Source organism: Rhodococcus sp. PBTS 1, from assembly GCF_001620025.1.
GTDB lineage: Bacteria > Actinomycetota > Actinomycetes > Mycobacteriales > Mycobacteriaceae > Rhodococcoides > Rhodococcoides kroppenstedtii.
On the sequence record NZ_CP015219.1, the window covers coordinates 624,720 to 681,383 of the forward strand.

Here is a 56,664-nt window from a genome sequence, read left to right on the forward strand (position 1 = left end):
GCGCACGCGACGACGGTGGGTACGCCGAGCGGCAGACGCGCCCGTGGTGACGCCGCACCGTCGGCTTCGTCGATCACCTCGGCTGCGCTGTTCCCGAGCAATCGGGTGCGGGCGACCGCGAGATCGAGGACACCGGCCAGACTCACCACCGCGGCGGGACGATGGTCGGCGGCCCACCGCAGGGCCAGCTGACCGCCGGCCGAATGACCCAGGGCCACCACCGTGTCGGCGTCGACCACGCCCATCGCCGCCTCGACGTCGGCGGTCGTCGTGGACCACCCGTGCGCGGCGGGGCGGCGGTACTCGATGTTCCAGGTGTCGAAGCCGTGCGCCGGCAGGTCGATCGCGATCGCGTCGAGCGAGTCCAGTTCGAACGCTTCTCGCCAGTACCCGCCGTGGACCAGCGCCGCGGCGGGGGCTCCCGCACGGCCGCACCGGCGCAGCTCCACCCGCTGCTCCCAGTGCTCGCCGTAGCGCACCACCTCGGCCGGGTGGAGTCGGTGATGGAACACCCGGTCGACGGCGTACCGCAGCCCGTCGAGTCCGCGACCGCGGATGTGGGCGAACAGGTTCGGCGCTCGGTCGGGTTCGGCGAGTCCGAAGTCCACCCGCACGACGCACCGGTCGTCGCCTCCGAGGTCGACCGCACCGCCCGGTGCCGGGACCACCACCGCGTCACCGGTCGCCGTCGAGACGTCGTCGGTCACCGCGACGTCCCCGGCAACCCCGCGTGCGTCGAGTGCGCGCCGCGCCAGGTCCGTCGCCGTGCGCACGTCGAGGACGGAGTCGGGGTGCAGGAGGACGTCGATCCGGGTCTCGGTCATGGACCTCACGCTACGTCCTACGCTCGCATCGACCCGGCGACATCACCGGAACCCACCACCACAGCATCGAGGGAGCCCGCGTGGACCACCTGACCCGAGCGGCCGAGCTCGACGCGACCGACCCGCTGCGCCACTACCGCGACCGCTTCCACACCGACTCGCCGGACGCCGTCGTCTCCTATCTCGACGGGAACTCGCTGGGCCGACCCACCACCGCGAGCATCGCGAACGTCACCCGCTTCATGACCGACGCGTGGGGTGGGCGGCTGATCCGCGGGTGGGACGAGCAGTGGTGGGACCTGCCGATCACGCAGGGCGACACCATCGGTCGGGTCGTGCTCGGCGCGGCCGCGGGGCAGACCGTGGTCGCGGATTCCACCACGGTCCTGCTGTACAAGCTGATCCGAGGCGCCCTGTCCCTCCGCCCGGGGCGCACCGAGATCGTCGTCGACCGCGACAACTTCCCGACGGACCGGTACGTCGTCGAGTCCATCGCGCAGGATCGCGGTCTCGCCGTGCGGTGGATCGACTCCGACCCCCGCGGGGGCGTCGACACCGACCAGCTCGCCGCCGTCGTGACCGACCGGACGGCCGTGGTGGTCCTCAGCCATGTCGCCTACCGCTCGGGCTTCCTGCTCGACGCCGCCGCAGCGGCCCGGACGGCCCACGAGAAGGGTGCGCTCCTGTTGCTCGACCTCTCGCATTCGGTGGGATCGGTGCCGCTCCACCTCGACGACTGGGCCGTCGACCTCGCCACCGGCTGCACCTACAAGTACCTGAACGGCGGGCCCGGCTCCCCGGCCTTCGCCTACGTGCGCCGTGAGCACCTCGACGGGCTCGACCACCCGATCCACGGGTGGGCCGGCCGCGCGGATTCGTTCGCCATGGAGCAGGGCTGGGTCCCCGCGGACGGGATTCGCCGGCTGCTCAGCGGTACGCCGCCGATCACGGCCATGATCGCGATGCAGGACACGCTGCAGATGATCGACGAGGTGGGCATGGACGCAGTCCGCGACAAGTCCGTGGCCCTCACGACCCTGGCGCTCGATCACGCCCACACCGAGTTGACACCGCTCGGCGTCGAGATCGCCTCACCGGAGGACCCGGCCCGACGCGGAGGCCACGTCACCCTCGATCACCCCGGCTTCCGCGGCCTCACGCCGCGACTGTGGTCCCGCGGTGTGGTGCCCGACTTCCGGGCACCGCACGGCCTCCGACTCGGACCGAGCCCGCTCAGTACGTCGTTTCGCGAATTGGTGACGGGAATGGATGCGATACGGGACGAGGTGCGCCGTCCTCGGCGCGCGGAAGAAAACTGAACCGACCACTCCGAAATGGACGCTGTCGGGTTAGTCTGACGCTCCGAGTGACCGGGGGGTGGGGTGGCAGCACGTATCGGCATGGTGGACGACCATCAGTTCACCATCGACGGCCTGCAGGTTCGTCTGGCGGACTGCACCGACATCGAGTTGGTGGCGCACGCGTCCACCGTCGCGGACCTGTTCGCCGAACCCGCGGCGCTGGACCTGGTGGTTCTCGATTTGCGTCTGCGCGACGGCTCGTCGCCCACGGGGAACGTCGAGGCCATTCGGCAGCACGGCGTGCCGGTCCTCGTGCTCACTTCCGGCGAGGATCCGTATCTCGTTCGGGAGGCAGCGCGGGCGGGCGTGCTCGGTGTGATCCGCAAGTCGCGCAGTCCGGAGGAGATCGTCGACGCGATTCGGGCGGCGGTGCGCGGTGAGGTCGTGCCGACGACGGACTGGGCGGCGGCCATCGACGGTGATCCGGAAATCGATCTGGTCGACCTGAGCCCGCAACACCGCAAGGTGCTGGAGCTCTACGCCGCGGGAGAGACCGCCACGCGCGTCGCGTCGGACCTGAAGATCTCGCGCGAGACCGTCAACGACTACCTCCGGCGCATTCGCACCAAGTACGCCGACGCCGGCCGTCCGGCCCCCACCAAGTCCGAGCTGTACAAGCGCGCGCTGGAGGACGGGTGGCTGCCCTTCCCACGTCGACGCAAGAAGTGACTGCGGGCGCGGATTCTCGTGCGGCCGATCGCATCCTGCGCATATTCGGTCGCTTCATCGGCGCGGGCTACGTCTTCTACCTCCTGGTGTCGATGCCGTTGATCGTGCAGACGACGTCCATCACCCGGCCCTGGTGGACGCCCGTCGCGGTGGTCTTGTTCTTCGGACCGGGTCTCGTCTTGCTCGTCGCCGCGTTGGTCGGCTCGCCGCGGTCGATCACCGCGCTGGCCCGCGCGTCCGTGGTGGGGTACCTCGTCGGGTTGGCGACGTGGCCGCTGGGCTGGACGGGTGAGTCGTTCCTGAATGCGGAGCCGATGTGGTTCTCGTTCTTTCCCGCCCTCGCGGCGCTCGGAGCGGCGATGACGACGACGCCGGTGCGGGTGTTCCTCTACCTCGCAGTGGTGATCGTGGGTGCGCAGTCGATCAACTATCTCGTCCGAGAACCCGCCGACCGGAGTCCGCTGCTACCGGATCTGGTGTACGGCTACGGTTTCGGCATCATCTTCGTCGGCGCCGCCGTCATGGCGGCGCGGACGGGCCGACTACTGGATCGCACCCGAGCGTCGTCGTACGCCCAGGCGGCGCGGTCGGCGGCCCTCGACGCCCGCACCGTCGAGCGGCGTCGATTCGACGGACTGATTCACGACGGCGTGATGTCGACCCTCCTCGCCGCGTCCCGGCCCGGCGCCGGAGAGGCCGTCGTCCGCCAGGCGAGATCGACACTCGCCGAACTGGACACGTTGCGTGACGACGAGAGGTCGGGGGAGGACTTCACGCCCGACGACGTCCTGGCTCATCTGCGCCTCGCGGCCGGTGGGGTGGACGGTTCCACCCCCGTGATCGTGCGCGGCGACGGGACCACGACGGGTTCGTTCCCCGCCGAGACGGTCCGCACGGTCGGCGCGGCGCTCGCCGAAGCGCTGCGCAACAGCGTCCGCCACGCCGGATCCGCCGACAGATCGGTGGAGGTCGCTCTGGCGGACGACGGTCTGACCGTCGTCGTGCGGGACGACGGGCCGGGGTTCGACCCGGACGCGGTCCCGGCTCATCGACTCGGAGTTCGGGTGAGCATCGTCGACCGCATGTCACGACTGCCCGGCGGGTCGGTCGAGGTGCGGTCGGCGCAGGGTCGCGGCACGCAGGTGACGCTCGGCTGGCGGCGGTGACGTCCGTGCGGGGGCCGGGGGAGGTCGACGGCCGGGACGCCGACGTGACCACGCTGCTCGGGATGCGCACGCGAGCCGCGACGGTCGTGGTGGCGGTCCACCTGATCGGCGTCGCGGCGGCCGCACTGGGCGCGTTGCCCGGTATCGATCCGCCGATAGCACCCGTGCTCGCCCTGATCGCGCACTCCGCGTGTGTGGTGGCGCTCGTGCGCGTGCACGGCGACCCGATGCCGCTGCGCTGGACCGTGGCGATAGTGCTGACGGGACCGTTGCTGTGTGCTCTGGTGCTGTGGTCCCTCCCGGTGCCGAGAGACAATCCGCTGCAGACCTGGCCCATCGGAGTCTGTGCCGGCGTGGTCACGTTCCTGTGTGTGCGTGGTCGCGCGTGGTGGGGATGGGCGGAGTACGCCGCAGTCGTCGGCGTCACGGTGGTGTGGGTGTGGCAGACCGGCCAGGGGTTGGCCACCGCCGTTCCGCTCGTCACGCCCGCCGTCGCCTTGATTCTCATGGGCTCGTTCTTCGCGCTGGCCATCCGGAAACCGGTCGCCGACATCTTCCGGCTCCGGGCCGAGACCACCCTGCGTGCCGCCGAGGAAGCGGCCGCGGCGGCATCGCTGCACGAGCGGGACGTCCAGCTCACCCGTCTCGACGAGCTCGCGCGTCCGCTGCTCACCCGTATCGCCTCGGGGGAGCCGCTGGCCGACGACGAGCGACTCGCCTGCCGACTGCTGGAAAGTCAACTACGCGATTCGTTCCGGGCTCGGGGACTGTCCGACGTCAGCAGCGCTGTGCGCGCCGCACGCAGCCGCGGAGTGGACGTCCTGCTGCTCGACGATCGTGGTCAGCAGGACACCGAGACGGTCGACGACGCGATCGTCGACGCGGTGGTCGCCGCCCTCGAGAACCCGGCGGTGGAGGCGGTGACCGTCCGGCTCCTGCCGCCCGACCGCGATTCCGCGGCGTCGATCCTGGTCGACGGGGTCGACGGTCCGCGACGGGTGGACCTGCCCCATGCGGTCCGTGGTGACGAGACGCCGCGGCCCTCGACCTGAGCTACGGTGACCGCGATGGCCTCCCCGACCTCCTCCCGGATGTCCCCGGCAGTGCATCCTGTCGCTCGCTCCGCAGGCTCCGCTCGAGCGCGCGCACTCGACGTCGCCGTCTCGCTGATCGTTTTCGCCTACAACCTGCCGATCCAGGGCACGGCTTCCCTTGCGGCCCTGCTCGTTCCGGTCGGGTTGTGTCTGGCGTACCTGCTGAGTCGCCACCGGCCGGTTCTCGCCTTCGTCCTCGTCATGGTGGTGGCATTCGTGCAGCCCCTCGTCGGGCTCGGCCTGCTCGTGGCCGACGTGATGGTGATTCTCACGCTCGTCCGGGTGGCGGCCGTGCGTCCGTGGACCGTCTCGATCCCCACGGCGACGGTGGCTGCAGCATGGACTCTGGCGATCACGGTCTCCACGCGTCACACGGATGGTCTGACTCCGGGGGACATCGGACTGTTCGTGGCCATCGTGCTGGTCGCGTGGCTGGTCGGCACCCTGACCCGGACCCGGCGGCTGTACGTCGAGAGCCTGGAGGAGCGCGCGCTGCAGGCCGAGCGTGAGCGCGACACGGGCACGCGCATCGCCGTTCTGGACGAGCGGGCGCGGATCGCCCGCGAGCTGCACGACGTCGTCTCCCACGGTCTGAGCGCCATCGTTCTGTTGTCCGAGGGGGCGGCGTCGATGGCCGAGACCGACCCGGACCGCGCTCGCAACGCGATGCTGTCGGTGCGCGACACCGGCCGCCACGCGATGACGGAGATGCGGTCGATGCTGTCGGTTCTCCGGTCGGAGGACGACGCGACGGATCCGCAGCCGACCCTCGCCGGCCTCGAGAATCTGCTGGAACTGTCGCGAACGGTCGGGGTTCCCGTCACGCTGCGCGTCGAGGGGGCACCTCGCACCCTCACGGCCGGAACGGAACTCGTGATCTACCGTGTGGTCCAGGAAGCACTGACCAACGTCCGGAAGCACGCCGGGCCCGTCGAGACGGTCGAGGTGTGCATGCGGTGGACCGACGACGGAGTCGCCGTGTCCGTGACCGACGACGGGCGGGGCGGTGACAGCGCCACCGGCGGACTGGGGGTGATCGGAATGCGTGAGCGCGTCGAGGCGGTGGGCGGCAGTCTGACCGCCGAACCGGCCGACCACGGATTCGTCGTCCACGCGTGGATCCCGGCGCCCGCATGAGCATTCGGGTGGTGCTGGTCGACGATCAGGACCTGGTGCGCACGGGCCTGCGCATGGTGCTCGAGGCCCGCGGCGTCGAGGTGGTCGGCGAGGCCGCGGACGGGCGCGCGGCCCTCGACGTGGTGCGGGAGACGAGTCCCGACGTCGTGGTGATGGACGTGCGGATGCCGGTGATGGACGGGGTGGCGGCCACCCGTGAACTGTGTCGGCAACCGGGCGCACCGAAGGTGTTGATCCTGACCACTTTCGACCTCGACGAGTACGCGTTCGACGCCTTGCGGAGCGGAGCCAGCGGCTTCCTCCTCAAGGACGGCCCGGTCGACGAGTTGGTGGCCGCCCTGGGACACGTGCGGGACGGTGACGCGGTGGTCGCTCCGTCGACGACTCGGCGGTTGGTGGACCACTTCACCCGGGGCGTCCCCTCGCTCGTGACCACCGGGAATCCGGCCGACCTGACGCCCCGCGAACTCGAGGTGTTGCGGGCGATCGCGTCGGGCTTGTCCAACGCGGAGATCGCCACGGCCCTGGGTGTTTCGGAGGTGACGGTCAAGGCGCACGTCGGCCGCATCCTGGCGAAACTCGGCCTCCGGGACCGCACGCAGGCGGTCATCGTGGCGTACGAGAACGGTCTGATGGACCGGTCCTGACGCCCTGCCTCCTCCTCAGGTATACCCCCGAAGTTCCGTCCTCGGGCCGACGATCTCGGCGCCGCTTCCGAGCAGAGTGGCGGCATGGACATCGTCAGCACACAAGCACTCGGCAAACGGTACGGCTCCACGACCGTGGTCGACGACCTGCACCTGCGGATTCCCGAGGGCTGCGTCTACGGCTTCCTCGGGCCCAACGGGTCGGGCAAGTCGACGACCATGAAGATGCTGCTGTCCCTGATCGCCCCGACCAGCGGTCGCATCGAGCTGTTCGGGCGCCCGATGACGCGGGAAACCCGTCGCGACCTGCTCGCCGGCGTGGGGTCACTGATCGAGGCGCCGCCCGGTTACGGCCATCTCACGGGGGCGGAGAACCTTCGGATCGTGCAGCGCAGTCTGGGTCTGCGGAACGATCAGGTCGAGCGCGCCGTGCGCACCGTGCGCCTGCAGGACCAGATGGACAAGACGGTGCGGCACTACTCCCTGGGGATGAAGCAGCGTCTCGGCATCGCCATGGCGCTGGCCCGCGACCCCCGACTGCTCGTCCTCGACGAGCCCACCAACGGTCTCGACCCCGCCGGGATCGAGGAGATCCGCGGACTGCTCCGACACCTGGCGTCGACCGGCGTGACCGTGATGGTCTCGAGTCATTTGCTGGGCGAGATCGACAGGATCGCCGACGTGCTCGGGATCCTCAACGGTGGTCGGATGATCTTCCAGGGCTCACGCGCGGACCTCACCCGCTCCGCAAGCCCCGACGTCCTGATCGACACGTTGGACCCGTCGCGGGTCGAACCCGTTCTGCGGAGCGACCTCTCGGCTCGCCTGGACGGCCACACCGTGCGGCTGTCGGGGATCGACGATCGCACGACGGCGCGGGTGGTGGAAGACCTCGCCGGCGCCGGTGCCGGCGTGGTCGGCGTCCGGCGCGACGAGCAGTCCCTCGAGGACGTGTTCATGTCCCTCACGAGCGGAGGTCGACCGTGACCCGCGCGATGCCTTCCGTACGCCTCTCACCGGGCCGTGCGACGTTGTTGCGCAACGAGATCGCGAAGTGCCGTCATCTCCGGCTCGGACTCGTGACCGCCCTGCTCGCCGTCGGCATCGTGGGGCTCACCCTCGTCGGCACGCTCGCGGGAGCGTCCACCGACGGCGGCCTCACGGCCGCCCTGCCGTTGGCGGGATTGTCGCTCGCCGTTCCCGTCGCGTCACCGGTGGTTCTGGCGATCCTCGCCAGCCGTGCCGTCGACATCGAGCACCAGGGTGGAGGGTGGCTGCTGAACCGCACCACGGGAGTCGCACCGGGCCGGCTCTGCCGAGCCAAGCTGGGGGTGCTCGCTGCGGCGGTCGCCGTCGGCACCGGCGGGGCGTCCGTCCTCGTGGCGGTCCTGACCCGAGTCGTGGGGGCGACGGGCCCCGTCCCGGTGTCCCTCTGGCTCGGCTACACCGTGGCCGCGATCGCGGTCTCGCTGGTGGTCCTGGCCGTGCAGGTGCTGATCTCGGCCCGCGTCGACAATCAGCTGATCCCGCTGGGAGTGGGCATCGTCGGCACGGTGGTCGCGATCGCGGCATCCGCGCTTCCCTCCTGGGCGGCACATCTCACGCCCTGGGGCTACTGGTCGCTGATCGCCGCCGCCGATTACGCAGGCGAGTCGGTGGTGACCCTGCAGCCGTCCTACGTCAGCGTCGTTGCACTGGCGTCACTGGCCACCGCCGGCATCGTCGTCGCGACCCGGCGATTCGATCGACAGGAGGGTTGAGCGACATGGTGTCCGCAGAAGTGCTCAAGCTGAAGCGTTCTCGGGTGTGGGCCGTCGTGGTGGTCCTTCCCCTCGTCGTGTCGGCACTGGGGGTGATCAATACTGCAGCATCCGGCACCGGACTGGCCGAGGGATGGGACACGCTGTGGCTGCGTACCACCGTGTTCTTCGGTCTGTTCCCGCTGTCCCTCGGTGTCGCCGTCATGGCGTCGCTCGTCTGGCGGCCGGAGCATCGTGGCGGCAACTGGACCGCGTTGATGTCCGGACCGGTGTCTTCGGCGCGCATCGTGGTGGCCAAGACGGTCGTGGTCGCCGGACTCGGAATCGCCATGCCGGCCGTACAACTCGTCGCCGTGTGGGTGCTCGGTACGGCGTTCTTCGGTCTGGACGGCACCCTCCCTCCGCGGTACCTCGCGGTGGCCGCGGTGACGGCCGTGGCGGTGATTCCCCTGGCCGCGCTGCAGTCCCTGCTGTCGATGGTCATGCGCTCGTTCGCGGCGCCCATCGGGGTCGCGCTGGTCGGCGCGGGAGTAGCCGTGGTGTTGTTGACGGCGAAGGTGCACGCGGCCATCGCCGTCCTGCCCTACGCGCTGGTCACGCGGGCCAGCCAGCTCGCCTCGGGTGCGTTCGGCGATTCCGGCGCGCTCACCGCCGGCTCTGTCGTCGGGGTGCTCGCGGCGACGGTGGTGCTGGGCGCCGCCGTCGTGGCCGTGGCTGTCCGTGTTCTCGATCGTCGAGACGTCGTCACGCCGTGACCGCTACCGTCGGACCCATGACGTCCGCCCTCGCCCGCCTGGCCTACTCGACGCTCGAGCCGTATCACGTGGCGGCGTACTTCAATCCGGATCTGCCGAACGCGTACTCCGACACTGGGCTCGACGGGCACGCGTTCTACGTGGGTGCGCGCGGTGCTCCGCTGGGACCGTGCGCGCCGGCCGTGGTGTCGTCGACGTTCTACAACTTCTCGCCCGCGCTGGTCGCGACGGCATGGCCGGCGGCGGTCGAGGCCGGGCTGGAGCGAGTGTCGGATCGCCGCTGGGCCGCGTTGGACACCGTGCTGGCGGACGCGTTGGGGGAGCGGGCCGGGGATTCGCATCTCGCCGAGCTGGCCCGACGACTCCACGAGATCGGTGACCGAGCGGACTTCGCGGGCCGGCCACTCTCCGCTGCCTGGCACGCCGCGAGTCATCCGGATGCCCCGCACCTCGCGCTGTGGCACGCCATCGCGGTCCTGCGGGAATGGCGTGGCGACGGCCATCTGGCCGCGCTGGTCGACGCGGAATTGGACCCCACGGAGGCCGTGGTGTTCCACGAGGCGCAGCACCCCGAACCGGCGGGGCGTCGGACGCTCGGGCGCCGCATCACGCAGATCACGCGCGGGTGGTCCGACGAACAGTGGGGCGCGGCGATCGACCGACTGCGCACCCGCGGGCTTCTGCAGCCCGATGCGGAGGCGTTGTCCGACAACGGAGTCGAGCTGGATCGCCGCATCGAGGAGCGCACCGATCGCCTGGCCGCGTCGATCTGGCGCGACGTCCCGGACGCCGAGGACTTGCTGACGTCGGCCCGCCCCTACGTCAAGGCCGTCATCGCGGCGGGATTCCTGCCGGGGACGAAGAAGAAGTCCTGACCGGGGCTGATCGAGTCATGTCGAACGTGCGAGAAGGGTTGCGGCGCTGAGGTCGTCGATCACGAGGTCGGTGATCAGCCCGCCGGTGAGGGCGGCGTGCAGGGCGCGGAGTTTGTCCTCGCCGGCCACGACGCACAGGCGCCGCGGCACGCTCTTCAGGGCGTCCAGCGTCGGCCCGCTCGCCCGGTCGTTGAGCGCGATGCGGTCGTAGCTTCCGTCCGACCGGAAGAACACGGTGGCGATGTCGCCCACCACGCCGTCCCGGTCCAGTTCGGCCAGGTCCGACTTCTCGAGGTACCCGGCGCTGTAGACGTGGCTCGGCACTGCACCTCCGTGCACGCCGATACCGAACAGCGCCAGGTCCATCCGGTCCCGCAGATCCAGGACGCGGCGAATCGATCGCTCCCGCCACAGCAGCCGCCGCGTCTCGGGATAGTCGAACAGTGCGGGTACCGGAAACCCCTGTGCCACAGCGCCGTACGCGTCCCCGATGGTGCGGACGATGTCCGTCGCGTAGGAGACGCCGGTGGTGCGGGTGTTCGCCGCGCCGTTCAGCTGGACCACGTGCGTATTGTGCGTGCGTTTCGGGGCGACGTGCCGGCTCACGGCGCTGACCGTCGTGCCCCACGCGATGCCGACCACCATGTCCGAGGTGACGAAGGTGGTGAGCAGGCGGCCGGCGAACATCGCGACGCGATCGAGTCGGTCGACGTCGCTCACCGCTTCCGGCACCGGGACCACGTGGGCCCGCACCCCGTACCGGTCGGCGAAGGCACGCTCGAGACTCGGCCCCTGGCCGAGGGCCGTGCTGATCTTGATCTCCACCAGGCCGGAGTCGCGCGCGAAGGTGATGAGGCGCGAGACCGTCGACCGGGAAACGCCCAGTTCACGGCCGATCGCGGCCATCGTCAGGTCTTGGAAGTAGTAGAGCCGGGCGGCGCGGACGGCGTCGGATGCGCGCGGATCGGTCGCCGGGGACAGCGCGGAATCGGAGGCCACGAGCGCCCAGGCTAGTCCGTTTTGCACATATGTGCAGAGGTTGTGTGTAGACGTGCATCTGGACCTAGTCTGACGGCACCGAGCGTTTTTATGGCGCGCATCACAAATGTGGAGGACGACGATGACGGAAAAGCGGGCCAAGTGGGGCCTGGGCGCGGAGATGGCGGCCGAGTTCGCCGGAACGATGATTCTCATCCTGTTCGGCGCGGGCGTCGTCGCTCAGGTGGTCTCGGGCGGTGAGGAGGGCAGCCTCGGCGACCACGACTCGATCGCGTGGGCCTGGGGTCTCGGCGTCATGTTCGGCGTCTACGTCGCCGGTCGCGCGACGGGCGCGCACCTCAACCCCGCGGTGACGGTGTCGTTCGCCCTGTTCCGCGACTTCTCGTGGGCGAAGGTCGGACCGTACGTCGCCGCGCAGATGCTCGGCGCCTTCGTCGCAGCGCTGATCGTGCGCTGGAACTACAACGACATGATCACCGCGATCGACCCCGAGCACACGACGGCGACGCAGACCATCTTCTCGACCCTGCCCGGCAACGGCACCCTGCCGGTGAGCCTGCAGTCCGCACTGATCGACCAGATCATCGGCACCGCGATCCTGTTGTTCCTCATCGTCGCCGTCACCGACAAGCGCAACAGCCCACCGATGGCCAACATCGCGCCGTTCGTGATCGGCCTGATCGTCGTCGCCATCGGTTTCGCGTGGGGCACCAACGCCGGCTACGCGATCAACCCGGCCCGCGATCTCGGACCCCGCCTCGCGTCGTACATCACGGGATACGGTGGGGCATGGCGCGATCAGTACGGCAGCCTCTACTTCTGGGTCCCCATCGTGGGACCGCTGATCGGCGGTCCCATCGGGGTGTTCCTCTACGACCGTCTGGTCGGCAAGCACCTCCCGCCCGCCGACGACGAGGGGGCCCTCGAGCCCGGACGTCTCCCCGAGAGCGACAAGACCGCATGACCACCGTTCACCCCGCCACCCCTGCCGAGATGGAGAACCGATGACCGAGCAGCGCTACGTCGCCGCGATCGACCAGGGCACCACGTCGACCCGGTGCATGATCTTCGACCACGCGGGCACCGTCGTGTCCGTCGACCAGAAGGAACACCGGCAGATCTTCCCGCAGGCCGGATGGGTGGAGCACGACGCCGTCGAGATCTGGGAGAACGTCCGCACCGTCACCGCCGGCGCGCTCGCGAAGGCCGACCTGACGCCGTCGGACATCGTGTCCGTGGGCATCACCAACCAGCGCGAGACCGCGCTCGTGTGGGACCGAAAGACCGGCGAGCCCGTGTACAACGCCATCGTCTGGCAGGACACGCGCACCGACCGCATCGTCACCAAGCTCGGCGGCGGCGACGCCACCAAGTACACCGCCACCACCGGCCTGCCCCTGGCCACCTACTTCTCGGGGCCCAAGGTCATGTGGATCCTCGAGAACGTCGAGGGTGTGCGCGAGCGTGCCGAGGCGGGCGACCTCTGCTTCGGCACCATGGACACCTGGGTGCTGTGGAACATGACGGGCGGCACCGACGGCGGCCTGCACTACACCGATCCCACCAACGCCTCGCGCACGCTGCTCATGGATCTCGATTCCCTCACCTGGGACGAGGGAATCTGCGCCGACATGGGTATCCCCATGTCGATGCTGCCCGAGATCAAGAGCTCCTCCGAGGTGTACGGCAAGGTGCGCGAGCGCGGTTCCCTGCGCGGCGTACCCATCGCCGGCATCCTCGGCGATCAGCAGGCCGCCACCTTCGGGCAGGCGTGCCTGTCGCCCGGTGAGGCCAAGAACACCTACGGCACAGGCAATTTCGTGCTGCTGAACACCGGCACCGACAAGGTGATGAGCAAGAACGGTCTGCTCACCACCGTCTGCTACAAGATCGGCGACCAGCCCACGGTCTACGCGCTCGAAGGATCGATCGCGGTCACCGGTTCGCTGGTGCAGTGGTTGCGCGACAACCTCGGCATGATCGCCACCGCCGCCGACATCGAGAACGACGCGAAGTCGGTCGACGACAACGGCGGCGCCTACTTCGTGCCCGCGTTCTCCGGTCTCTTCGCGCCGCACTGGCGGTCCGACGCGCGCGGCGCCATCGTCGGTCTGACGCGGTTCGTCAACAAGGGCCATCTGGCGCGAGCTGTGTTGGAAGCCACTGCGTATCAGTCGCGCGAGGTCATCGAGGCCATGAACGCCGACTCCGGCGTCGACCTCGAAGTGCTCAAGGTCGACGGCGGTATGGTGGTGAACGAGCTTCTGATGCAGTTCCAGTCGGACATTCTGGGTGTCGACGTGGTGCGGCCCGTGGTCGCCGAGACCACCGCACTGGGCGCCGCCTACGCCGCCGGACTCGCCGTGGACTTCTGGGCGAGCGAGGACGAGATCCGCGAGAACTGGGCCGAGGACAAGACATGGACACCGTCCATGGACGACGCGGAGCGAGAGAAGCTCTTCGCCGGGTGGAAGAAAGCCGTGACGAGAACACTCGATTGGGTCGATGACGAATGACAACCACCAGCACAGCACTGAGTCCCGACGCGCGTCGTGAGGCGTTGCGCCGCCTCGCCTCCGAAGAGATGGACGTCCTGGTCATCGGCGGCGGTGTCGTCGGTACCGGGGCGGCGCTCGACGCCGTCACCCGCGGCCTGAAGGTCGGTCTCGTCGAGGCGCGGGACTACGCCGCGGGCACGTCGAGCCGATCGTCCAAGCTCTTCCACGGCGGCCTGCGCTACCTCGAGCAGTTCAACTTCTCGTTGGTGTTCGAGGCCCTCAAGGAGCGGTCCCTCGTTCTCAACGACCTGTGCCCGCACCTCGCGCGCCCGGTCCCGTTCCTCTACCCGCTGCTCAAGGTGATCGACCGGCCGTACGCGGGGCTCGGCATCGGGGTGTACGACGTCATGGGCGCCGGTCGCGGCGTGCCGTCGCACCATCGCCATCTGGGCAAGAAGAAGACGCTCGAGGCCTTCCCCTCCGGCAAGCGCTCCGCGCTTCGCGGCGCCATCAAGTTCTACGAGGGCCAGGTCGACGACGCCCGGCACACCATGATGATCGCGCGGACCGCCGCGGCGTACGGGGCGTTGTGCGTCAACAGCACTCGCGTCACCGGATTCCTGCGCGACGGTGACCGGGTGATCGGCGTCGTCGCGACGGACCTCGAGACGGGGGAGTCGTTCGAGATCGCGGCCAAGCATGTCATCAACGCGGCCGGCGTCTGGACCGACGAGATCCAGGAGATGCTCGGTGGCCGTGGGCAATTCCAGGTGCGCGCCTCCAAGGGTGTCCACCTGGTCGTGCCGCGCAACCGGATCAACGCGGCGGCGGGCATCATCACCCGGACGTCGAAGTCGCTGCTGTTCGTGATTCCGTGGGGGAGCCACTGGATCATCGGCACCACCGACACCGACTGGAAGCTCGATCTCGCGCATCCCGCGGCGAGCAAGAGCGACATCGACTACATCCTCACCGAGGTCAACCGGCTCCTGCAGGATCCGCTGGACCACGAGGACGTCGTCGGCGTCTACGCCGGACTGCGCCCGTTGCTCTACGGCGAGTCGGATTCCACCAGCACCCTCTCGCGCGAGCACGCGGTGTCCAGCCCGGTCCGCGGCCTCACGGTCATCGCGGGCGGCAAGTACACCACCTACCGCGTGATGGCCAAGGACGCCGTGGATTCCGCGGTGCACGGTCTCGAGCGCCGGGTTCCCGAGTGCGTCACCGAGAAGATCCCGCTGCTCGGCGCGGAGGGGTACTACGGCCTGTGGAACTCCCGCGAGCTCGCTGCGCAGCGCGCCGGGATGCGGGTGGGGCGGATGGAGCACCTGCTCGGGCGCTACGGATCCCTGGTCCACGAGGTGCTCGCGTTGATCGACGAGCGGCCCGAGCTCGGGCAGCCCCTGGAGACGGCGCCGGCGTACCTCAAGGCCGAGGCGGTCTACGCCGCCAGCCACGAGGGCGCGCAGCATCTCGACGACATCCTCACCCGTCGTATTCGCGTGTCCATCGAGCTCGACGACCGCGGTGAGGCCGCGGCCTCCGAGGTCGCCGCGCTGGTCGCCCCCATCCTCGGCTGGGACGAGCAGCACGTGGCCGACGAGATCGAGCACTACCGCAAGCGCGTTGCCGCGGAACGGGAATCGCAGATGCAGCCGGACGACGAGACCGCGGACGCCGCGCGGCTCGGGGCGCCGGACGTGCGAGTGCCCGTGGCTTGATCGCTCTCGCGCCGTGCGCCTTTTGCACATCCAGGGATGTGCAAAAGGCGCACGACGAGCGCAGCTCGGCTCACGAGTGCCGCTCCTCCTTCACCAGTTCCTTCGTGCGCACGAGGCGAAGGACCGTCACCAGCATCACGCCACCGACGATGTTGAAGCCGACCGTGTACCCGAACCACTCGATCCACTGCACGTAGTCGACCTCCGCACCGGCATGGATGGCGCCGAAGATCAGCAGCGAGTCCAGGATCGAGTGGAACAGCTGCAGCCCGGCGAGCAGGAATCCCGCAGCCATGGCCGCGATGATGCGGGCGACGTCCGACGACGTTCCCTGTTGCATCCTGGTCAGCAGCGTCATGGTGCTGCCGCCGAGGATCGCCAGACAGATCGACTGCGTGTTGAGCGGCGCGTCGACGAAGTGGTGCGCCGACTCGGACAGCACGGCGCGCCACTGCGGAAATGCTTGCGCCACAAGCCACATCACGCCCCACCCGCCGACCAGGTTGGCCAGCAGTGTGCCGATCCACAGCTTGGCAAGTTGGGCGGGCGTGCCGTCGCGGGAGACCACCGCGGCGACCGGCATGAGGAAGTCCTCGGTGAACAGCTCGCTGTGCGCGAGGTAGATCGCGACGAGTCCGATGCCGAACGCCAGTCCGGCGAGCAGGTGACTCCCCGTCTCGTCCAGGACAGCGACATAGGCCATCACGCCCAGGGCCACTTCGAGTCCACCGAACAGGCCGGTCACGATCACCGCCCGCACGGTCCGGTGCAGGCGCTCTGCCCCCTCGGTCACGACGGCGTCGAAGCTCGACTCCAATTCTTCCTCGACGGGTCCGTCGTTGTCGCCGTCGTTGCGGCGCGCTTCCTCGCTCATCACTCGGTGTACCCCGCGAGGGGGACGGCTACCGCCGGGCACCGGTACCCCGCCCCATGCCTCACCGCACACAACTCGCCCGAATCGCCGGGAACCCACCCATCGACGTGTCCTGTGTGCAGCCCCGCAGCATCGTCCCCCGGAGTCCTGAGTCGGGCGGGGCAGCGCGGTGGCTCACCTCCATGACTCACCGCACACAACTCGTCCGGATCGACGGGATCCCGGCCGTTCCGTCGTCTTGTGTGCAGCCACGCAGCACCACCCCGTGGAGTCGTGGAACCGATCCGACCCGCGCCCGCGTCCAATCCCCGAGCAACCGCACCACCGCACGAGGAGGAAACGCCGATGTCCGACGGCACGACCAGCGATCGCAGCGAGTACGTGGAGCCGCACATCCAGGAGCGGAACGTGCTTCCCGACGGCACCACCATCCAGCTTCGGACCGCCAGCAAGCGCGGCGGGCCCGTCATCGACATCGCGCCCGGTGACGGCGGCCGTATGATCCGAGTGGCGACCGCACGATGAACGTGGAACTCGAGACCGAGCTGCTCGCCGACATGGAGGACGACTGGATGCCCTTCTGGGGATTTCACACCATCGTCTCGTCCCTGACCCCCGAGCCGGTGTCCCCGGAGGACACCGCCCGTGTGATCGAGACCCTGCTCCGGAGGGGACTCATCACCCTGGGTCAGCTGGCGTGGAACGACGTGGGGCGCGAGGTGTGGGACGTGCCCCCGAGTGTGGCCATGGAGCGGATCCGATACGGCCACAACGGTAAACACGGATACGCGTCCGCGCCGAGCTGGGAGCACCTCATGACCACCGAGGTCATGCGCGCGGACCTCACCCCGCTGGGCGAGGAGCGTCTGACGGAACTGGCGTCGAGTGAGCGGCCGGTGAAGCCGGTGCAGTAGACGGCGTACAGCACCGCCTGCTGCACCGGATCGGGGCGATGCCGGCGCGAACCCCCATGCCTCACCGCACACAACTCGCCCGAACCGCCGGGAACCCACCCATCGACGTGTCCTGTGTGCAACCAGGCCGCCACGCCCACGGAAACTCGAATCGGACATCTCCACGCAAACGCTTACGCAAACGCTTGCGCCCGTCTTACGCTCCCCCGGTCACGCGATGCGGTCGGCGTCGCGCCCGTCGGACAAGGGAGTCCACATGTTCGAAACTCGCAGCAGGACCACGCTCACCGTCGGCGCGGTTCTCATGGCCGGTTCGTTGGCGCTCGGCCTCACGGCCTGCAGCAGCTCCGACTCGGACAGCGTCAAGGTCGGTCTGATCACCAAAACCGATTCCAACCCGTACTTCGTAAAGCTGCGCGAGGCCGCCCAGGCGCAGGCCGAGAAGGACGGCGCCGAGCTCATCGCCCTCGCCGGCGCGTTCGACGGCGACAACGAGGGCCAGGTTTCCGCGATCGAGAACATGGTCGGCCAGGGTGTGAAGGGCATTCTCATCACGCCGAACTCGTCCACCGGCGTGCTCGACGCCATCCAGAACGCCCGCGATGCCGGTGTCGTCGTCATCGCGCTCGACACCGCGACCGACCCCGAGGACGCGGTCGACGCCACGTTCGCCACCGACAACCGCGCGGCCGGCGTCAGCCAGGGTCAGTGGGTCAAGGCGGCCCTGGGCAGCACCGCTCCGCAGCTGGTCATGCTCGACGGCACCGCCGGCGGCACCGTGGACTCCTTCCGCCACGAGGGCTTCCTCGAGGGCATGGGCCTCGCCGAGGGTGCGCCGCAGATCGTCGGCCAGGAGAACACCAACGGCGATCAGACCAAGGCGCAGACCGCCATGGAGAACCTCATTCAGCGCGCACCGCAGACCAACGCGCTCTACACGATCAACGAGCCCGCCGCGGCCGGTGCCTACCAGGCCATTCAGGCCGCCGGTAAGGCCGACCAGGTCACCATCGGCTCCATCGACGGCAGCTGCACCGGCGTCGCCGACGTCAAGGCCGGCAAGATCGGCGCCACCGTCATGCAGTTCCCGGCCAAGATGGCCGAGCAGGGCGTGCAGGCCGTCGTGAAGTTCGCGCAGGACGGCACCAAGCCCAGCGGTTTCAACGACACCGGCTCGGTCCTCATCACCGACAAGCCCGTCGCCGGCCTCGAGTCCCAGGACACCACCTGGGGCGCCGAGAACTGCTGGGGCTGAGTCGTCCCATGACCAGCAGCAACACCGCCGCCGCCCCGGCGACGGAGAAGCCCCCGGTGTCGAGCCGGTTCACGGTGGGCAACATTCTCCGTGAACCGCTCCTCGGCCCTATGGTGGCCCTGGTTCTCGCCGTCATCGTGTTCAGCGCGATCTCGGACTCGTTCCTCAACCCGCAGAACGTCTCGCTGATCCTGCAGCAGTCGGTCGTCGTCGGAATCCTCGCTGTCGGACAGACTCTCATCATCCTGACGTCCGGCATCGACCTCTCCATCGGTGCGGTCGCCGTGTTCGGCACCATCGTGATGGCGCAGACCGCGGGCGCCAACGGCCCGATGGTCGCGCTCGGGTCGACCCTGCTGGTGTGCCTCGCGTTCGGGGCGATCAACGGCGGTCTGGTGACGGTGCTCCGGCTACCCCCGTTCATCGTCACCCTCGGCACCTTCACCGCGATCCAGGCGGCGACCCGCCTGCTCGCGGGGTCGGAGACCTACCGGGTGGAGCAGGGCCCGCTGACGTTCCTCGGCACCTCGTTCAAGATCGGCTCCTTCTCGACGACGTACGGCGTGGTCGCGATGCTGCTGGTCTACCTGGTGATGTGGTACGCGCTGTCCCAGACGTCGTGGGGCAAGCACATCTACGCGGTGGGCGGTAATCCGCAGGCGTCCAACCTCTCCGGTATCAAGTCGGGGCGCGTGCTGTTCTCCGTCTACATCGTCACCGGGGTCATCGCGGCCATCGCCGCGTGGGCCGCGTTGGGCCGCATCCCGAATGCCGATCCGAACGCGTACCAGAACGCCAACCTCGAGACGATCACCGCGGTGGTCATCGGTGGGACCAGCCTCTTCGGTGGTCGCGGCGGCGTCATCGGCACGCTGGTCGGCACCCTGATCGTCGGCGTGCTGCGCAACGGTCTCACCCAGGCCGGCGTCGACAGCCTCTACCAGAACATCGCCACCGGCATCCTCGTCATCGTTGCGGTGGCCGTGGATCAGTTCGCCCGCAGGAGGTCTCAGTGACGACGGTGGAGAATCCCGGCGGTACGTCCGGGAGTGCAGCCACGGGCGTCCCCGTGCTCGAAGCGCGCGGACTGGTCAAGCGGTACGGCAACGTCACGGCCATCAACGGTGCGGACTTCGAGCTCCGTGCCGGCGAGGTCCTGGCCGTCATCGGCGACAACGGCGCCGGAAAGTCCAGTCTCATCAAGGCTCTCGCGGGTGCGGTGATCCCGGACTCGGGCGAGATCCTCATGAACGGGACGGTGCAGTCCTTCAAGAACACTCGTGACGCGCGGGCCGCCGGTATCGAAACCGTGTACCAGGACCTCGCCGTCATCCCGGCGCTCGACATCGCGTCCAACCTGTACCTCGGACGCGAGATCAAGCGAAAGGGTGCGATGGGCAGTGTGTTCCGTCGTCTCGACATGCCGCGGATGCGGCAGGAGGCGTCGCAGCACCTCGCCGATCTGAAGATCGGCATCAAGTCGGTGAACCAAGCGGTGGAGACCCTCTCGGGTGGCCAGCGTCAGGGTGTGGCGGTGGCGCGTGCGGCGGCGTTCGGTCGCGGCGTCATCATCATGGACGAGCCGACGGCGGCCCTCGGTGTGCGGGAGTCGGGGATGGTCATCGACCTGATCCGGTCGATCCGTGATCGCGGCATCCCCGTGGTGCTCATCAGCCACGACATGCCGCACGTGTTCGAGGTGGCCGATCGCATCCACATCCACCGCCTCGGCAAGCGCGCCGGTGTGGTGGATCCGAAGCAGCGCAGCATGTCCGAGGTGGTGGCGCTCATGACCGGCGCCACCGAACCCACCGACTCGGAACGCGCTGGTCTGTAGTGACACCTCCCCGCGGCGTCTTCGTCGGACTCGCGACGCTCGACGTGATCCACCGCATCGCGGCTCCGCCCGCGGTGAACCAGAAGATCACGTCGAGCGCGCAGTTCGTCGCGGCCGGTGGACCGGCCGCCAACGCGGCGGTCACGTTCGCCGCGTTGGGCGGACAGGCCGTTCTCGTCACGGCGCTCGGTGACGAGCCGGTCGCCGACCTGGTGCGGGCCGACCTGGCGCGCCACGGTGTGGAGGTGCACGACGCCGCGGCGGGCACGGTGCGACCCGTGCCCGTCTCGGCGGTGTCGGTGGTGGAGACGACGGGCGATCGATCCGTCGTCTCGCTCGACGCGGTGGCGTCCGAGGCCACGCCACCGCCCGATCTCGACGACGTCCTCGGCGGTGCCGACGTCGTCCTCGTCGACGGCCATCACCCCCGCCTCGCTCGTGCCGCAGCCGAGTCGGCGTCGCGGACGGGCAGAAGGGTCGTCGTCGACGCCGGCCGGTGGAAGCCGGTCATGGCCGATCTCGTCCCGTGGGCGTCGGACATGGTGTGCTCGGCCGACTTTCGTACCCCCGGTTCGGACGACGCCGAAACGACCGCGTCGTCGCTGATCGACGACGGCGTCCCGACGGTCGTCACCACTCACGGCGGCGACCCCATCCGGTGGCGGGTGGGAACGGAATCAGGGGCGGTCGACGTCCCGGCCGTCACCGCCGTCGATACGCTCGGTGCGGGCGACGTCTTCCACGGCGCGTACGCCTGGTTTTCGACGGACGGTGAGAGCAACCTCACCGACCGTCTCGCGCGCTCGGCGCGCGTGGCTGCTCTACGGTGCTCGGTGGTGGGACCGTGGTCCTGGATCGAACACGTTCCCTCCCTCGACTTTCGAAAGCGGTGACCGTCATGAGCGGCCAGGACGTGCAGGACGCCTCGTTCGACGAGCTCGTCGCGTGGGCGAGTGCGCTGGCGGTGCCGGGGCAGCGGCGCATCCTCGGTCTCACGGGTGCTCCCGGTGCGGGCAAGTCGACGGTGGCGGCGGAGCTCGTCGCGGCCCTCGGGTCCGACCTCGCGGTCCTCGTCCCCATGGACGGCTTCCATCTGGCCAACGAGGTGCTGATCGACCTGGGCCGGCGTGATCGCAAGGGTGCCCACGACACGTTCGACGACGACGGGTACGCCCGGTTGATCGAGACCCTCCGCGCGCAGACGACGGACGCACCACTGGTCTACGCGCCGCGCTTCGACCGGGACCTCGAGGAGTCCATCGGCTCGGCCGTACCCGTGCGTGGCGACGTTCCCCTGGTGGTCACCGAGGGGAACTACCTTCTGCTCGACGTCGACGCCTGGCCGCGCGCCCGTCGTCACGTCGACGAGGTCTGGTTCCTGGCCCCGGACACCGACATTCGGCACGAGCGCCTTCTCCGTCGCCATCTGTCCTACGGCAAGACGCCACAGGAGGCGTCGTTCTGGACGCTCGGGTCCGACGAGCGCAACGCCGAGCTCATCACCTCCACCGCGGTGCATGCCGATCGCGTTCTGCGATTGCGATGACGGTCGTGTCGTCGACGTCGTTCGAGGTGGCCTGACATGGCCACCATGGGCGACGTCGCACGCCTGGCCGGAGTGTCGGTGTCGACGGTGTCGCACGTGCTCAACGAGACTCGCAAGGTCAACGCGACCACGCGCGAACGCGTCGAGTCCGCCATCGCCGAGACGGGCTACCGTCGCAACGTCGTCGCGCGGTCGCTGGCGGCGGGGCGCACGCACACCATCGGCCTGTCGATCTCCGCGCTCACCAACCCGTATTTCGGCAGCCTGGTGCACGCCATCGAGGAGCGTCTCTCGGCCGCCGGTCTGGTGATGTTCCTCGGGGATTCGCACGACGATCCGGCGGCGGAACGACGCGTCGTCGATTCGTTGCTCGACCGACAGGTCGACGGCATCATCGTCGCGCCGTCGGCGGACGCGGAACGGAAGACCATCCCGACGATCCAGGCCAACGGAACGCCGTTCGTCCTCATCGACCGTGGCGTCGAGATCCCCTGCGACCAGGTCGCTCCGGAGAACGTCGAGTCGGCCGCGCGGCTGACCGAGCACCTGCTCGATCTCGGCCACCGCCGTATCGCGGTGGTGCGCGGTCTGGCCGGCATCACGTCGTCCACCGAGCGGGTCGACGGGTTCTTCCGCGCGATGGCCGACCGTGGACTCGCGATCGATCCCCGCCACGTTCTCGACGGACATTCCCGTGTCGACGACGCAGAACATGCTGTGCGCGAGGTGTTGTCCGCCCCCGATCGGCCCACCGCCATCGTCAGCCTCAACAATTCCATGACCATCGGCACCGTGAAAGCCGCACGGGCACTGGGTCTTGATATCCCGTCCGACGTCGCGCTGGTGAGTTACGACGACTTCGAATGGTCGGACCTGTTCGAGCCGCGCCTCACCGCCGCGGGGCAGGACGTCGGCACCATGGGCCGTGCCGCCGTGGACATGCTGCTCGAACGGATCGACGGGTACGACGGGCCGGCGCGCCGTGTGCAGGTGCCCACCAGCTTTCATCACCGCAATTCCTGCGGGTGCTGAACCACTCTCGACCAGAACAGGATTCCCATGCCGATCGCGACTCCGGACCAGTACGTCGCCATGCTCGACCGCGCCAAGGAGGACGGGTTCGCCTACCCGTCCATCAACGTCACCAGCTCGCAGACACTGAACGCTGCGCTCCAGGGCTTCGCCGACGCGGAGAGCGACGGCATCATCCAGGTGTCGGTGGGGACGGCGCTCTACCTGTCGGGCAACCGCGTGCAGAACCGGTTCGCCGGGTCGAAGGCGTTGGCGCTCTACGCCCACGAGGTGGCGGCGCACTACCCGGTGACGGTGGCACTGCACACCGACCACTGCCCGGCCGAGAACCTCGACGACTGGGTGCGCCCGCTCCTCGCTGACTCCGTCGAGCGACGAAGCCGCGGTCTCGACCCGCTGTACCAGTCGCACATGTGGGACGGGTCCGCCGTGCCGCTCGACGAGAACCTCTCCATCGCACGGGAACTGCTGGACCGCTCGGTCGAGGCGAACACGCTGCTCGAGATCGAGGTCGGTGTCATCGGCGGCGAGGAGGACGGGGTGAGTCACGAGATCGACGAGAAGCTGTACTCCACCGTCGACGACGCCCGCGCCACCGTCGCTGCACTGGGTGCGGGGGAGCGGGGTAGGTACCTGACCGCTCTGACGTTCGGCAACGTGCACGGCGTCTACAACCCCGAGTCGGTGCACCTGCGACCCGAGCTGCTCGACGAGATCCAGACCGTCGTCGGCGGCGAGACCGGCCGGGACAAGCCGTTCGACCTGGTATTCCACGGTGGGTCCGGATCGTCGGCCGAGGACATCGCGGCGGCCGTGCGGGCCGGCGTCGTGAAGATGAACATCGACACCGACACCCAGTACGCCTTCACGCGGTCCATCGCCGGCCACATGCTGAGCAAGTACGACCAGGTGCTCAAGGTCGACGGCGCCTACGGCAACAAGAAGGCCTACGACCCCCGCTCCTGGGGCAAGCCCGCCGAGCACGCCATGGCCGCGCGGGTGGTGGAGGCGACGCAGATGCTGGGGTCCGCCGGGCGGGCGATGCGCTGAGGCCGCGGCCTCCCGACCTGCCTGGCTGCACACAGGTCGCCCGAATCGACGGCATACCGCCGATTCGTGTGAATTGTGTGCGCCTGCGCAGGTAGAGCGAGATCGATTCACCGCGATTTGAACTGTGGCGTTTCCTCCCGATTGCGCCGATCGTCGACAGGTCGGTGTTCGGTCGATCGGAAGGCACGCCCCATGGTTGTCACGTCCTACGCGGTTCCCGCCGGAACCGTGCGCGGGACCGCGGCGTCGGAACCCACCCGCGCGCCGTCCTGGTGGCAGCGCCGCCGGTGGACCGTGCTGCGCGCGCTGTCGCCGGTGGCGATCCTGCTGCTCTGGCAGGTGGCGAGCGCCGCGGGAGTGCTGTCCGAGCGGGTGCTGCCGGCGCCGTCGCTCATTCTCGACGCCGGATGGCAGTTGACGACCAGCGGCGAGTTGGCCCACGCACTGGCCGTCTCCGGAACCCGTGTGGTGCAGGGCCTTCTGCTCGGCGGGGTGATCGGTGTCCTGCTCGGCACGATCGTCGGGCTCTCGCGGTTCGCCGAGGCCACCGTCGACCCGCCGCTGCAGATGCTGCGCGCGCTGCCCCACCTCGGGCTCATCCCGCTGTTCATCCTGTGGTTCGGCATCGGCGAGACGCCCAAGATCCTGCTCGTCGCCCTCGGTGTGGCGTTCCCGCTGTACCTCAACACGTTCTCTGCCATCCGGCAGATCGACCGCAAGTTCCTCGACACCGCTGTGGTGCTGGGCTTCTCGTGGTGGCAGCGGTTCACCGTCATCATCGCGCCGAGCATCGCCCCGCAGCTACTGGTCGGTCTGCGCCAGTCCCTCGCGATCGCGTGGCTCTCGCTGATCGTCGCCGAGCAGATCAACGCCGAGTCCGGGCTCGGGTACATCATCAACAACGCTCGTGACTTCCTGCGTATCGACGTCATCATCTTCGGTCTCGTGGTCTACGCGCTGATGGGCATCGCGACGGACGGCATCGTCCGCATTCTCGAGAAGCGCTCGCTGCGCTACCGGTCGGAGGCATGAGCATGACGACCACCACGTCCGTGGCGACGCTGTCCGGAATCGACAAGTGGTACGGCGACTCTCACGTGTTGCGCTCGGTGGACCTCGAGGTCGGCCGCGGCGAGATCGTCGCGCTGGTCGGCCGGTCGGGCTCCGGTAAGTCGACGATCCTGCGGGTGCTCGCCGGACTCTCCACCGACCACACCGGACGACGCGACGTCGCCGGCCACCCCGCCGTCGCCTTCCAGGAACCACGCCTGTTCCCGTGGAAGAGCCTGCGCCAGAACGTCTCCTACGGGCTGAACACGGCCGGGGTGACCGGGGAGCCGGCCCTGACTGCCGCCGACGCCACGCTCGCCGAGGTGGGCCTGGGCGACAAGCTGAACGCTTGGCCGCTCACCCTCTCCGGTGGGCAGGCGCAGCGCGCCGCGTTGGCCCGCGCCCTCGTCGGCGAGCCCGAACTGTTGTTGCTCGACGAGCCGTTCGGCGCCCTCGATGCGTTGACACGGTTGTCGATGCAGTCCCTGCTGCTCGACCTGTGGTCCCGACACCGCTTCGGCATCCTGCTGGTGACGCACGACGTCGACGAAGCCGTCGCGCTCGCTGACCGCGTGCTCGTCCTCGAGGACGGAGCCGTCATCGACTCCGTCCCCGTCTCGCTCGATCGTCCGCGCGACCGCGGGACCGCCGACTTCTCCCGCATCCGCAGCCGCCTCCTCAGCGCGCTCGGCGTGCACTGATCGTTCCTGTTCACCGATCCCGAAAGTAGCCCTCTCCATGTCGCCGTCCCTTCGTGCGCGTTCCACGCGGACAGTCGCAGCCGTCGCCGTTCTGGCCCTGAGCGTGGCCGGTCTCGCCGGGTGCGTCTCGCGGGAGAGCGCCTCCGCGTCGTCGGACGCGCCCGCCCTGGTCTCGAACGACCAGTTGAGCACCGTCACACTCGATGTGGGTGATCAGAAGGGCGGCACGGAGGCGCTGCTCCGTGCGTCCGGCGAACTGGACGGAACGCCGTACGCCGTCGCGTTCTCCACCTTCACGTCCGGTCCGCCGCAGGTGGAGGCAGCCACCGCCGGGCAGATCGACTTCGCCGTCACCGGTAACACGCCGCCGGTCTTCGGCGTCGCGGCCAACGCCCGCATCAAGGTCGTGTCGGTGTACACCAACGACGCCAGCGGCGACCAGATCCTGGTGCCGCCCACCTCGACCGCAACGACGTTCGCGGATCTCAAGGGCAAGAAGATTGCCGTCGGGAAGGGCTCGTCCGCCCACGGTCACGTGCTGTTGCAGCTGCAGAAGGCCGGTCTGACCCTCGACGACGTGCAGCTGGTCTTCCTGCAGCCGGCCGACGCGTCGACGGCGTTCTCGTCCGGGGACGTCGACGCGTGGGCCATCTGGGACCCCTACACCGCGATCGCGCAGGTGCAGAACGGATCCAAGACCCTGACCACCGCGGAGGGCGTCGCCAACGGGTACGGCTTCGGCATCGCCTCCCAACAGGCACTGGACGATGCCGCGACCAACACGGCGTTGCAGGACTTCGTCGTTCGCCTCGCCAAGGCGTCGGCATGGGCGGAGGCGAACCCGACCGAGTGGGCCGCCGCGTATTCCGCCGCCGTCGGCATCGATCCGAAGGCCGGTGAACTGGCGCAGGGCCGCAGCCAGCGTCCTGCCATCGCACTGGACGACAGCGTCGTCGAGTCCGAGCAGACCTTGTACGACGCCTTCGTCGAGGGTGGTGCCATCCCCGGTGGCAACCAGTTCGCAGACTTCGTCGACACCCGCTACAACGACGCGGTCGCTCAGGCGACCACCTCCAACTGATCGCAGGAGTTCTCACTCGTGACCGCTCGCATCTTCTGGTTCCTTCCCACCGCCGGTGACGGCCGCTCGATCGTGGGGGCGTCGCACGCGTCGTCGCATCGCGTCGAGCCGGCCGGGTTCCGACGGCCGTCGCTCCGCTACCTCACCGAGGTGGCGCAGGCCGCCGACCGCCTCGACTACGAGGGGGTGCTGACGCCGACAGGCACCTGGTGCGAGGACGCGTGGCTCACGACGGCGGCGCTGCTGCAGGCGACGCGGCGGCTGAAGTTCCTCGTCGCGTTCCGTCCGGGCCTGACTCCGCCGACGCTCGCCGCGCAGCAAGCTGCGACGCTGCAACGCTTTTCGGAAGGCCGGGTGCTGTTCAACGTGGTGACCGGCGGTGACGATGCCGAGCAGCGGCGGTTCGGTGACTGGGTGGATCACGACCGTCGCTACGCGCGCACCGACGAATACCTCGACCTCGTGCGCCGCATCTGGACCGAGGAGTCCGTCGACCACGACGGCGAGTTCTACCGCGTCGAGGACGCGCGGGTGTCGGAGGCGCCGGACCCGTTGCCGGAGTTCTGGTTCGGCGGCTCGTCGGACCCCGCTCTGGCCGTCGCCGCCAAGCGGGTGCAGACCTACCTGACGTGGGGCGAGCCGCCCGCGGCGGCCAAGGCGAAGATCGAGCGGGTGCGTGCCCTTGCCGACGCGGAGGGCCGCAAGCTCACGTACGGCATCCGGCTGCACACCATCAGCCGCGACACGTCCGAGGAGGCGTGGGCCGTCGCGCAGCGCCTGCTCGACGAGCTGCCCGACGACGCCGTCGAGAAGGCGCACCAGCTCCATGCGGCGTCGCAGTCGGAGGGGCAGCGCCGCATGGCGGCCCTGCACGGCGGCAGCAAGGACTCGCTGCAGATCTACCCCAACCTGTGGGCGGGCGTCGGCCTCATCCGCGGCGGGGCGGGCACCGCGCTGGTGGGGTCGCACGAGGAGGTCGCGAACCTCATCGGCGAATACCACGACGCCGGGTTCGACGAGTTCATCTTGTCCGGCTATCCCCACCTCGAGGAGGCGTACCACTTCGCGGAGGGGGTGCGGCCGATCCTCGACCAGCGTGGGGTGACGGCGCCGGCGAGGAGGTAGGGCCTGCCCCATGCGGCGCAGGAGCAGTGCTCGGCAGTGCTTGTGCTTGTGCTTGTCCACGCAGGCATAGCGGCCTCTCACTCGTGGGGGAGCGCAGGCACCCGGGGTCTGTGCTTGCGTACGCAGGCACAAACGACGGCGAGGTACTCGACCTATCCCGCGCGGACTGTGGTCGGCAGTACGAGGCGACATGCCACCCCTGAGTGGTCACTGAGTCGGATCTCGTCCGTCCGGCCCGGCCAGGTGCTCAGTCCGGTGCAGGCAAGGTCCGAGGCGATGTGGTCGATCAAGGGACCGTGCTCGACGTCCCCCGCGGTGTGAATCGTCCAGCGGGCACCGATCACGTCGACGAGTCGGTCGGCGACCGCCTTCGGTTGCCGGGTGCGTGGCAGCCGCTGGTTGAAGTCCCCCGCGACGACCGTGGGAATCGCTGGATCGAAACCGGCGGCGAGCTCGTCGAGACGATCGAGGCAGTCCAGGTGCTCCGACCACGACGTCGCGTCCTTCCTCCCGGTGCTCACGTGGGCCGACGACCACGGGATGCAGACGGCAACGATGCGAATCGGCCCTTCCGGCGTGGCGGCGATCGCCGTCGCCACTCGCCCGGCTGCGCCGCCGGTGGTTGCCCGGTAGACCTCGCTCACGGGCCACCGCGACCGAATGAGGACCTTGCGCCGATCGGGCTGCACGCCGTAGCCCCAGTCGTCGCCCGCGTCGATGACATGCCCGCCGTCCGGCAGAAGTGATCGGCGGCCTTCCGTCACGACGAGAATGTCGGCGGCGGTGGACGCGAGCCTGTCGCGAACCGCTGCGGTCCGGGCGCCTTTGGCCGGTGCCCATTCCGTGTTCCATGTTGCGACGACGATGTCTGTCTGGTCCACGGTCGGCACCCTACGGCCCGCGACCTGTGCTGCCGATGTGTCGGCGCTCTTACGACGGCCCGTCCATGGGTAAGCGCGTCGGTATGACAACCCCAGCCGCACCCGAGGTCTTCGTCTTCGACGTGGTCGGAACCCTCGCAGATCTGCAGCCCGTGGAGAACCGCATGCAGGCCCGCGGACTCCCCGCCGGCTCGCTCGACCCGTGGTTCCGCCACATGCTTCGCGACGCGATGGCCCTCACGTTGGCGGGCGACTACCTCCCGTTTACCGACGTCGCCGCGTCCGCCCTGCACAGCCACACCCGCGGGGCGTTGTCCGACGACGACGTCGAGTGGATTCTGGGCGGCTTCTCCGAGACTCGACCCCACCCCGACGCCGTGCCTGCCGTCGACGCCGCACTGAAAAGCGGGGCGCGGGTGTTCGCGCTGTCCAACGGTGCGGCGTCGTCGACCGAGGGCTTTCTCGACCGGGCGGGGATCCGCGACCGGGTGGAGCAGATCCTGTCGATCGACGACGTCCGCGCTTGGAAGCCGTCGCCCGCGCCCTACCGCCTGGCCGTCGAGCGGGCCGGGGTGCCCGCATCGTCGATGGCCATGATCGCCGTGCACGGGTGGGACCTGCACGGCGCCAGTCGAGTTGGTCTGCGCACCGGGTGGTGTTCCCGCGAGGAGGGCGTGCTGACGCCGGCGTTCGCGCGCCCGGACGTCGTCGCCGACAGGCTCGACGACGTCGTCCGGGGGCTGGCGACCCCGAGCGTCACCAGCGAGTGACGGCGCCCTCGATCCGCCCCGCCCATCCGTCCATCACCGTCGCGATGCTGCCGCCGGACGGCTCGCGATACGCCGACGGGGACAAGTCTCCGACAACCCTGAGCAAGGCCCGCGGCTCTCTCTCGCTCGCGCCGTGGTTGCATGGACTCGACACGGGGTGCCGGGCGGCCGGCTGAGAACACACCCGTCGAACCTGACCGGGTCATGCCGGCGGAGGGATGTCGAGATGGCGACAGCGATCGCTGATCAGGTGGTGCTCGTGACCGGTGGCGCTCGGGGCCTGGGTGCGTCGATCAGTCGGGCGTTCTTGGCCCAGGGCGCCCGCGTTGTCGTGAACTACCGTCGCAGCGAGGAGTCGGCGCAGGCGTTCGTGACCGAGTTCGGACGCGAACGGGCGTGCGCTGTTCGGGCCGACGTCACCGTCGAATCCGACGTCGTCGACATGGTCGAGGCGGCACGGGATCACTTCGACGCACCGGTCACGACCGTCGTCAGCAACGCTCTCGTCGACTTCGTGTTCGACGGTGATGCGCGCGCTTCGGTGGACACCATCGGGTGGGACGCGTTCGATCAGCAGTTCAGGGGTTCTGTCGCCGGCGCGCTCAACACGACCAAGGCCGTGCTGGCAGGCATGAGAAAGGCGGGGTTCGGCCGAATCGTCACCATCGGAACGAATCTCGTGCAGAACCCCGTCGTCCCGTACCACGACTACACGGCTGCGAAGGCGGCCCTGTTGGCACTCACGCGCACGTTGTCCGCCGATCTCGGTCCCGACGGGATCACCGTCAACATGGTGTCCGGCGGCCTTCTGCGAACGACGGACGCCAGCGCCGCCACCCCCTCTGCCGTGTTCGACATGATCGCCGCGAGCACCCCGCTGCGCCGGGTGACGACGCCGACCGAATTCGCCGACGCCGTCCTGTTCTTCGCTTCCCCGTGGGCGCGGGCGGTGACCGGGCAGAACCTCGTCGTGGACGGCGGGTTGGTCAAGGACTGACGCCTCGGCCTGACCTCCGACACGCGAAGTGCTGAGCGGTCCACAGCGCGGCCGAGATCGCGCGTGAATCGACTGCGCTGTTCCAGCGAGCAGTTCCACTGACGCAGGTTCAGCCGAACCCGAAGGTTCGGTCCGTTTCCGTGCGAGAGTGGTCGCGTGATGTTCAGGACGCCGGCGGCCAGCGCCGATCGTTGGGTGGTGGTCGACGTCGAGACGTCCGGCCTGAAGGCACACCGGGACCGTGTCCTCAGCGTCGCGGCGATCACGTTGGACGACGACGGCAGGGTGGGCCAGGAACTGTCCACCCTGATCGACCCGGGGTGCGATCCCGGTCCTGTTCACATCCACGGTCTGACGAGGGAGCGTCTGCGTGGAGCGCCGCGTTTCGACGAGGCGGCGCCGCACCTGATGACCCTGCTCGCCGGCCGCACCATGGTGGCGCACAACGCCAGTTTCGATCACGGGTTCCTCCACCGTGAACACCTCCGTGCCAAGGTGACGATGCCGACGGAACACCGGTTGTGCACCCTCGCTCTGTCCCGTCGGTTGCAGCCCGATCTCGAGAATCACACGCTGTCCACGCTGGCGCGGCGGTGGAAGATTCGGCAGTCTCGGGCCCACGACGCGTACGACGACGCACGCGTACTTGCCCAGATCTTCACGCACAGTGCGCGATTGGCGCGCTCGCTCGATCTACCGTTACCCGTGGTCGCCTGCACCGAACGCATATCGGTCTACCCCGACTCCATTCCGCGAACTCCATGCCCGTGGCGGAATCCCGGTCCGTTGGACCCAACGGTCGGCCTGGTGCAGGGCATGCGCGTGGTCATCAGTGGCGACACCCGTGTTCCGCGTCTCCGACTCGCCGAACAACTCACCGCCGCCGGCCTCGACGTGATGAACTCGGTCAGTCGCTACACCAGTGTCGTGGTCTGTTCGGATCCGTCGTCGGACAGCGTCAAGGTGCGTCGAGCCCGTGAACACGGACTCCAGGTGGTCTCCGAACAGCGAATCCTCAATCTCGTCCGCACAATTCGACCCGGTGCGCCGAAGGCGGAGCGAACACCGGTGGTTGTCGTGCCAGCGAAGCCGACGCCCGTCGTCGGTCCGTGGGCTAACCGCCGCGTCCTGGTGATGGGCGGAACGCACGGTGAGGCCGTTGTGATGCGTTCGCGTCTCGTGCAACTCGGCGCGCGTCCTGCCGTCAACCTCCATGCGAGCGTCTCGGCGGTGTTGATCCTCGACGGCGGTGACGGGGATCCGAGAATGCCACGCGTCGTCGAGCGGGGTCTGACGGTTCTCGCTGCCGACGACGTCGATCGCGCCCTGAACCTGGACGTCCCCGCCGCGGCACCGCTGACCCCGCGCAAGGCCGAGACGACTGATGCGCCACAGCTTTCACGCGGGGCCGTCATCGACCTCGAGGCGTCGACAACCGCGTTCACCATCGACGCCTCGTGGAACGCGTCGGGCCCGACGCTGCCGGTCGACGTGGTGGCGTTCCTGCTCACCCGCGACGAAGTGGTGTCCGAGGACGAGGATTTCGTGTTCTACAACGCCCCCGCAACGTCCGACGGTGCCGTCGCTCTGACGGTCGACGGCGATCGCGAGCAGGGCGTTCGTCTGGACCTCGCGCTGGTGCCCGACGACATCGAGCGCATTGTGGTCGCCGCCGCGGTCGACGGCGAGAACACGTTCGGCGACGTCGGTGCGGTGTCCCTGTCGGTCGCGGGTCCCGAAAGATCGATTGCCACAGCCGTTCTCGATGCGGCGACCACGGAGCGGACCCTGCTGCTTACGGAGGTGTACCGCCGGGGGACCGGTTGGCGCCTCCGTGCGATCGGACAGGGTTACGACGACGGCTTGGGCGCGTTGGCTGTCCGGTACGGCGTGGAGGTCGACGACTGATCGGTCGAAGCCGGGTGCACCGGGGTCACCACCGCGGGATGACGTCCAGAATCCACACGACACCGAACTTGTCGACCAGCTTCCCGTAGAGCGGTGAGAAGCCGACCGGGCCCAGCGGCACCAAGACCGTTGCCCCGGCCGACAATCCGGTGAAGGCCGCGGTGATGACGTCGGCGTCGGGACTACGCAGCGCGCTGTAGAACGCGTTCTCGCCGGGGTGATACTCGAGCGAGTCCTGGATGTCGTACGCCATGATGCGGAACCCGTCGGGCGTGCTCACCTCGCCCCACGCCACCTGGTCGGCCTGGTCCGGGCCCTGGCCCGACGGGGTGTCGCCGTACGGAAAGGCCGTCAGCTCGCCGCCGAACACCGACTGATAGAACTCGAGCGCCTCGCGGGCGTTGCCGCGGAGGTTGACGTGCAGTGCGCTGATGATGGTCACGGTGAATCCTTCTTCCGGAGTTCCGGCCTCGTGGCCGCTGCAGACCACGTTCTCAGCGATATAGGTCAGATCCTGTCCTAGTGGTGCGCGATAGTGGGACGCATGTCGGAACCGTCGTCGCGGATGCTCGCCTTGCTCTCGCTCCTGCAGCTGCGTCGGGAGTGGTCGGGGACCGTGCTGGCCGATCGCCTCGGCGTCACCCCGCGCACCATTCGGCGCGATGTCGACCGGCTCCGTGAGCTCGGCTATTCGGTGTCGGCGGTGCGGGGTTCCGAGGGCGGGTACCGACTCGACGCAGGCGACGCGGTACCGCCCCTGTTGCTCGACGACGAGCAGGTGATCGCCTTGACGGTCGCGCTGCAGATGGTCCCGTCGGTGGGTGTCGACGTCGGTGACGCGGCGGAGCGCGCCCTGGCCACGTTGCGACGGATCATGCCCGACCGAGTACGACGCCGCGTCGACGCCGTTGAATTCGCCTCGATGCCGACGACGGTCGACCCTGTCGATGCCGATGTCCTCCGGGCGATGGGCGAGGCGGCGCGGGCGCGAGAAGTGGTGCGCTTCGATTACGTTGTCGACGAGAAGGTCTCACCCGTGGGGCCGCCCCGCCGGGTGGAACCGCACGGCGTCGTCGGGGCCGGGTCTCGCTGGTACGTCGTCGGTTTCGATCTCGACCGGGACGACTGGCGTCTGTTCCGCGTCGACCGCATACGCCCGAAGATGCGCACCGGCGTGACGTTCACGGCACGGGACGTTCCCGGTGGGTCCGCGGGGGAGTTCGTCCGTCGCCACTTCCGCGGGACCGCATCCGGGGAGTGGGCGTGTGCCGGGGAGGCGGCGGTCGCCGCGCCCGCGTCGGCCGTCGCGCCGTTCGTCGGTGACGGCGTCGTCGAGAGCCTGGACGACGGCCGGTGCCGCGTGCGGATCGGCGCGTGGTCCTGGGCCGGGGTAGCGGCGTCGCTGCTGCGTTTCGACGCTGCGTTATCCGACGTCGAACCCCCCGAATTGGTCGACACGATGCGGACGATGGCGGGCCGCCTCGAGGACGCCCTTCCCTAGTCTTACGGGCACGCACCTTCGTCGTGTCGGCCGCCGTACGCTCGGCTCATGACGCCGACCATTGCTGTCACGGGTTCCACCGGTGCGGTCGGGGGTGCAGTAGCGGCACTCCTCGCGGACTCTGGAATGGCGATTAGATTGCTGGTTCGTGACATCGGGCGGGCACCGGCGATCCCGGAGAGTGCCGTCGAGCAGTGTTCGTACGACGACGCGGATGCATCGATTCGAACCCTGCGCGGCGTCGACGTGCTGTTCATGGTGTCGGGGTCGGAGAGCGCGACTCGACTCGACGAACACCGGACGTTCGTCGACGCCGCGGCCGCGGCAGGGGTGCGGCACCTGGTCTACACGTCGTTCTTCGGCGCGGCCCCGGACGCGACGTTTACGTTGGCGCGGGACCACTTTCACACCGAGCAACACATCGTGGCGTCGGGGATTGGCCACACGTTCCTCCGCGACAACTTCTACGCCGATGTGATGGAGCACTTCGCCGGCGAGGACGGCGTGATCCGTGGGCCCGCCGGCGACGGACGGGTATCGCTGGTCGCCCGAGCGGACGTGGCGCGGGTGGCCGCGACGGTGCTGAATGACCCCGCGTCGCACGTCGGCAAGGCCTACGACCTCACCGGCCCCGAAGCGTTGACCATGGCCGAGGTGGCCGCCACGATTGCCGAGGTGCGGGGGCGGGACGTGACGTTCCACAACGAGACGCTCGACGAGGCGTACGCGTCGCGCGCGCAGTGGAACGCTCCGGACTGGCAGAACGACGCGTGGGTGTCGACGTACACCGCCATCGCATCGGGCGAGTTGAGCCGGGTGAGCGACGACGTGGAGCGGGTGACGACGCGGCGGGCAATGACGTTGAGCGAGGTGCTGCGCGCGGGCTGATGTCCGCTTGCGTAGATCGGCGGAACCGACGGGGGTCGTGCTGCGTCCTACCCCTCGGGGGTGAGGCGAGATGCTCGTCGATGCTGACATCGAGGCCATGAAGTTCGTCAGTCGTACCGTTCTCGTCGAGGCGGAACGACTTGCCGCGGTGCCCGCAGCGCGCGCCGCGGTTGCGATGCCGGGCGCGGCCACTGCAGCGGCGATGGCAAGGGCGAACAGGCGTCTGTCGTCCGCGATCAAAGAACTAGCCGCCGGCGTCACGGCGACGGCCCGGTCAGTGGCGGCATCCGCGGTCGGCTACAACGTCGTGGATTCCGCGAACGCGGCCCGACTCGGTGGGGTCACGAATGGCGGTCTCTGAGGCCCTTCGCGACAGGGAAGCTGTGGCGACCTGGGAGTCGGCGGCGATGCTGACCGACGCGACCGGGATCGCCGACGTCACGCTCTCCGTGGAGTTTTGCGCCTCGGCCTTCGACACCGGTGTGGGGCAACTGCGTGATGCCTGGAGCGGTGAGGCCGGGGATGCCGCGGTGCGCAGCCTGCAACGACATGTCGATGCTGCGCGACAGCTCTCTCGCGGAGCTCGTGCGCTGGAACGCGCGGTCCGAGACGGCGAGGCGACCCTCGACCACGCTCGGACGCAACTCCTGGACGCCGTTCTGGCCGCGGAGGCGGCGGGCTGCACGGTCACGTCCGAGTGGTCGGTGACCGGTCCACCCGACGCTGTCGAGGTGCATGCCGCGGTGGTCTCGTCGCAGCTACGGGCCTTGATCGTTGCGGACGAGTCGGTCGCTCGATCCATCGACGATGCGTCGCGGACCTTGGTCGACAACCATGCGCGGACGTTCTTGCCGGTTGCGGTCGGAATCGCGTGGGCTGTGGACGCGGCCGTGAGCGCCATGATCGCGGCAGGGGTTCTCTCGGCCGGAGCAATCGCATTCGCGTTGGTCGACAGGTTCGGAATCGAGGCGTGGGAGAGCATTCGAGAGGCCATTCCGAATGCATTCTTCGAAAGTTCCGGCCCGATCGACGAGGCTGGCGTGCGTGAGGCGGTTCAGTCGGCTACTGAACCAGGGAAGAACCCGCCGTTCCGTCAGGTGGACACTCCGGCGGAGGTGGCTTCGATCTACGACAGAGTGGCCTCTGAAGGGCGGGTGCTCGACGTCGGACGTTACCCCGGGACCGGAGTGGTTTTGCCGGACGGGACCGAGTTGCGGTACCGACAAGACAGCAAGTCCGGAGGTCCAACAATGGACATACGCTATCCCGACGGTTCGATTGTGAAAGTGCATGTGAAATGACTGATATCCGACTCGAGAATTTTCTACTCTCCTCCCTGGCTGAGGACTGGATGTCGTTCGGGGAGTTCCTGTTCTTTGCCGGGCGAATTACTCCTCGAACATCGGCTCCCCCCGACGTCGCGGAGGTCGTTCGAGATCTGGCAACACGTGGTTTGATCGAGCTGGGCGGCTGGTCCGACGACGGCCGTTTCGAGGTGTGGGACGTGTCCGTCGACGAGGCGCTCCACCGCATTGCGTACGGGTACCAGGGGGAGGCCGGGTACCTGAACGGGGATACCGAGGTCCTCGGCCGAACCGAAGTGTTCAGGGCGAACCTGACCGCGCTGGGGGAGGAGCGGCTGTCCGAACTCGGGGACCCGTACGACAACTACGGTGACCCCTGGTCCGAGGTCCCGCATCTGCGCATCGCTCGTACGGTGCCACCGTGGCGCGAAGTCGACGACCGTCCGTGATGTCGGAGCAATCCTCTACGTTCCGTGCACTCGGACGCACCGCACCCCAGGAGTCACGATGACCGGTCCTTCGAACTCACTCGTTTCCGTTCTGCTTCACCACTCGGGGTCGAGGCCGTCGATCGTCGACGCCACGTACGGCGGCTTCAGCCGCTTCGCCCAGGCAGAGCGCCGTCGATCGAGCTCGACCATCGTCGAACTCGCGCAGCTCGACGACCCTGACGAGTCGGACTACGGGCCGGGTTACTTCGAGATGGACTACGAGGCGGAGTCCTTCGGCGGGGCCGGACTTACAAGGCTCCAGGGGTTTCCGCGAAGGCCAACCGCGTTGTGCGACGAATTGGGCAACTGGATCACGGCGGTGGATGCGCTTCACTCGATACTGCCGGCGGAGAACCAGCCGGGGGCGGTCACCGTTGTGGTTCTGACGGCCGGGCATGCCGTTGCTGGCCGTCAATGGTCGCTTGACGACGTGCGCCGACTCATCGAGCGGCAGGAAGCAAAGTTCGGATGGGACTTCGTCCTTCTGGGCGCCAACATGGACGCGGTCGAGACGGGGGCGAAGATGGGCTTCGCCCGAAACAAGTCACTCACGTTCGACGCGTCGTCTGCGGGTATCGACTCGGCCTTCTCCGCTGTGTCGCACTATCAGATGCGAAAACAGGAGGCTGGTACACAAAGAATCGCGGGGTTCTCCGACGAGGATCGTCGGCGCGCGTGTCGACGCTTCGCTGCAGTGTCACGGCGACGTCGGTAACAGGGAGGTCTTCGTAGCGTGCCGCGCTCGGGATCGCGACTGGTGCAGAGCCCGAATGATCGCGTTGGACAGCCGTGGCGCACCAACGGCTGCTTGCTCACGAGCTACTCGACCAGTCCGCACCGAAAGGCCGTGAGTGCGGCTCCGACTCGGTTGGACACCCGCAGCTTGTGGTTCACCGACGCGAGGTGGGACTTGACCGTCGTCTCCGACATGAACAACCGCCGCGCGATGTCGGCATTCGTGGCGCCGGACGCCATGACGGCCAGCACTTCCCGCTCGCGATCCGTCAGCGAGTCCAGAGCGACCGTCGGTCGCTGCGACGGTGAGTGTCGAACGATGCGGCGTAACGAGTCCTCGGAGAAGAGGGTGTTGCCGGCCGCGACGGCCCGGACCGATTGGTGATAGGTCTCGGGCGGCTCGGATTTGCTGAGGAAGCTGTGGGCACCGGCTTTGACGGCTTCGACCACCAGGTCGTCGACATCCATCGCCGTCATCGCGACGACTTTCGGCGGATCCGGCATCGTCATCAATGTCCGTGTTGCGTCGAGCCCGCCAACACGTCCCATCATCAGGTCCATCAGCACGACGTGCGGGCGCGTGGCCTCCACAGCCGCGGGGACCTCGTCGCCGTCGGACCTTGACCCCACGACGACGATGTCCGTGGTCGCCGCGAAGATGTCTGTCATTCCGCGCCGGACGAATGCATCGTCGTCGACAACGAGAACGGAAATCTGCGCTTCGGAACCCATGATGCGTCGACCGTAGCGAACGACACCGACACGGCCGACCCATTGGATCTAGAGATTCCGTCGTGGACGTCGAGTCGAACTGAGCCGGGTCACGAGTACCAGGGCAACCACGCCGACAGGACGAACTCCCCACCGTGGACATCCCACCGCACCCATCCGCCTGCCGTCTGCGCTTGTTCGGCCAGACCGACCAACCCGCTCCGCAATCCCGGCCCTGGACTCCCGGACGCCGCCGGGTTTCGCACGACCAGACTGATGCCGTCGGTGTCGGCACCGCTAACAGTGATCTGCAGCGGCGAACCGGGTGCGTGCTTTTGGCTGTTGGTGAGGGCCTCTTGGACGATGCGATACGCGGTGTGACTGGTCAGGTCGCCGACGGTCCCCGGAAAAATGTCCTGGATCAAGGTCACCCGACATCCCGCCGAACGCGCCGCATCGACCAGGTCGCCGATACCCGCCAGGCTGCGCCGGCCGGCGTCGGCGCCACCGGTCGCCGATCCACGGAGAACGCCGATGATGCGTTTGAGCTCGTCCAGGGAGTCGTGCGCAGTGGCACGGATCAGCGCCGAGGTGTTCGAGACCTTCTCCGGTCCGTCGGTACTTCCGACTTGTAATCCGCCGGCGAGCAGCGAGATCCGGCTGAGGCCGGCTGCGAGCGTGTCGTGCATGTCGCGCGCGATGCGCGCACGTTCCTGCTGAATCAGCATGTCTTCGTGCAGACGCCGAGACTGCGCGGTTGCTTCGTTTCTCGACCGGACCGCCACGTCGAGGTCGGACCTCGTTCTGCGTAGTTGCGAAAGGCCCACGACCACGGCGACGAGCACCGCGGCGACGAGCATTGGGAGCCACCACGGGAGCGACCAGGTCGGAGGGGGCTGACCCTCGATCTGCTTCACGCCCAGCGTCAATACCGAGAAATCACGTCGTCGGGACGCGTCGTATGTCAGCGAAACCGCGCAGGCCAGGTACACGGCCGCCGCCGCGCCGACCAGGCGACGCCCGCCCGCCCTGGCGCCGACTGCGTACAACGTGATGAGCGCGGCCGTGGCATCGGTCGCGAAGAACAGCGGTCCGGCGACCGACATCGCCAGGACGATCCAGGGCTTGTCGTGCCGCCAGACCAGCGCCACCGCCGCCGCGACGTTGAGGACAAATCCCAGCCCGGCGTTCCAGGCGGGAGTACCGGATATTCCGGCCAGGCCCACCGTCATGATCGTGCAGAACAGGCTGAGCGTCACCGCGCCGACGGTCCAGGCGCGACGCCGAACCGTGGCTGCAGTCGTGGACACCTTGCCGACGTTACGGGGACCGTCCGACACGGTCGTCGGTTCTTCGGTCGCGGAATCCGCCCGAAAGGACGAGAAAGGTCGACCGGTTCGACGAGGTGGAGAGCGGGCTGGGTGCGGTGTGCTCGTCGTGAAGCATCGACCGGTGCTCGACGTGTCGAGAGGAAACACCATGACTCAGCCTCCGCGGAACCCCTACCCGCAGCAGCCGCCCGCCAAGAAGAACTGGTTCTTGCGCCACAAGATTCTCACCGTCCTCGGCGCGCTGATCGTGATCGGCGTCGTCGTCAACCTGGCCGGCGGTGGCGGTGAGAGCGGGTCGGGCGGTGGTGTCGACAACACGACTTCTCAAGCTGCGCCGAACGCCGAGGCGCCCGCGGAGGGCGGTCAGACACCGGGGATCGGGGCCGCGGTACAAGATGGCAAGTTCGAGTTCGTGGTCCAGAATGTCGAACGCGGTGTCACCTCGGTGGGGGACCAGTTCACGTCTCAGACGCCGCAGGGTGAGTACGTGCTGGTCACGGTGAATGTCACCAATATCGGCAACGAGCAGCAGTTGTTCGACACCACGTCGCAGAAGTTGCTCGACGCGCAGGGGCGCGAGTACTCGACCGACACCGTGGCGACGGTGACCGAGGATCCGAATCTCGGCTTCTCGCAAATTAATCCGGGGAACTCGCTGGTCGCAACCCTGGTGTTCGACATCCCGACCGGGGTGTCTCCGTCGGAGATCGAGCTGCACGATTCCCTGTTCTCGGGTGGTGTCACGGTGGCCCTCGGGTGAACAGGGATTCGATGTCGGACCCATCCTCCACAGTCCCCGCATTCGATCGCACCGCGTGTCAGGAGCCCTCATGACCGATCCGTCCCTCTCCCTCGTGGCCGCCCTTCTCGATCGCTCCGGGTCGATGGCGTCGATCGCCGACGACACCCGCGGCGGTTTCGACAGCTTCATCCAGTCCGAGCGCGGACACGACGGCTCGACGGTGGTCACGCTCGCGCAGTTCGACGACCGATACGAGATGGTCTACGAGTCGAAACCGATCGACGAAGTGGGCGGGCTCGAACTGCTGCCGCGGGGGATGACGGCGTTGTACGACGCGGTGGGCACCTTCGTCACCGAGGTCGGGGCGGCACTCGCGGCGCTGCCGGAGGAGCGGCGACCGGGATCGGTCACGGTGCTCGTCATGACGGACGGCCACGAGAACTCCAGTCGCGAGTGGTCGCATCAGAAGGTGCGCGCTTCGATCGAGCAGCAGGAATCGCAGTACGGGTGGGATTTCGTGTTCCTGGGCGCCAACATGGACGCGGTCGAAACCGGGGCGCAGATGGGCTTCACGAGGGACAAGTCGCTCACCTATGCCGCGTCGTCCGAAGGGGTGAACGCGGCCTTCTCTGCGGTGTCCGGTTACCAGGATCGGAAGCGGGCGTACGGGATGCGCAAGGCCGCAGGGTTTTCCGACGACGATCGGCGTCGGGCGGGTCGGTGACACAGAGACGCCGGCCCAGCGGTGACCGACCACATGATCACGACAAATCGACCGTAAGGTCGGGTCTGCGGTGCCGAGACCGGCTATGTTCTCGATCGGTGTGAGGGAGGATTTGCGATGTGGTGTGGAGACGCGCGCCTGGCGAGGTGGTCGGCGGACAACGGCTTCGGAGTCGAGCGGGAGTACAGCCGTGACTGGCTCGACGAGCTGACGCCGAAAACCAGTGGCCTGTACATCTTCGAAGCCGAGAATCACGAGGCGTACATCGGCATCTCCACCGACCTGCGTGCGCGGCTGGGGCAGCATTCCCGGCTCCACGGTGACATTCGAGCTTTCCGAGTGCGCGAGATGGCCGGCAACCCGATGGAACTGCGGACCGTCGAGCGAAAGCTGGTGCACGACGCGCAGAGGAACGGGCTGATTCTTCGCAATCGCGAACACGCCATGACCTTGACCGGCGAGAGCGTCTTCGATGACGTAATGGCTCCGGCGGAGCAATCGGCGTGGTTGCGAGATCCATCCGGCGTCAACGCGGCGGACTTGTCGTCACCTCCTCCGTACGACAGCAACCACCTGGCGGCTCATGCATCATCGTTCGCACGCTTGCAACAGCATCCCCGCAGCAGTGAGGTCATTGATGCGGTTGGCGCCTACCTGCGCGCCTGTGTTCCCGTTCCGGTTCGCACCGAAGGCACCTTCTGGACGATCAGTTGCATTCCCGGCTCCTCTCGAGCACGCCTGACGTGCATCTCCATGGCCATGCTCGAGACGTTCTATGTGTGGTCCCCACCGAACGAGGACCGGCTCGAGGTCCGGATGTTCGTCGACGGCAGTCGGATACCGAAGAGCCGGTTACCGCGTAAGGGGGACTGGCGACGGCTCGGCCCTGGCGTGAAGTTGGGCCCGCGCGCGCACAAGTCTGCGGGAGTGCACGAACGGGTCGTTGTGATCGACGACGTATCGAGGATGTCGGCGGCACTCGCCATTGCGGGCGTTGTGGACGCGGCAGCTCACCACGCTCTTGCCGTGATGCGGCAGCGGCAGTCCAATTACAAGATTTCTCACTGCCCTCAACTCGCAGCGGCGGCAACCGTCTCGGCTGACGACCGCGAAACCGTTCCTGTTCCGGTGCAGGAAGCCGTCGAGAGATCGACCGCAGACTTCATTCTGGCCGATGGAGTCGAAGACACTGCTGCTGATGCGGTGCCGAACGAGGTCCCCAGCGCAGTTGACAGTTCCCGACAGCAGACGAAAGTGGACAAGTTCCTCCGACTCGATTCGGATGGAAGCGTGCTGCGCTGGCTCGGCGAATTCATCGAATCGGCTGTCCCGGACTCCTTTACGGACGCCGGAGTGAATTGGGGCGTGACATGCGTGCCGTCGACGAAGTCGGGGCCTGGTTCGCAGCGGCTCTTCACGGTGAATGTGGGTGCGATGGAGGTGGCGTACGTTCGTGCTGCGACGAGGCCCGCGGGGGAGAACCCGACCGTCACCGTGGTTGTGTCACGTTCCGCGCTCGAGGCGGACTCCGGGTTGTCGATCGACGAATTGGCGCAAAAGTATCCCTCGGTCAGCTTCACGAACCACGGTTATGTAGCCGCGGCGGGTGACGACATCTCGCTGACCTGGCCATTGGGGGGCGTGGACGACGTGCCGTGGCAGTTTGCGTCGGGCGTTCTGGTCGATGCACTTCGAGGCTCTCGATCACCCTACCGGCGTTACCATTCTCCGGCTTTGCACAAGGAATCTCTAGCGGCCCTGGAGTAGAGGTCGGCGGATGAGGACGCGGGCCGTTCGATGTGTTCTGCTGCGGTTGAATACAATCCCGTGAGCGAAAAACCGATCACTGATGTGATGAGATGGCACCCTCGTCCAATGCCCCATGTTCCCGGTCCCCCTTCGCTCGTGAACGGCGCTGAGAGGACCGTCTACGAAGCGCTCGTCGACCAGCTAGGCGAGCACGACATCGTGCTGTCGAACCGGCGGGTCACCGACCACCACAAGGACTACGAGATCGACTTCGTCGTCCACCTCGACGGTCTCGGTGTCGTGTGTGTGGAGGTCAAGGGCGGACAGGTCTCGCACGACGGATCGACCTGGGTGCAGACGCGGCAGGGCACGGACCACGCCATAGACCCTGTCGCACAGGTACGGGATGCGAAGTACGCGCTCCGGACCTACGTGGAGGACGACCCACGATGGACGCTGGGCAAGGGGTTCCCGTGGACCCATGTCGTCGTCCTGCCGAACACCGAACTTGCTGAGGACTTCTCGCTTCCCGACTGCCCACGGTGGAGCGTCGTCGATCGGGCCGGGCTGCCTCAGCTCGGTCACTCGCTGCGTGCCATCCTGCGACACAAGTCGGACGGCACCCTCGATCCACGATCCGGTGAACAATTGCTGGCGGTGCTCGGTGGGCGAGGGTTGCCGCAGAAGGATGTCCTGTCGCGAGCCCTAGCGAACGAGGACGCCGCGGACACGCTGACCGCGCAGCAAGCGGTCATCCTGCGGGCCACCAGGCTGCTGAAGCGTGTCGAGATCCGTGGCGGCGCCGGCAGCGGGAAGACTTTTCTTGCGCTCGAGCAGACCCGCCGCCTGCAGAAGGATGGGAAGCGCGTTGCGCTCCTGTGCTACTCGCACGGCCTGGCGTCGTATCTCAAGCGGCTGACCGCGACGTGGCCGCGCAAGGAACGACCCGCGTACGTCGGCGAGTTCCACGCACTCGGCATGCAGTGGGGCGCGGCGACGGGCCCCGACGAGTCGGTCAGGACCGCCGAGAGCGTGAAGTTCTGGGAGGAGGACCTGCCCGCCCAGATGGCCGACTTGGCCGCCGCTCTCGCCCCGGGCCACAAGTTCGACGCCGTGGTCGTCGACGAGGCGCAGGACTTCGCCGATGCGTGGTGGAGTCCTGTGGTCGAATCCCTCCGGAGTGCAGAGGACGGCTCCATCTACCTCTTCAGCGACGAGGCGCAGCGAGTGTTCGACCGGCACGGCACCCCGCCGTTGGACCTGGTGCCGATCGTGCTCGATCAGAACATCCGGAACACCAAGCAGATCGCGACGTGCTTCGGTCCGCTTGCCGGACAACGCATGCGATTGCTGGGTGGGGACGGACCCGCGGTGACGATGGTGACGTGCTCGGCGGCGGATGCACTGGACCACGCGGACGACCAGATCGACGTGTTGTTGGAGTCGGGATGGCGGGAGCAGGATGTCGCGCTTCTAACGACCGGTACCCGGCACCCCGAGCAGGTCTCACGTCAGGCAGAGGGGCAGGCCGAGTACTGGAGCAGCTTCTGGGACCACGACCAGGTGTTCTACGGGCACGTTCTCGGGTTCAAGGGTCTCGAACGGCGAGCGGTCGTGCTCGCTGTGAACGAGTCCGGCGGGCGGGATCGGTCACGAGAGCGTCTCTACGTCGGATTATCGAGGGCGCGAGACCAATTGGTGGTGTGCGGGGATCCGGCCTACATCCGAGACGTCGGTGGGGCGGAGTTGGCTGCGCGGCTGGGGATCTGAGCCCGCACAACGTGGCCGAACTCGCCGCCGCATGGGTGCGCCGCGAATCAGCTCGAATCCCAGCCGTGGACCGTCAGTCCGTGACAGGCTCGTTGCATGACCGACTATGTCTACGGTGATGTCGATGGTGCGCTGGTCTTCGTACCGAAAGCTCGCGCCGAACAGCTTTCGATTCTGCGGTCGGATTTCGCGACATGGGGTGATGCAAAGCGGAATCTGAGTCCGGACACCTGGGCAGGCGTCGTCGAGCAATTCGACGCGGGCAAGGCCGATGTTCCTGCAGACGACGAGCCCTACGATCTCGATGCCGTTCCGGGTCATGCCGATGGCGACTGGCCGGCGTGGCCTGCCCGCGACATGCTCCGGGAGGTGCCGGCGGCGGTACGTGAGAAGTTCGGCCGGGTGGAAGACAGCGTGCACAACGGCACGTATCTGCATCTCGATGTGGCCGACGAACAGCAGATTCTCGAGGCACTCCGACCCTATGGCTGGACATGCACCCGTGACGACGCCATGGTGAACCGAGCAAGCGGGTACTGACAGCACCGGCTCTCCGGAGCGACGACAGAGGGGGTGGGCTCGACAATGGCCAGGGTTCCGCAGATCACGGTGGACGACAACGAAGTTCTCGACCAGTTGCACAAGGCGGGCGACGCCGTCGGACACAAGACGCTGCAACAGCGGTGCAAATTCAGTGACAAGAGATACGACGCATCGCGAAAGAACCTCATCGCCAAGAAGCTGGCCGTCAGCGTGGCCGGCGGATGGGGTTCCCTCGGCCTGACCGATGAGGGCCGGGCGCTCCCGTCCGCGAAGGTGAAGGAATCCCTCCTGTACGCACCGTTGTGCGAAGTTCCCGTCGAGGAATGGAAAGAGACGCTGGGACTCGTTCCCATCGCGGTCGACAACACCGCCATGCAAGGTGGTCGACTTACTGGTGGTCGATGGACGCGCCCGGACCTGGTCACCGTCGGTCTTGCGAATTTCGAGTTCGTTCCGCAACTGTCGATGGACGTCTCCAGTATCGAAGTGAAGTCGTTCGTGTCGATCGACATCGCCGCGGTGTACGAGGCCTTGGCTCACCGCCGCGCCGCAACGCGCGCGTGGGTATTCTTCTACGTACCACCACATCTCGAAACGGCGACCGAAGCGCAGGTATTCGAGGTGTGCGCCGTCGCCGGGGAGAACGGTGTCGGAGTCGTCACGTTCGGTGATCCGCGCGACGCCAAGACCTGGCGGGTCAAGCAACGTGCATCACGCGTGACCACCGATCCGGCCCTGCTCAACGACTTCATTTCGGTGCAGATGAGCGACGGAGCGAAAGACACGATTAGGGCCCGAGTTGCCGAGATCAAGAACCCGGCGCCATCCGACGACGTGACCGCGTCGATCATTGCGACGTGAACCGACCGACCTCCCGGTAGCGTCGAGGTGCGACTGCCCGAACAGACGAACGGAGACCGTTGGACACGCTGGATGGGCTTGCTGTGCTCAGATCGCTGGAGTCGAGTGTCAAGGCGCTTCGCGCGTCCGCGGTCAACGCTCCGGCTTCGCAGCCGACGGTCCTCGCCGATCTCGCCGATGCGTACGGGGAACTCCCGATGGGCGTGGCCCCGACGTCCGAGGGGCTGCAGTTTCTTCGGCCCGATGTCACCGCGAACGACGTACCGCCGGAGATGCTCTGGCCGCTGGACAGCCTCGTCGACGCAGGCGAGCTGATGGACTGGCGATCGCAACCTTTGGCTGTCGACCTCTCCGAACTACGGCACGAGGCGGAGTTCTACCGTCGCGAGTACGGCGTCGATGTAGAGCGATTGTTCACCGGCTACCGGCAGGAGTGGAACTCCTGGGCGAGGCGTCAGAGTCGAACCGCCGAGAGTGCCGAGCTGTTCGACGCTCTGGACGAGCTTCTTCAGTCCGGGGCGACATCGAGCAAGGAGCTGTACCTCGCTGCGTGGCGTCTGTACGTGCCGGAACTGGGAATCGACTCGCACGTGGTTCGTCGTCGTGTACAGCTTCGGTCGGTCGAGGCGAGCACGTCGCGGGCGGTCGCGACCGACGACCCCGTCGATGGGGGAAATCCGAGGTCCGACGAGCGGGGTCTTCTGCTTCGGGTTGATCTGGCGTCGTCGTTGTACTTCGACACAGAATCCGTGGGTGGGCTCCTCGACCAACCGGACACGCAAACGGCTATCCGCCCAAACTTGTTCGAGCGCAACGACCTTCCATTCGGCTCGCACGTTCGACAGCGGGTTCTGGCAGATGTGCGACCGGCGCTTGCTTCCGCGTTACGGGCGCGGAGGAACGACAACGTCGAATGGTCGTTGACGATGAGCCCCGCGTTACTGGTGCGGGATGCTCCGCCGTCGACAGAGGAGGACCCGCTACGAGACGTGAGAGCTCTGCGCAGTCGCCTCGACCAATGGTCCGACATCGCGGATGCAAGCGATCTGCTCATCCGGGGAGATCGCGAAGCGCTGAGTGTCCTGGAAGCGCGGCTTGCCCGCGCGATGTCGTCACTCGGCATTCAGACACCCGACATCGGTTCCGATTCGCAGCTGTCGTCGACGGGTTCCGGCTCGTTACCGCCGGTGACCGGCGGCAAGTTCAGGGACCGAATGCGTGCGCGACTCGGTGCGGTGGATCCCCTGGTGCGGTTCCGGGACCGTCGCCGCGCGGCCGCGGATGCGGCCGAGTCAGCCGCGGCCGGCGTCGGAAACGCAGCGCACGACACGGTTTCTGCGAACGACACCATTGTGTTGGACGTCTCGGCCGCAGCCCCCACCGCTCCCGCTGAACCGGATGGCGCTCTCGCTCTCGACCCACGTCAGAAATCGGTGGCCGAGGCGGCTCCGTCCGACCGGTTGGTGGTCGTCGCCGGAGCAGGTCAGGGCAAGACCGAGGTTGTGGCGGCCCGGTTGGAGTTCCTCGCGACCGAGCACGAATTCTCGCTGTCTACGGAGGTTCTCGTCCTGAGTTTCTCGCGCGCGGCCGTCGCCGCCGTGCGTAAACGACTCGCGACCCGAGGGTTGGCCGGCGCGGAGATCCGAACCTTCGACTCGTTCGCGAGCCGCGTCATCATCGATGCCGGATTGGACCCGTCGGGGACGTTCGACAGACGGATCGAGCAAGCAACCCAGTTGCTCGAGGACGACGAGACCGAGTTGCCCATGCTCGACGACCTCGGCCACATCGTTCTGGACGAGGTCCAGGATCTCGTCGGGAAGCGGGCGCGCCTCGCGCTGGCACTGATCGAACGCGTGGGATCGGAGGTCGGATTCACCGCTCTCGGCGACCCGAACCAGGCACTGTACGACTTCCAGCTGACGGACGCCGAGCGCGTCGCACACACGGAGATTCTCACGGAATTCGAACGCTTCGACGACACGCGGGTTACGTCGCTCGCCCGCAATTTCCGGGCGCGCGGTCAGATCCCACTCGCGGTCGTCGATCTCGGTCACCGTCTGCGGACGATGAACGACGGCACGAAGGCGCGGGCGGTCGTCGATGCGTTCATCGCAGAACTCACGCCCGTCGACCCGGAAGTATGGCTGGCCGATGTCTACCGTGCCGGTCGGACAACCGCCGTACTCACCAAGACCAACGGAGATGCGCTCCGGGTATCGCAGATGCTCACCGCGCTCAAGATTCGTCACACGCTGCGTCGACCCTCACAAGAGCAAGGCGCGAGCGCCTGGGTATCCGAACTGGCAAGGTTGTTGCCGCGTGCGGTGACTCGTCGCGACGAGGTCGTCACGGCGCTCCGTTCGACGTCCGTGGCCGATCCCGACACGGCGTGGAGTGTCTTGAAGGAAGCGGAGGGTGTGTTCCGTTCACCGGACGAGCTCGACATATCGCGCATTCGGCGCGCTATCGGGGGCTACGGGATACCGACTGCGCTACTGGCCGACAACACCGAAGATGTCGTGGTGTCGACCGTGCATCGAGCGAAAGGCCTCGAGTTCGACCGCGTGTTCTTCCTCGATACCGACTGGGAATCGGACCAGGACGACTTTGCGATAGCGCGGCGCAACTACGTGGCATTGAGTCGAGCTCGCGACGAGGTTCGTCGCTGCAGTCCGAAGCCCGCGAAGGCGTGGATGAAGAAGCAGGATGCGCCGCCCGGACGGTGGATGGAGAAGGTCCACGGTCGAGGCGGTCAGCGCGTTCGCGCCATCGAGTTCCGCAACGGCGACGTCACGACGGATATCCCGTTCTCGACCGACGAGGTCGAGTCGGTTCATGCCGCACAGGCCCTCCTCGCGTCGGGTCGACTGACCGGCGCGCCCGTGACGCTGACTCTGGATACAGGGTGGAGCACTCGCGACGCTCCGATCTACCTCGTTCACGAGGCCGAGGGTGCGGCCTTCGCCCGCACTGACGAGGAGTTCGGACGCAGCGTCAGGAAACTCTTCGGCATCAGAAACTCCGCTTTTCCGATGGTGATGAACGGGGCGACCGTGATGACGGTGGAGTCCGTGACGGGCTCGCCCGAGGTCTGCGCCGAAGCAGGATTGGGTGAATCCGGCATCTGGCTGGCACCCCGATTGTCGGGGTTGGTGCGACCGCAATGGGACTCGAAGTGGGACGGAAGAGCATGACGAACACGAATGACCAGCTCGAGTCGATGTACGCCTTCCGGGCAGAGATGGTCGACCAACTGACGAAGGATCTGTTCGGTCCGGGGCTCGGTGACGACGAGGTCCTGGACGAGCTGCCATTGGACCGATACGTGGTGGGCGTGCTGTGGCCGACGGAAGACGAGCTCCAGGAAGAACCCGAGCCGGACAGCGCCGAGTCCGACTCCGAGGACAGCGCCGGCGACACGCCCGTTGCTCAGTCGATGATGCGGTATCCGTCGTCGATGGGTTTGACGTTCACCGTGGACGCGAACTCGGTGGAGTCCGTGAGCATCGACATCGCCGCAGCCCGGTACGTGCCGTCCGTCGACGTGGACGAGCCTCCGGAGGACACAACAGGACGCCGACGAGGCCGGGCGAAGCCGTCATCGTGGACCCGCGCTGTAGCGCAGATCGATACGGTCGTCCACCCGATCGCGACGGTGGGCACCATGACGCGAGACGTGGCACCCGGACTTCAGCTGTACACGCTCACGCGCACACCGCGGAACAGCACGGTCACGATCTCCGCAATTCTTCGGAACACCGCCAGAACCGGCAAGGGCGAACTTCGTGACGCGCATGCATGGTTTCAAGCCGAAATCACGGTGAGCACCGCCCCCCCGGCGCTGCTCGACCGTGGTGCTCCCAACCGCCTTGGCGACGACCCCGATCTGCAGAGTGCCGACCTGATGTATCGCAACGCGAGAACATTCGGCATCGGTCATGGCTGCGCTGTCACCTGGGACGCCTCGCCGCGGGTGGCGACCGATCGGATCCGGACGACGCAGCTGCCGGCATTCGAGGTGTCGCGGGCGCGTCCCGGCTCAGCGGACGGGATCGATCTTCGGATGTCGACCCTGGGTCGGAAGGACGCAGCGACCGTCGTTCACAACCTGGGTTTGCTGGTCGAGTCCTACCGAGCGTGGATCGACGAACGTCATGCGGCGGTGAGTGCAGACCGGGCCGATGTCGCCGACGAACTCAAGCCCACGGCCGACCGACACTTCGAGCAGGCGCGCGAAGCCGCCGATCGGATCGAGGCCGGTATCCGTCTCCTGTCCACCGACAGAGACGTCTTCGCCGCATTCCAGCTGGCCAACCGCGCGATGCAATCACAGCGGGCGCGACAGGTCTGGGTGCGGGCGGGCGCCACTGGACCGGTGGACGACGGCGCGGACCAGACGTGGTACCCGTTCCAGATTGCCTTCGTCCTGCTCAATTTGCCTGGTCTGGCCGACCCCGCCCACTCGGACCGCGATGTGGCGGATCTGCTGTGGTTCCCCACCGGCGGCGGTAAGACCGAGGCGTATCTCGGTCTGGTCGCGTTCATCTTGCTGCTCCGTCGTATCCGAGACGACGGCGCCATCGGGGTGGCGGTCATCATGCGATACACGTTGCGCCTGTTGACCATTCAGCAGTTCGAGCGCGCGACGATGTTGATGTGCGCGTTGGAACGGGTGCGCGCCGACCGCGGCGAACTCGGTTCGAGGCCGTTCGCCATCGGTCTCTGGGTCGGACGTGGGGGAACGCCCAACACGCATGACGACGCCAAGAAGGCTCTCCGAGCGCTTCGGTCCGGAACGGAAATCACCGAGTCGAATCCCGTTCAGCTGACGCAGTGCCCGTGGTGCGGCAGAGCGCTCGATCACTCGAAGTACTCGCTGGTGGTCGGTCCCGGCGCCAGGCTGCGGATTGCGTGCGGGAATTCCACATGCGAATTCTCGTCGGGCCTGCCGGTGTACGTCGTCGATCAGGATATTTACGAGTACCGCCCGGAACTTGTCCTCGGGACTGTCGACAAATTCGCCATGATGGCCTGGCGACCGGAGGTGCGGAAACTTTTCGCGCGCGACGGAGTAGGCATTCCACCCGACCTGATCATTCAGGACGAGCTGCACTTGATCTCGGGTCCGTTGGGGTCGATGGTCGGGCTGTACGAGACCGCTGTCGACGCCGCGTGCTCGTCGCCGATCGACGGGACCGACCGACGATCACGCCCGAAGATCGTCGCGTCGACGGCAACCATTCGGCGGTCGAGCTCGCAGATCAAGAGTGTGTTCGACCGAGACTCCCGACAATTCCCGCCGCCCGGCATCGACCCCGATCAGTCGTTCTTCGCCGAGCCCGCTCCGCGCGAGATGGCCGGCACTCGAATGTACGTCGGCGTGATGAGCCCGGGAACGAGTCATGCGACGCTGATGGTCCGGACCTACGGAGCCCTCCTGCAGGCGGGCCAGGACATCGATGCCGACCCGGCCGTTCGGGATCCCTATTGGACTCTGTTGGGGTACTTCAACAGTCTTCGTGTTCTGGGCAGCGCCTTGCTGCAGGTCGAAGGTGACGTCCGCGAGCGGCTGGGTGTGGTTGCTCGTCGGTCGGGATCGACTGCCCGCACCCTGCAACCGTCGAACGAGCTGACCAGCCGAGTTGCGTCCGCCGAAATCCCTCGGCGTCTCAAAAGCTTGGAGCAGCAGTACGGTTCCGGCTCGGCCGATGACGTCGTTCTCGCGACGAACATGATCTCGGTCGGTGTCGACATCGACCGGCTGGGTTTGATGACGGTGATGGGTCAGCCGCAGTCGAGCTCCGAGTACATTCAGGCCACGAGCCGGGTGGGCCGGAAGTACCCGGGGCTGGTGGTCACGATTCTCAACTCCGCACGATCCAGGGACCGTTCGCACTTCGAGAACTTCGTTCCCTTCCATCAGGCGATGTACCGGGCCGTCGAGGCCACGAGCGCAACCCCGTTCGCCGCTCGCGCTCGTGACCGCGGACTGCACGGTGTCTTTGTGTCCATGGCGCGGTTGATGATCGATGCCATGTCTGGAGAAGGCGGCGCTGCGGCTGCTCCCGCGGAGGAGCACAAGCTCCGGGAATTGATCGACGCCATCGAGCGGCGCGTGCAAGCGACCGCGCCGGAGGAGGTTGAGGACACCGTCGAACAGCTGAACGCGATGCTGCAGGTGTGGATGGACGAAGCCGGCGGGCGTAGCGCGTTCAAGTTCCGTGACACGAAGGCGCCCACCGAGGCGTTGTTGGTCGAGCCCGGCGCGGCCTTGACGGACGTCGACATCGAGTACACGCAGACCGAGACACCGTGGCCCACGTTGATGAGCTTGCGTGATGTGGACGCCGAAAGTGCGCTCTACCCGATCAAGATGAGGAGTCACACATGAGCGTGGCCAACGCTCGACGCACCCAGCTGCTCAGCACCTACGGAGTGGGAAGCCTGTTCCCTTCCGATACGACGAGCTACATGATCGCCGGGATTCACGAATGGAAGCCTCGCGATGCCGACACGATTTCGGAGCCGCGTCTGGCGCGCAGTCTCAACGTGTCCGAGCTGAAGTCCCCGCCGGCGGGTTCGAAGAACAAGAGAGACGTCCCGGTCATTCGCTTCCCGATCACTCAGGTCTGCCCGTCCTGCCGCCGCATCGACTCGATACGAGAACTGTCGAAGGACCCGGCGAAGACTCAGTGCACCTGCGAGAACAAGGCGGAACTGAGCCCGTTTCGCTTGGTGGTCGCCTGCACCCGCGGCCACATCGACGAGTTCCCGTATTACAGGTGGTTGCACAAGGGTCAGGACTCCTGCAAGGGCCAGAAGATGCACCTGAGGGCGGGCGGCCGCACATCGTCGCTGGCCGACCTCGAGCTCACCTGCACGTGTGGTGTCGACCCGCGGTCGCTGGACGGATCGGTGGGTCCGAGGGCTCTGGCAGAGTTTGGAACTTGCAGCGGTCGTCGCCCGTGGTTGGGGCCCGACGCGACGCAGCCCTGCGACGAAATCCCGCGGGCCGTGCAGCGCGGTGCGTCGAATGTCTGGTTGCCGGCTGTCCGGTCCGCCATTTCGATCCCGCCCTACTCGCAGGCGCTGGCGAAGTTCGTCACGAGACACTGGGCGGCGCTGGAGGACCCGGCGGCCGTGACGCCGGCATTGGTGGCGAGCCTGGCGAGACATTCTCGATTCACCGCACAGCAAATCGAATCCGAGGTCGAGCGCCGACGGGGTGAGCAGGTCGACGACCTGCTCACGGAGGAAGCCCTACGGAGACAGGAATACCGTGCGCTCGTCGAGGGTCGGGAGCAGGACGGCTTGGACGACGACTTCGTCTGCCTGGCCCGTGAGGTCCCGGTCGATCTCGAACACGTGATCGCCGACGTTCGCAAAGTGACTCGTCTGCGTGAGGTGCGGGCTCTCTACGGTTTCACTCGACTGTCCGACGAGACCGGCGAGGAGAATCTGTGCGCGTTGACCCCGGACCGCGTCCACTGGCTTCCGGCCGTCGAGGTGATCGGTGAAGGGGTCTTCCTCACGTTCCACCGAGACGAGCTCGAGCGGTGGGCGGGGAAGTCCTTCGCACAGGAACGGTGGACTCTGTTCACCTCTGCGACCAAGGGCCGCTCTCCGTGGCAGCAGCTGGGGGACGTCTCCGGTGTGATCGCAGTGGCGCTGCATACCTTCGCGCACGTGATCATCGACCAGATGGCGTTGACCGCCGGTTATCCGGCCGCGTCGCTGCGCGAGCGGCTGTACGTCGACGACGAGATGGCCGGTTTTCTCGTCTACACAGCGAGTTCCGATTCAGCTGGGAGCCTCGGAGGCGTTGCCTCGCAAGCGGAGTCGGACCGACTGGGCCCCGCTCTCCTCGAAGGGCTGCGTCGTTTGTCGTGGTGCTCCGCCGACCCGGTGTGTATCGAATCGCGCGGAGCTGGAGTCGACGCCGTGAACCTCGCGGCGTGTCACGCGTGCGTCCTCGTCCCGGAGACGTCCTGCGAATGCGGCAATCGTTACCTCGATCGCGCCTTGCTCTTCGGAACCCCGGAGGGCGGCCACGAGAACGACGGACTGTTCAGCGACGTGGTGTTCGACGTCTGATCAGTGGAAAGCGCGGTCTCTGTTGCGTGTCGCCTCGGTGCTTTCGAGGATGCGGTCACGGAGCCTCGACACCGTTTTCCACTTCATGGCTCGCTTGTCGGGATCCATGCCGTACTGATGGATGACGTCGCGCAGCTGGTCGAGCGAAAGCTCGGCCAGCCGGGACCGCAAGGCATCTCGTCCGTCCGACCGAAAGACGTCGAACGGGTCGAGGACGGCGGGAGTGCGGGCCGATCGCGTACGCGTCGCCGCGGACTGAGCGCGCGTCGGCGACGACGTCCGCCCCGAATCGACCACTCGCGCAGCGGCACTGGCGAACTGGGTGTTCTCGCCGCGCATGGCGTCGGCGGCCAGCCGCGCCATGGTGAGGACGACCACCGCGGCGTCCGGATCGACCGCTGCCAACTGGTCGATGCCGGCATCGAACTGCGCCCGCGCTTCGGAGACCGGTCCGGGTTGATTCATGTGTAGATCTTCGCATTCATCATCACGTGTTCGGTCAGGTCTTCCAACGTTTCGAAGACCTCGCCCCCGCCGTACCGTTTGGCCAGCGTGCCGCTACTCCCCGAGCCGTAGTCGGCCGCACCGGCGATCGCGATGGCGTCGGGAACCCAGAACGGGATCACGTTCGGGGGACGCTCGGTGGTACTGCGATCTTCCGGTCGCAGGGCGTCGAAGTCCAGTACGGCGTTCTGCAGCCGTTGAATGGTCGTTCGGTGGAGGTTGGTGCTCTTCCGATACTTCGTGATGATGAGCCCGAGGGCCTTGAGGCTGTGGCCGGACTTTTCCGCGAACGCCGCGACCCGTTTCTGGATCTGCGGGATTCCGTAAGTGGACAGGACATCCGGGATGGTCGGGATGACATATGCGTCGGCCACCATCAGACCGTTGCGGGTCACGATGCCCATGTTCGGCGGGCAGTCGAGAAGAATGTAGTCGTAATGGTGTGCCACCGACTCGACGGCGTTCTTCAGGACCGACAGAGGTTCCAGCGAGTCGGGCTCGTCGAACTGCCACGCAGCGACCTCCTCTGAGATCTCGATCATGTCGAGAGACGAGGCAAGGAGGTCGATACCGGTGACGCTTCGGAGTGGCGAGACGTCACGCTGAATGGCCCTGTCGATGTCGAACGCGGGAGCCCGCGAGTCCAAGGCTTGTTCGAACAGCGCTTTGATGGTCCGGTGCGACGTATTCAGTTCCTGCCACCGCTCACCGCCGATCATCATGGTGGTGAGGTTCGTCTGCGGATCGAGGTCGACGAGCAGCACCCGCTTCCCGAAGCTGCCGGCCATGATCTCGGCCATCGCCGCCGTCATCGTCGACTTGCCGACTCCACCCTTGAGGTTGATCGTGGCAATTGCGGTGACCATGGCGGTGCTGTCCCTCTCGCTCTGAACTCACCGCGGACCGAGCGGTTGGTGGACGCTCCGACTCTACGATGGCCGACCGACAAGGCCGTGGGGAGGGCGTTGCGCGTTGCGTCCGGGCTACGCCGAGAGTCCCATCGTCGAACCCAGCCACGGTGAAGAACGGCAGGGCCATTTTGCCCACTTGCACGGCCGTCATGGCTAGATTGAATCGAGACCGGGTGACGCGAGGATGGGAACCGAGACATGTCAGTGACACTGGCCAAGGGTGGGAATGTCTCACTCAGCAAGGAGGCGCCCAGCCTGACTGCCGTCTCCATCGGGCTGGGCTGGGACGTCCGAACGACGAGCGGTGGTGCCTACGACCTGGACGCCAGCGCGATTGCGCTCGACTCGTCTCGTCGCGTGCTGAGTGACGAGTTCTTCGTGTTCTACAACAATCTGCGCTCGCCGGACGGCGCGATCGAGCACACCGGCGACAACCGGACCGGCGAAGGTGACGGCGACGACGAGAGCATCGACGTCGACTTGGCTGCGCTGTCGCCCACCGTCGACTCCATCGTGTTCCCGGTGTCCATTCACGACGCCGAGGCGCTTCGTCAGAACTTCGGCCAGGTTGTGAACGCGTTCATCCGGGTCGTGGACAAATCCGACGGCCGGGAACTGGCCCGTTTCGACCTCAGTGAGGACGCGTCGACCGAGACGGCCATGGTGTTCGGCGAGCTCTATCGTCGCAACGACGAGTGGAAGTTCCGCGCCATCGGACAGGGCTACGCCTCGGGGCTGGCAGGTATCGCGCGGGACTACGGAATCAACGTCTGAGGCAGAACCTCCGGACCAGCGGATCGTGCCGTCGAGCTGCGCGCACCGTCGGTCTTCCGTGCCTACGACCGAGTCCGGCGACGGGCCGGCTACGACAAGGACATGCGCAGTGGACCCGTTCTACGAAGTGTTCGCGGGCTGGGCGAGAAAGACCTCGCTCGACTCCGCCATCAAGAGTTTCACCGGTCGGCTTAAGCCCGAGGAGCTCGAGAGTTTCGTCGAGGAGTACCGCAACGAGGTGACCACCGTCATCAACGAGGGACCACCCATCATTCACGGCCCGCGCGAGCCCTGGTACGCCGGACCGAACGCGTCCGCGGACACGTACTGGCCGGCCCTGGAGCGGTACATCCGCACGGATCTCGCTTGGCCCGAGAAGCGGGTCACCACGTTGGACCGGTCGTCCAACAAGGTGATTGCCTACACTCCGCGCCCCAACGCGACGGACTGGGACTCGAAGGGACTGGTCGTCGGGTACGTCCAGTCGGGCAAGACCACGAA

The 56,664-nt window shown here is 67.5% G+C and carries 56 protein-coding genes and 1 riboswitch (2 of these 57 running past the window's edge); of the genes, 47 read left to right on the top strand and 9 right to left on the bottom strand.

The window, feature by feature from the left end; translation table 11 throughout:
* Positions 1-824: the 5' portion of an alpha/beta hydrolase gene (locus A3Q40_RS02860; RefSeq protein ID WP_069972891.1), read on the bottom strand. Its footprint begins 175 nt before the window's first position; the window shows 824 of its 999 coding nt (coding positions 1-824); it begins with the start codon at positions 822-824; its stop codon lies off the left edge, out of view.
* 89 nt (positions 825-913) lie between these two features.
* Here A3Q40_RS02860 and A3Q40_RS02865 point away from each other — a divergent pair, with 89 nt between their 5' ends.
* From A3Q40_RS02865 to A3Q40_RS02910, 10 genes are all read left to right on the top strand, one after another.
* Positions 914-2,143 carry a kynureninase gene (locus tag A3Q40_RS02865; protein WP_082834057.1) on the top strand — a complete coding sequence of 410 codons (1,230 nt, stop codon included), beginning with the start codon at positions 914-916 and terminating at the stop codon, positions 2,141-2,143.
* A gap of 81 nt (positions 2,144-2,224) precedes the next feature.
* Entirely contained in the window at positions 2,225-2,854 is a 630-nt protein-coding gene (locus A3Q40_RS02870) for a response regulator transcription factor (RefSeq protein ID WP_068099714.1), read from the top strand.
* Complete coding sequence (locus A3Q40_RS02875; RefSeq protein ID WP_069972892.1) at positions 2,821-4,020, top strand: sensor histidine kinase; 1,200 nt, start codon at positions 2,821-2,823, stop codon at positions 4,018-4,020. Before A3Q40_RS02870 ends, A3Q40_RS02875 begins: the two co-directional genes overlap by 34 nt.
* Positions 4,017-5,072, top strand: a complete 1,056-nt coding sequence (locus A3Q40_RS02880) for a hypothetical protein (RefSeq protein ID WP_068099716.1) — start codon at positions 4,017-4,019, stop codon at positions 5,070-5,072. Before A3Q40_RS02875 ends, A3Q40_RS02880 begins: the two co-directional genes overlap by 4 nt.
* A 15-nt stretch (positions 5,073-5,087) precedes the next feature.
* Entirely contained in the window at positions 5,088-6,251 is a 1,164-nt protein-coding gene (locus A3Q40_RS02885) for a sensor histidine kinase (protein WP_068099717.1), read from the top strand.
* Positions 6,248-6,898: a response regulator transcription factor gene (locus tag A3Q40_RS02890; protein WP_068105012.1), complete on the top strand. Its 651-nt coding sequence runs from the start codon at positions 6,248-6,250 to the stop codon at positions 6,896-6,898. The genes A3Q40_RS02885 and A3Q40_RS02890 overlap by 4 nt, the downstream gene beginning before the upstream one ends.
* An 84-nt stretch (positions 6,899-6,982) precedes the next feature.
* Complete coding sequence (locus tag A3Q40_RS02895; protein ID WP_068099718.1) at positions 6,983-7,885, top strand: ABC transporter ATP-binding protein; 903 nt, start codon at positions 6,983-6,985, stop codon at positions 7,883-7,885.
* An 8-nt stretch (positions 7,886-7,893) separates the two neighbouring features.
* Complete coding sequence (locus tag A3Q40_RS02900; RefSeq protein ID WP_068105015.1) at positions 7,894-8,658, top strand: ABC transporter permease; 765 nt, start codon at positions 7,894-7,896, stop codon at positions 8,656-8,658.
* Between the two features lie 5 nt (positions 8,659-8,663).
* Positions 8,664-9,413, top strand: coding sequence for an ABC transporter permease (locus A3Q40_RS02905; RefSeq protein ID WP_068099719.1), 750 nt, complete (start codon positions 8,664-8,666; stop codon positions 9,411-9,413).
* 17 nt (positions 9,414-9,430) lie between these two features.
* Entirely contained in the window at positions 9,431-10,288 is an 858-nt protein-coding gene (locus A3Q40_RS02910; protein WP_068105018.1) for an SCO6745 family protein, read from the top strand.
* A 15-nt stretch (positions 10,289-10,303) separates the two neighbouring features.
* Here A3Q40_RS02910 and A3Q40_RS02915 read toward each other — a convergent pair whose 3' ends face one another.
* Positions 10,304-11,287: a sugar-binding transcriptional regulator gene (locus A3Q40_RS02915; RefSeq protein WP_068099720.1), complete on the bottom strand. Its 984-nt coding sequence runs from the start codon at positions 11,285-11,287 to the stop codon at positions 10,304-10,306.
* Between the two features lie 121 nt (positions 11,288-11,408).
* Between A3Q40_RS02915 and A3Q40_RS02920 the strand changes: the two genes are divergently transcribed.
* From A3Q40_RS02920 to A3Q40_RS02930, 3 genes are read left to right on the top strand one after another with little or no spacing between them, the layout of a single operon-like run.
* On the top strand, positions 11,409-12,251 hold the full coding sequence (locus tag A3Q40_RS02920) for an MIP/aquaporin family protein (RefSeq protein WP_068099721.1): 843 nt from the start codon (positions 11,409-11,411) through the stop codon (positions 12,249-12,251).
* A gap of 40 nt (positions 12,252-12,291) precedes the next feature.
* Complete coding sequence (gene glpK / locus A3Q40_RS02925; RefSeq protein WP_068099722.1) at positions 12,292-13,803, top strand: glycerol kinase GlpK; 1,512 nt, start codon at positions 12,292-12,294, stop codon at positions 13,801-13,803.
* Positions 13,800-15,506, top strand: coding sequence for a glycerol-3-phosphate dehydrogenase/oxidase (locus A3Q40_RS02930; protein ID WP_068099723.1), 1,707 nt, complete (start codon positions 13,800-13,802; stop codon positions 15,504-15,506). The genes glpK and A3Q40_RS02930 overlap by 4 nt, the downstream gene beginning before the upstream one ends.
* A 70-nt stretch (positions 15,507-15,576) precedes the next feature.
* On the opposite strand, the gene A3Q40_RS02935 is transcribed toward A3Q40_RS02930, so the two are convergent.
* On the bottom strand, positions 15,577-16,380 hold the full coding sequence (locus A3Q40_RS02935; protein ID WP_068099724.1) for a formate/nitrite transporter family protein: 804 nt from the start codon (positions 16,378-16,380) through the stop codon (positions 15,577-15,579).
* Positions 16,381-16,725: 345 nt separating this feature from the next.
* On the opposite strand from A3Q40_RS02935, the gene A3Q40_RS02940 reads away from it, so the two are divergent.
* The 13 genes from A3Q40_RS02940 to A3Q40_RS03000 all read left to right on the top strand — a co-directional run bounded on the left by A3Q40_RS02940 (position 16,726) and on the right by A3Q40_RS03000 (position 27,971).
* Positions 16,726-16,905 carry a hypothetical protein gene (locus A3Q40_RS02940; RefSeq protein ID WP_068099725.1) on the top strand — a complete coding sequence of 60 codons (180 nt, stop codon included), beginning with the start codon at positions 16,726-16,728 and terminating at the stop codon, positions 16,903-16,905.
* Positions 16,902-17,294 carry a hypothetical protein gene (locus tag A3Q40_RS02945; protein WP_068099726.1) on the top strand — a complete coding sequence of 131 codons (393 nt, stop codon included), beginning with the start codon at positions 16,902-16,904 and terminating at the stop codon, positions 17,292-17,294. The genes A3Q40_RS02940 and A3Q40_RS02945 overlap by 4 nt, the downstream gene beginning before the upstream one ends.
* 256 nt (positions 17,295-17,550) lie before the next feature.
* Positions 17,551-18,549: a substrate-binding domain-containing protein gene (locus A3Q40_RS02950; protein WP_068105021.1), complete on the top strand. Its 999-nt coding sequence runs from the start codon at positions 17,551-17,553 to the stop codon at positions 18,547-18,549.
* Positions 18,550-18,557: 8 nt separating this feature from the next.
* Positions 18,558-19,565: an ABC transporter permease gene (locus tag A3Q40_RS02955; RefSeq protein ID WP_068099727.1), complete on the top strand. Its 1,008-nt coding sequence runs from the start codon at positions 18,558-18,560 to the stop codon at positions 19,563-19,565.
* Positions 19,562-20,386: an ATP-binding cassette domain-containing protein gene (locus A3Q40_RS02960; RefSeq protein ID WP_235606407.1), complete on the top strand. Its 825-nt coding sequence runs from the start codon at positions 19,562-19,564 to the stop codon at positions 20,384-20,386. The genes A3Q40_RS02955 and A3Q40_RS02960 overlap by 4 nt, the downstream gene beginning before the upstream one ends.
* Entirely contained in the window at positions 20,386-21,279 is an 894-nt protein-coding gene (locus tag A3Q40_RS02965; RefSeq protein ID WP_068099728.1) for a PfkB family carbohydrate kinase, read from the top strand. The genes A3Q40_RS02960 and A3Q40_RS02965 overlap by 1 nt, the downstream gene beginning before the upstream one ends.
* A 5-nt stretch (positions 21,280-21,284) precedes the next feature.
* Positions 21,285-21,932: a nucleoside/nucleotide kinase family protein gene (locus A3Q40_RS02970; protein ID WP_068105024.1), complete on the top strand. Its 648-nt coding sequence runs from the start codon at positions 21,285-21,287 to the stop codon at positions 21,930-21,932.
* 36 nt (positions 21,933-21,968) lie between these two features.
* On the top strand, positions 21,969-22,964 hold the full coding sequence (locus A3Q40_RS02975; RefSeq protein WP_068099729.1) for a LacI family DNA-binding transcriptional regulator: 996 nt from the start codon (positions 21,969-21,971) through the stop codon (positions 22,962-22,964).
* 27 nt (positions 22,965-22,991) lie between these two features.
* A complete protein-coding gene (gene fbaA, locus A3Q40_RS02980) occupies positions 22,992-24,014 on the top strand; it encodes a class II fructose-bisphosphate aldolase (protein WP_068099730.1) in 1,023 nt (340 codons plus the stop codon).
* A gap of 192 nt (positions 24,015-24,206) precedes the next feature.
* Positions 24,207-25,046, top strand: coding sequence for an ABC transporter permease (locus A3Q40_RS02985; RefSeq protein ID WP_068099731.1), 840 nt, complete (start codon positions 24,207-24,209; stop codon positions 25,044-25,046).
* Positions 25,043-25,765, top strand: coding sequence for an ABC transporter ATP-binding protein (locus A3Q40_RS02990; RefSeq protein WP_068099732.1), 723 nt, complete (start codon positions 25,043-25,045; stop codon positions 25,763-25,765). The genes A3Q40_RS02985 and A3Q40_RS02990 overlap by 4 nt, the downstream gene beginning before the upstream one ends.
* Positions 25,766-25,802: 37 nt before the next feature.
* Positions 25,803-26,846, top strand: coding sequence for an ABC transporter substrate-binding protein (locus A3Q40_RS02995; RefSeq protein ID WP_068099733.1), 1,044 nt, complete (start codon positions 25,803-25,805; stop codon positions 26,844-26,846).
* An 18-nt stretch (positions 26,847-26,864) separates the two neighbouring features.
* Positions 26,865-27,971: an LLM class flavin-dependent oxidoreductase gene (locus tag A3Q40_RS03000; protein WP_068099734.1), complete on the top strand. Its 1,107-nt coding sequence runs from the start codon at positions 26,865-26,867 to the stop codon at positions 27,969-27,971.
* Positions 27,972-28,123: 152 nt separating this feature from the next.
* Here the strand turns inward: A3Q40_RS03000 and A3Q40_RS03005 are convergent, their stop codons facing one another.
* Entirely contained in the window at positions 28,124-28,852 is a 729-nt protein-coding gene (locus A3Q40_RS03005) for an endonuclease/exonuclease/phosphatase family protein (protein WP_068105028.1), read from the bottom strand.
* Between the two features lie 83 nt (positions 28,853-28,935).
* On the opposite strand from A3Q40_RS03005, the gene A3Q40_RS03010 reads away from it, so the two are divergent.
* The 4 genes from A3Q40_RS03010 (at position 28,936) to A3Q40_RS03020 (ending at position 32,527) form a co-directional block, all read left to right on the top strand.
* Positions 28,936-29,622 carry a haloacid dehalogenase type II gene (locus tag A3Q40_RS03010; RefSeq protein ID WP_068099735.1) on the top strand — a complete coding sequence of 229 codons (687 nt, stop codon included), beginning with the start codon at positions 28,936-28,938 and terminating at the stop codon, positions 29,620-29,622.
* The gene (locus A3Q40_RS20060) at positions 29,619-29,798 is read left to right on the top strand and encodes a hypothetical protein (RefSeq protein WP_157889479.1); all 180 of its coding nucleotides are present in this window, start codon (positions 29,619-29,621) and stop codon (positions 29,796-29,798) included. The genes A3Q40_RS03010 and A3Q40_RS20060 overlap by 4 nt, the downstream gene beginning before the upstream one ends.
* Positions 29,766-29,858: riboswitch (TPP riboswitch) on the top strand. Its footprint overlaps the gene before it by 33 nt.
* Entirely contained in the window at positions 29,849-30,619 is a 771-nt protein-coding gene (locus tag A3Q40_RS03015; protein ID WP_068105031.1) for a 3-oxoacyl-ACP reductase, read from the top strand. Its footprint overlaps the riboswitch before it by 10 nt.
* A 159-nt stretch (positions 30,620-30,778) precedes the next feature.
* Positions 30,779-32,527, top strand: coding sequence for a TerD family protein (locus A3Q40_RS03020; RefSeq protein ID WP_068099736.1), 1,749 nt, complete (start codon positions 30,779-30,781; stop codon positions 32,525-32,527).
* A 25-nt stretch (positions 32,528-32,552) separates the two neighbouring features.
* Here A3Q40_RS03020 and A3Q40_RS03025 read toward each other — a convergent pair whose 3' ends face one another.
* Positions 32,553-32,969, bottom strand: a complete 417-nt coding sequence (locus A3Q40_RS03025; protein WP_068099737.1) for a glyoxalase/bleomycin resistance/extradiol dioxygenase family protein — start codon at positions 32,967-32,969, stop codon at positions 32,553-32,555.
* Positions 32,970-33,071: 102 nt separating this feature from the next.
* On the opposite strand from A3Q40_RS03025, the gene A3Q40_RS03030 reads away from it, so the two are divergent.
* The 6 genes from A3Q40_RS03030 to A3Q40_RS03055 all read left to right on the top strand — a co-directional run bounded on the left by A3Q40_RS03030 (position 33,072) and on the right by A3Q40_RS03055 (position 37,426).
* Positions 33,072-34,028, top strand: a complete 957-nt coding sequence (locus A3Q40_RS03030) for a helix-turn-helix transcriptional regulator (protein ID WP_068105035.1) — start codon at positions 33,072-33,074, stop codon at positions 34,026-34,028.
* 48 nt (positions 34,029-34,076) lie between these two features.
* Positions 34,077-34,916, top strand: a complete 840-nt coding sequence (locus A3Q40_RS03035) for an SDR family oxidoreductase (RefSeq protein WP_068099738.1) — start codon at positions 34,077-34,079, stop codon at positions 34,914-34,916.
* A 70-nt stretch (positions 34,917-34,986) separates the two neighbouring features.
* A complete protein-coding gene (locus A3Q40_RS03040; protein WP_068099739.1) occupies positions 34,987-35,277 on the top strand; it encodes a hypothetical protein in 291 nt (96 codons plus the stop codon).
* A gap of 22 nt (positions 35,278-35,299) precedes the next feature.
* On the top strand, positions 35,300-36,217 hold the full coding sequence (locus tag A3Q40_RS03045; RefSeq protein ID WP_157889480.1) for a hypothetical protein: 918 nt from the start codon (positions 35,300-35,302) through the stop codon (positions 36,215-36,217).
* Entirely contained in the window at positions 36,214-36,669 is a 456-nt protein-coding gene (locus A3Q40_RS03050) for a hypothetical protein (protein WP_068099741.1), read from the top strand. Before A3Q40_RS03045 ends, A3Q40_RS03050 begins: the two co-directional genes overlap by 4 nt.
* A gap of 58 nt (positions 36,670-36,727) precedes the next feature.
* A complete protein-coding gene (locus A3Q40_RS03055) occupies positions 36,728-37,426 on the top strand; it encodes a hypothetical protein (RefSeq protein ID WP_068099742.1) in 699 nt (232 codons plus the stop codon).
* A gap of 104 nt (positions 37,427-37,530) precedes the next feature.
* On the opposite strand, the gene A3Q40_RS03060 is transcribed toward A3Q40_RS03055, so the two are convergent.
* Positions 37,531-38,178: a response regulator transcription factor gene (locus A3Q40_RS03060; protein ID WP_068099743.1), complete on the bottom strand. Its 648-nt coding sequence runs from the start codon at positions 38,176-38,178 to the stop codon at positions 37,531-37,533.
* Positions 38,179-38,267: 89 nt separating this feature from the next.
* On the bottom strand, positions 38,268-39,389 hold the full coding sequence (locus A3Q40_RS03065; RefSeq protein WP_157889690.1) for a sensor histidine kinase: 1,122 nt from the start codon (positions 39,387-39,389) through the stop codon (positions 38,268-38,270).
* A gap of 247 nt (positions 39,390-39,636) precedes the next feature.
* On the opposite strand from A3Q40_RS03065, the gene A3Q40_RS03070 reads away from it, so the two are divergent.
* The 9 genes from A3Q40_RS03070 to drmB all read left to right on the top strand — a co-directional run bounded on the left by A3Q40_RS03070 (position 39,637) and on the right by drmB (position 53,974).
* Positions 39,637-40,248 carry a DUF4352 domain-containing protein gene (locus A3Q40_RS03070; RefSeq protein WP_068105039.1) on the top strand — a complete coding sequence of 204 codons (612 nt, stop codon included), beginning with the start codon at positions 39,637-39,639 and terminating at the stop codon, positions 40,246-40,248.
* A 70-nt stretch (positions 40,249-40,318) separates the two neighbouring features.
* A complete protein-coding gene (locus A3Q40_RS03075) occupies positions 40,319-40,954 on the top strand; it encodes a VWA domain-containing protein (protein WP_235606409.1) in 636 nt (211 codons plus the stop codon).
* A gap of 117 nt (positions 40,955-41,071) precedes the next feature.
* Positions 41,072-42,721 carry a GIY-YIG nuclease family protein gene (locus A3Q40_RS03080; protein ID WP_068099745.1) on the top strand — a complete coding sequence of 550 codons (1,650 nt, stop codon included), beginning with the start codon at positions 41,072-41,074 and terminating at the stop codon, positions 42,719-42,721.
* 108 nt (positions 42,722-42,829) lie between these two features.
* Entirely contained in the window at positions 42,830-44,473 is a 1,644-nt protein-coding gene (locus tag A3Q40_RS03085; protein WP_068099746.1) for a nuclease-related domain-containing DEAD/DEAH box helicase, read from the top strand.
* Positions 44,474-44,569: 96 nt separating this feature from the next.
* Complete coding sequence (locus A3Q40_RS03090; RefSeq protein WP_068099747.1) at positions 44,570-45,013, top strand: hypothetical protein; 444 nt, start codon at positions 44,570-44,572, stop codon at positions 45,011-45,013.
* A 45-nt stretch (positions 45,014-45,058) separates the two neighbouring features.
* A complete protein-coding gene (locus A3Q40_RS03095) occupies positions 45,059-45,877 on the top strand; it encodes a hypothetical protein (protein ID WP_068099748.1) in 819 nt (272 codons plus the stop codon).
* Positions 45,878-45,936: 59 nt separating this feature from the next.
* Positions 45,937-49,074, top strand: coding sequence for a UvrD-helicase domain-containing protein (locus tag A3Q40_RS19660; RefSeq protein ID WP_157889481.1), 3,138 nt, complete (start codon positions 45,937-45,939; stop codon positions 49,072-49,074).
* On the top strand, positions 49,071-52,271 hold the full coding sequence (locus A3Q40_RS03105; RefSeq protein WP_068099750.1) for a helicase-related protein: 3,201 nt from the start codon (positions 49,071-49,073) through the stop codon (positions 52,269-52,271). Before A3Q40_RS19660 ends, A3Q40_RS03105 begins: the two co-directional genes overlap by 4 nt.
* Positions 52,268-53,974: a DUF1998 domain-containing protein gene (drmB, locus tag A3Q40_RS03110; RefSeq protein WP_068099751.1), complete on the top strand. Its 1,707-nt coding sequence runs from the start codon at positions 52,268-52,270 to the stop codon at positions 53,972-53,974. Before A3Q40_RS03105 ends, drmB begins: the two co-directional genes overlap by 4 nt.
* Here drmB and A3Q40_RS03115 read toward each other — a convergent pair whose 3' ends face one another.
* Entirely contained in the window at positions 53,975-54,439 is a 465-nt protein-coding gene (locus A3Q40_RS03115; protein ID WP_068099752.1) for a hypothetical protein, read from the bottom strand.
* Positions 54,436-55,290, bottom strand: a complete 855-nt coding sequence (locus A3Q40_RS03120) for a ParA family protein (protein ID WP_235606551.1) — start codon at positions 55,288-55,290, stop codon at positions 54,436-54,438. The genes A3Q40_RS03115 and A3Q40_RS03120 overlap by 4 nt, the downstream gene beginning before the upstream one ends.
* Positions 55,291-55,587: 297 nt before the next feature.
* Here A3Q40_RS03120 and A3Q40_RS03125 point away from each other — a divergent pair, with 297 nt between their 5' ends.
* On the top strand, positions 55,588-56,163 hold the full coding sequence (locus A3Q40_RS03125; protein ID WP_068099754.1) for a TerD family protein: 576 nt from the start codon (positions 55,588-55,590) through the stop codon (positions 56,161-56,163).
* A 109-nt stretch (positions 56,164-56,272) separates the two neighbouring features.
* Positions 56,273-56,664: the start of a Z1 domain-containing protein gene (locus A3Q40_RS03130; RefSeq protein ID WP_068099755.1), read on the top strand. The gene runs 2,173 nt beyond the window's last position; 392 of the gene's 2,565 nt are visible here — the first part of the coding sequence; it begins with the start codon at positions 56,273-56,275; its stop codon lies off the right edge, out of view.

What these genes read in the sequence shown, in the direction of transcription:
- A3Q40_RS03075 (WP_235606409.1), top strand. Translation starts at nt 40,319, where the DNA reads ATGACCGATCCGTCCCTCTCCCTCGTGGCCGCCCTTCTCGATCGCTCC.
- A3Q40_RS02870 (WP_068099714.1), top strand. Translation starts at nt 2,225, where the DNA reads ATGGTGGACGACCATCAGTTCACCATCGACGGCCTGCAGGTTCGTCTG.
- A3Q40_RS02945 (WP_068099726.1), top strand. Translation starts at nt 16,902, where the DNA reads ATGAACGTGGAACTCGAGACCGAGCTGCTCGCCGACATGGAGGACGAC.
- A3Q40_RS02930 (WP_068099723.1), top strand. Translation starts at nt 13,800, where the DNA reads ATGACAACCACCAGCACAGCACTGAGTCCCGACGCGCGTCGTGAGGCG.
- A3Q40_RS02910 (WP_068105018.1), top strand. Translation starts at nt 9,431, where the DNA reads ATGACGTCCGCCCTCGCCCGCCTGGCCTACTCGACGCTCGAGCCGTAT.
- A3Q40_RS02905 (WP_068099719.1), top strand. Translation starts at nt 8,664, where the DNA reads ATGGTGTCCGCAGAAGTGCTCAAGCTGAAGCGTTCTCGGGTGTGGGCC.
- A3Q40_RS03065 (WP_157889690.1), bottom strand. Translation starts at nt 39,389, where the DNA reads ATGACGGTGGGCCTGGCCGGAATATCCGGTACTCCCGCCTGGAACGCC.
- A3Q40_RS03090 (WP_068099747.1), top strand. Translation starts at nt 44,570, where the DNA reads ATGACCGACTATGTCTACGGTGATGTCGATGGTGCGCTGGTCTTCGTA.
- A3Q40_RS03050 (WP_068099741.1), top strand. Translation starts at nt 36,214, where the DNA reads ATGACTGATATCCGACTCGAGAATTTTCTACTCTCCTCCCTGGCTGAG.
- A3Q40_RS02990 (WP_068099732.1), top strand. Translation starts at nt 25,043, where the DNA reads ATGAGCATGACGACCACCACGTCCGTGGCGACGCTGTCCGGAATCGAC.
- drmB (WP_068099751.1), top strand. Translation starts at nt 52,268, where the DNA reads ATGAGCGTGGCCAACGCTCGACGCACCCAGCTGCTCAGCACCTACGGA.
- A3Q40_RS03035 (WP_068099738.1), top strand. Translation starts at nt 34,077, where the DNA reads ATGACGCCGACCATTGCTGTCACGGGTTCCACCGGTGCGGTCGGGGGT.
- A3Q40_RS03080 (WP_068099745.1), top strand. Translation starts at nt 41,072, where the DNA reads ATGTGGTGTGGAGACGCGCGCCTGGCGAGGTGGTCGGCGGACAACGGC.
- A3Q40_RS03115 (WP_068099752.1), bottom strand. Translation starts at nt 54,439, where the DNA reads ATGAATCAACCCGGACCGGTCTCCGAAGCGCGGGCGCAGTTCGATGCC.
- A3Q40_RS03085 (WP_068099746.1), top strand. Translation starts at nt 42,830, where the DNA reads ATGCCCCATGTTCCCGGTCCCCCTTCGCTCGTGAACGGCGCTGAGAGG.
- A3Q40_RS03125 (WP_068099754.1), top strand. Translation starts at nt 55,588, where the DNA reads ATGTCAGTGACACTGGCCAAGGGTGGGAATGTCTCACTCAGCAAGGAG.
- A3Q40_RS02895 (WP_068099718.1), top strand. Translation starts at nt 6,983, where the DNA reads ATGGACATCGTCAGCACACAAGCACTCGGCAAACGGTACGGCTCCACG.
- A3Q40_RS03040 (WP_068099739.1), top strand. Translation starts at nt 34,987, where the DNA reads ATGCTCGTCGATGCTGACATCGAGGCCATGAAGTTCGTCAGTCGTACC.
- A3Q40_RS02885 (WP_068099717.1), top strand. Translation starts at nt 5,088, where the DNA reads ATGGCCTCCCCGACCTCCTCCCGGATGTCCCCGGCAGTGCATCCTGTC.
- A3Q40_RS03055 (WP_068099742.1), top strand. Translation starts at nt 36,728, where the DNA reads ATGACCGGTCCTTCGAACTCACTCGTTTCCGTTCTGCTTCACCACTCG.
- A3Q40_RS02920 (WP_068099721.1), top strand. Translation starts at nt 11,409, where the DNA reads ATGACGGAAAAGCGGGCCAAGTGGGGCCTGGGCGCGGAGATGGCGGCC.
- A3Q40_RS03070 (WP_068105039.1), top strand. Translation starts at nt 39,637, where the DNA reads ATGACTCAGCCTCCGCGGAACCCCTACCCGCAGCAGCCGCCCGCCAAG.
- A3Q40_RS03030 (WP_068105035.1), top strand. Translation starts at nt 33,072, where the DNA reads ATGTCGGAACCGTCGTCGCGGATGCTCGCCTTGCTCTCGCTCCTGCAG.
- glpK (WP_068099722.1), top strand. Translation starts at nt 12,292, where the DNA reads ATGACCGAGCAGCGCTACGTCGCCGCGATCGACCAGGGCACCACGTCG.
- A3Q40_RS02975 (WP_068099729.1), top strand. Translation starts at nt 21,969, where the DNA reads ATGGCCACCATGGGCGACGTCGCACGCCTGGCCGGAGTGTCGGTGTCG.
- A3Q40_RS02935 (WP_068099724.1), bottom strand. Translation starts at nt 16,380, where the DNA reads ATGAGCGAGGAAGCGCGCCGCAACGACGGCGACAACGACGGACCCGTC.
- A3Q40_RS02985 (WP_068099731.1), top strand. Translation starts at nt 24,207, where the DNA reads ATGGTTGTCACGTCCTACGCGGTTCCCGCCGGAACCGTGCGCGGGACC.
- A3Q40_RS02970 (WP_068105024.1), top strand. Translation starts at nt 21,285, where the DNA reads ATGAGCGGCCAGGACGTGCAGGACGCCTCGTTCGACGAGCTCGTCGCG.
- A3Q40_RS02955 (WP_068099727.1), top strand. Translation starts at nt 18,558, where the DNA reads ATGACCAGCAGCAACACCGCCGCCGCCCCGGCGACGGAGAAGCCCCCG.
- fbaA (WP_068099730.1), top strand. Translation starts at nt 22,992, where the DNA reads ATGCCGATCGCGACTCCGGACCAGTACGTCGCCATGCTCGACCGCGCC.
- A3Q40_RS03120 (WP_235606551.1), bottom strand. Translation starts at nt 55,290, where the DNA reads ATGACGGCGGCGATGGCCGAGATCATGGCCGGCAGCTTCGGGAAGCGG.
- A3Q40_RS03060 (WP_068099743.1), bottom strand. Translation starts at nt 38,178, where the DNA reads ATGGGTTCCGAAGCGCAGATTTCCGTTCTCGTTGTCGACGACGATGCA.
- A3Q40_RS03015 (WP_068105031.1), top strand. Translation starts at nt 29,849, where the DNA reads ATGGCGACAGCGATCGCTGATCAGGTGGTGCTCGTGACCGGTGGCGCT.
- A3Q40_RS03010 (WP_068099735.1), top strand. Translation starts at nt 28,936, where the DNA reads ATGACAACCCCAGCCGCACCCGAGGTCTTCGTCTTCGACGTGGTCGGA.
- A3Q40_RS03095 (WP_068099748.1), top strand. Translation starts at nt 45,059, where the DNA reads ATGGCCAGGGTTCCGCAGATCACGGTGGACGACAACGAAGTTCTCGAC.
- A3Q40_RS02995 (WP_068099733.1), top strand. Translation starts at nt 25,803, where the DNA reads ATGTCGCCGTCCCTTCGTGCGCGTTCCACGCGGACAGTCGCAGCCGTC.
- A3Q40_RS02940 (WP_068099725.1), top strand. Translation starts at nt 16,726, where the DNA reads ATGTCCGACGGCACGACCAGCGATCGCAGCGAGTACGTGGAGCCGCAC.
- A3Q40_RS03105 (WP_068099750.1), top strand. Translation starts at nt 49,071, where the DNA reads ATGACGAACACGAATGACCAGCTCGAGTCGATGTACGCCTTCCGGGCA.
- A3Q40_RS03020 (WP_068099736.1), top strand. Translation starts at nt 30,779, where the DNA reads ATGTTCAGGACGCCGGCGGCCAGCGCCGATCGTTGGGTGGTGGTCGAC.
- A3Q40_RS02900 (WP_068105015.1), top strand. Translation starts at nt 7,894, where the DNA reads ATGCCTTCCGTACGCCTCTCACCGGGCCGTGCGACGTTGTTGCGCAAC.
- A3Q40_RS02890 (WP_068105012.1), top strand. Translation starts at nt 6,248, where the DNA reads ATGAGCATTCGGGTGGTGCTGGTCGACGATCAGGACCTGGTGCGCACG.
- A3Q40_RS02950 (WP_068105021.1), top strand. Translation starts at nt 17,551, where the DNA reads ATGTTCGAAACTCGCAGCAGGACCACGCTCACCGTCGGCGCGGTTCTC.